Below are 57,671 nucleotides of genomic sequence, written 5' to 3'. Positions count from 1 at the left end.
AAAATAAAGGATATTTCTCTCACCAGTCACCTACGTATGGTTCACCGTTTGATATGATGAAGCAATTCGGTATTACGTATAAAACGGCTGGTGAAAACATCGCAAAAGGTCAAAAAACACCTGAAGAAGTAATGAAGGCGTGGATGAACAGCGATGGACACCGTAAAAATATTTTAAGTGCTGACTTCACTCATATTGGTGTGGGTTATGTAGATGGACACTGGACACAAATGTTTATCGGAAAGTAAACGAATGCAGAAAAAACCGCTAGATTTTATCTGGCGGTTTTTTTACATTTACATTAACTGTTGGCTTTTATAAAAGAAATATCATAAACAGTTATTTCTTTTGCTGTACCGGCACCCCTGTACATAATAATGCCCTTATTTCCTTGAGGTCCAGATCCTTATTTACATGATTCGCAGAATAATACTTTCTTATACTGCTTGTTATTCATGCTGAGAGCCTTGAAACCAGTTCGTTAAATAAAAGCATTTTTTGATCATTCATAAGCTGTTAAAGAAGAAAAACATGGTTTATATATCTTTTTCTTCTCTGCGAGAGGGAGTTTTTTCTCCTAAAGCAAATAAGACTATAGTTCCAATAAGCGATGTAATGAAGATGACTGTTCCCATTGGTATGGCCGATCCTTCTATTATTCCGGCAAGCGGGGACATAATAGAACCGATTAGAAGAGGCAGCATTCCAAGCAAAGCACTTGCGCTTCCCGCCCGATGCCCCTGCTTGGCAATGGCGACTGTGAAAGAACTGGTAAGTACGATTCCCATACCTGTCATATACACATAAATCGGAATAACGATAAGGGCAAGCGGCCCTTCTATGATGGTCATAATGAATAAAAATAAAGCTGCTAAAGTGGAGAGAATGACGCCGCCCTGTAATAATCGTTTCTCCTCTATTATTCCTGCTAAACGTCCAACCATAAAGCTTCCTGAAATGATCGCAATCCCGTTAATACCAAACAGTACGCTAAACATTTGCGGGGATACACCGTAAATATCCTGATACACAAATGGCGTGCCGGATACATAAGCAAAACTGCCCCCATGTACAAAACCTAGTGCAAGGGCATAGCCGATAAATGAACGATCTTTGAATAAGTCACCCATTGTACGAACGGAATGGCTGAGAGAGCTTGGCATTCTATTTTCAATAGAAAGAGTTTCCTGCAGTCGGAAGTAAAGCAGGATCACGATAAATATCCCTACAAGTGCCAAAAAAAGAAATATCGTTTTCCAGGTTGCAAAAGAGAACCATAGAATCCCGCCACCCGCGATTGGTGCCGCTAAGGGTGCAACCGCATTGATAACCATCAGAAGCGAAAAAAACTTTGTTAATTCCTTTCCACTGAAAATGTCACGGACGATTGCCCGCGATATGACAATTCCAGCGGAAGCGGTAAGTCCTTGCAGTAAGCGGCCAGCAATTAAAATTTCAATGGATGGAGCGAGGGCACATAATAACGTGGCTATTACAAATAGTGTAACTGAGATAAGAAGCGGCTTTCTGCGGCCTTGGGCATCACTGATTGGCCCGATGATAAGTTGGCCGACAGCCAGTCCGACTAAGCACGCCGTAAGGCTCATTTGAACAAGAGAAGCGTGTGCCTCTAAGTCTCCTGCAATATCAGGGAATGCAGGCAAGTACATATCAATGTTCAGCGGGCCCAGAGCACCCAGCATACTAAGCATAATCGCCAGTTCCATCCGTTTTTTAAATGAGTTTTTTTGCATGTTCACAAACCTTTCTTTCATTGATTCAGCGTTTTATATTCCTTTGCAAGTATACTGAATCATGAGAAGAAGAAGCAATTAGCTTGATCTAATGATTTGCATGTACACTAAGTTGAGCGATTGAATTGATCCGGGGGATAGGCGATTTCCGCAAACCACCTGGTATGATTACAGCCCTTTTTAATCTGGTGGTTGTATTTTTCGTTTATCGTTTCTGGACTGGCAGCATAAAGAAGCTTCAACAGCAGGAAAGGGAAAATAAGGCCTTTTAAATGCCCGAGAAAATAGGAGAGACAAAGCAGTTGCAGGAAGAAGGGGAATTGCTTTTCATGTAGGAGCATCTATTGGATGTGACTATCACAAAGAGCGGAAAGAGATTTTCCGCCTGGTAATGATAGCTTTATATGTTAACTTATTTGTTAACTTATTTGTAATGGTTACATCCATTATGTCTGTATTTTAATGAACAGGGAGCTCTTTTTTATTGTCATTGTAAAACCAAGCAGAAGAGCTCAGTCTATTGTTGTGCTGGGCAAGACTTCTTTATAACAGCAACCCTCATCATCCCACTTATAAGGGCCTTCTTGTATAAGAATCTGCTTAGGATAGGGGGTTATGAACCGCTCGGATACATCACCTATATAGGAAAACAATTTAGAAGCACCGTCCAAGAATCCTAGCAGCTCATCAAGAGAAACCAAGCGAAAAATCATATCCATTTTTATCTCATCTTCGCTGTCTATTTCATCATACATTTCCATTACAGCCTGACGAAACGCACGATCATGCTTTACCAATTTTGCAACATCCTTCACAGTTGGAACACCGAAAATGAAATTCAGCTCATCAGAAGGTTCTCTAAGGGCTTTTTCTCCAATTAAGTTTACATGGCGATTGATGGGATTCGTTACATAATAAAGTCGCTCAAATTCCATAAACACATTTTGATCAGGATTCGTTTGTTTAACTGCTGGATCCGTTACCAGGTACAAAGCTGAGTGATTCACTTATAAAACTCCTTAGTTTTTGTTTTTATTATACCAATTGAAAAGCAGCAAAGGAAAAAAGGAGAATATTGAGCCCTAGGGCAAAATAGAAATTAATGCTTTTTTGTATGTTCATCCATTTATTGTTCTAGTATACTGGTCTTTAGGATAAAGATTTAAAGAAAGGTATAGAAGACCTTTCTCCGAAACGTCTTAGTAGAGAAGAGAGCGGCTTTGTTCAACGACTCTTTTTTACCTTCTTTTTCAACTATGCGCAAAATATCAATTGATACATACCGACAGAACAAGTATTTTTCAGTACAAAGACAAAAAAGGGCAAGCTAATTAGCTTGCCCTTTTTTCTTATTTCTGGATAAATTGCTGTGTCCAGTAATTTCCGCTTGGCTCGTAGCCTACACCAATTTGAGTGAAGTTACTGTTTAAGATATTTGCTCTATGACCAGGCGAATTCATCCAAGCTTTCATGACTGCTGCAGGTGTGGTCTGCCCCTTGGCGATATTTTCTCCTGCCGATTTATATGTAATACCGAAATTTTTCATCATGTTAAATGGAGTACCATATGTAGGTGAATTATGGGCGAAATAATTATTTTTCATCATGTCTTGAGATTTGATTCGAGCGACACGAGAAAGCTCCCAGTTTTGTGTTAGCGGCTTAAGGCCTGCGTTTTGACGTTCAATATTCACTAAACGGATGACTTCTGCTTCCGAATTTGTTACGTTTGTGGAAACCGTCGGAATGGTTAACGTTTGGCCCGGATAAATCATGTTTGGGTTCTTTACCGATGGATTTGCTGTAATAATTTCTGAGGTTCCAACCTTATATTTACTGGCAATCTTCCACATTGTATCTCCAGATTGAACCGTATACGTGGTGGCTGCTGAGGCAAGAGATGGCATTAGAGAGACGGTAAGCAGTGTTGCGGCAATAATTTTCTTCATGTTTCCTCCTAAAATTCCTGATTGACTGAATAAGACTTTTCCATTTAAACACAAATCTAGAAGTCAACCAACAATCAATTTATCCCATTAAAATAAGAATGATGCAATGCTGTTATTTATCTACTTAGTTGGGTTAACTATTTTTAACAAGCCGGTATATAAGGTCGTCATGACCAGCAAACGTTGAAGATCTTATTGAAGAATAGCTATTAACTAAAAATCAGTTATAGAGGAAATTTGAAGCTGTTGCGGAAGCAGCTAAAGGACTGACATTCTTAACAAATAGCCGAGTGATTGAGCGAGAGTTAAAAAATACAAACTACAGGTGTTTTATTGAATAAAACAGAGGAGTTTAAAACGGTCCTCTGTTTCTTTTTATAAAATGTGAATTTCACCGTTTAACACATAGGAACTTAAATTTCACTAAACAGATCGTCTATACATTAAGCTTCACTGATGATGATTAGACACTAATTTACGGCACAGAGCGAGCCAAATAAAGGTACCTTTAAGTTGAAAAGCAGGTATGTAATTACCTGAAAAACCAACTTGGAGGTATTTTTCTATTCGCGCCAGTTAAGCGATGTGGCCAATGTAAATACAGGCAGCCCCGTATTTATAAGCTTTCATTTTTTTGAAAATAATTTTAAAAATCCTTGTTGACAACCCTGTATATACAAGATAAAATGAAAGCGTAAACAGATGCTTGTATATACAGGGGAAGGGTTAGTTTGAAAGCGTCAACATCTTCTATATACAAAGGTTTGATTATTATACAATTAAGAAGGGATTGGAGTTACTCCAATTCATCAGGGGGATAAGGGAATGAGTAAGTATACAGATCCAGCGAAACAACTGCTGGAACGCATTGGAGGAAAAGAGAACGTCGCTGCTGTTACACATTGCGCAACGAGAATGCGTTTCGTTCTAAAAGATCCAAAACAAGCAAATGTGAAAGAAATAGAGGCGATTAAGCTTGTAAAGGGCACCTTTACACAAGCGGGCCAGTTCCAGGTTATCATTGGAAACGAGGTTTCTTCCTTCTTTAATGAGTTTGTTAAATATGCCGATATAGACAGCGCTTCCAAAGAAGAAGCAAAAGTGGCTGCGAAGCAAAATATGAATTTTCTTCAGCGAATGATCGCTCACCTTGCCGACATCTTTACGCCGCTGATTCCGGCACTTGTAGTCGGCGGTTTGATTTTAGGTTTCAGAAATGTAATCGGTGACATAAAAATGCTCGAAGACGGAACAAAGTCACTGATAGAGGTTTCTCAGTTTTGGGCTGGTGTACATGCGTTTTTATGGTTAATTGGTGAAGCGGTATTCCACTTCCTGCCTGTAGGGATCACATGGGCGATTACAAAGAAAATGGGAACGTCACAAATTCTCGGTATCGTTCTCGGTATTACCCTTGTTTCTCCTCAGCTTCTTAACGCATATGGAGTAGCAGGCGCCAAAGCCGGCGATATACCTGTATGGGATTTTGGCTTCGCGCAGATTGAAATGATCGGTTACCAGGCACAAGTGATTCCTGCGATTCTTGCCGGTCTTGTGTTGGCGTTCTTAGAGCGTAAATTACGTGATATCGTTCCAAATGCTATTTCGATGATTGTCGTACCGTTTTTCGCTTTACTTCCAACCGTTTTAATTGCGCACACAGTGCTGGGTCCTATCGGATGGAGCATTGGCTCATTTGTTTCTGACGTTGTGTATTCAGGTTTAACTTCATCATTTGGCTGGTTGTTTGCGGCTATCTTTGGGTTTGCTTATGCACCGCTCGTCATTACCGGATTGCACCACATGACAAATGCAATTGACCTTCAGCTTATGAGTGAACTTGGCGGCACAAACCTATGGCCGATGATTGCTTTGTCTAATATTGCACAGGGTTCTGCTGTTTTGGCTATGATTTATATTAATAGAAAAAATGAAGAAGAAAAGCAGGTATCGATTCCAGCGGCTATTTCCTGCTACCTAGGGGTAACAGAACCGGCTATCTTCGGTATTAACCTTAAATACGGCTTCCCATTCCTAGCAGCCATGATTGGATCTTTGACTGCTGCGATTATCTCTGTAGGAAGCGGTGTAATGGCAAACTCCATCGGGGTAGGCGGCCTGCCTGGTATTCTGTCGATCCAGCCCCAGCACATGATCATGTTTGCAGTGGCGATGGCTGTAGCGATTGTGGTACCGCTCATCTTAACCATTATTTTTGCGAAAACGAAAGTATCAAAAATGACGTTTACTAAAAAAGCAGCTTAAGCAGCAAAGAGGGAGAGGTATTCTCCCTCTTTTTTGTTTGTCTTACGTGACAGGCTTTGACGTTTTATTTATCAAAACGAGTGACTCGATGATCAAAATAGTTATACATCATGCACTACGGCCAGCACTTGCAGTACGAGTGTGTATTAGGATAAAGACGGGGACCTCCTATATTACGGAATCCTTGTCCATTATTGTTATTTGTTCTTTCATTTTCTTTCGTTAAGCTGGCTTCAAACATATCAATGATGTGTAAAAATCTTTCCGCCTCACGAACAACATGGTCGGCCAGGAGCGGATGGGAGAGCATTATCAAAGAAAAGCTTCCAAAATATATGAAGGCTTAAACATGGACCCATCTTCGCCTAAGCATGATGTATTTCAAACCATTGCGGACCCTGCTCGTCGCAATCTGTTACAATTACTTGCTGACAAGGAAATGTCTATTGCTGCTATAACAGAACATTTCCCTATAAGCCGTACTGCTGTGAACAAGTATCTGCAAGTGCTTGCCGATGCCAACCTTGTGATCAGTCAAAAGATCGGGCGGGAAACCCGGTACAGGCTTCACTCAGAACCGATGATTGAATTAAAAGAAGGGCTTTCCTTTTTTGAGCAATATTGGGATGAAAAGCTGTCCGCCTTAAAACAATTCGTAGAGAGTAATAATGATTAGCAGGTGTAAGGGCTATGTTACTTAAAGATGTAGCTGTCTTGTTTATGGAATGGTTTATTAAAGAAGAGAAAATAGTTACCGGAAGACGGAACGAGATTAGTGTAGAGCTGATGATCCTATAAAGAAACTCGATAAAAAGAGTAGACTTTCTGTTAAAATAAACAATATCTTTGAGAGAACTAGCAGAGAGGACGTATCATGTATGGCTATTACATATCCCCATATTGAGGATTCAAATTTAACATCCTATATTCCGCCAAAAGGGGAATACAAGGTGTTTGAGAATGAAGAGGACTATGCGAAAAAGGTAAGAGAGTGGGGGCTTTCTTCCGCAAAAGAAGCGAAAAAAGAATTTTGGTACAAAGGTAAAACGTATAAGCGGCTCGTGACAATAAAAGGCTATGAGGAGTATGGCACCGAGAACGCCGTTAACATTCTGGTCATTGAATTTCAAGACGGCCATTTAAGTTGTATTTATCCAGACTATTTAAAGGATATGCAGTCTTCTAATTTCGGGAAAGAAAGCAGAGTGAGCGTGGCAGAAGGAGGAGAACCTCCTGCTGATGCTGCACCTCCTGCCAAAAAAGAAAGAGCGAAAAGTGCAGAAGGAGGCAATCCGCAGCCAGCAGCATCTAAAGCCAAAAAGACGAAGCAGCCTGCTCTTGAACTGCCGGCAGAGAAAGTGCATTTTACCGCCACAGTGAAGCAGTTTGCCCTAAGCTGGAACCATTTCAGCGAGGAAAATGATGAAGTAGTCGTACTGGAAAATGTTCGGATTGTACAGGGGCAGGAAGAACCCGTGAATGTTGGCTTTGCATGGTGCAGTCACAGCAAGACGCTTAAAAAGCTGGAACTGCAGCCGGGAGAAAATCTTCAGTTTGACGGGAAGATTGTCAAAAAGAGTTTCCCAAAAGGAAAAGACGTTGAAGAAAAGTTTATGGTAGATGTTCCGGTGCCGTATAAAATCAACAATCCTTCTAAACTAGTAAAAGAGCAGCCGTCTCTTGAGCTTTAAGCACAACCTATGGAGAGCAAGTCACGCTTTTGTAAATAAACGCCCGCTGTTCTCGCTGGGCATGGTAAACAGAAGCCGAAATACAAAAAGTATTTCGGCTTTTTAATGATGCTCTGACGGAAGCAGCTGTGCTGAACAAGAAGCGAAGGAGAGTTATATATGTACACCCATTTTGTTCGCTTCTTCTATTATCTCTTTCATGAATGCTTTAACGGTTTGATTTTTAGCCAATCTCGGACTCTGGCCAGACCAAATGGACATAAAGTCTTGATTGTTTTGTGCACTGCTCGTTTTTCTAATCATTTGCGTGAGTTGATTTTGAACGGGAAAATCGGGTACAAGTAATTCGTGCTCCTGCATATCCAGGATAAATTTGTTTTTAATGCCTCTTGCCCATTTGCCAGAGAAAGCACGGGTAAAAGTCATCTGGTCTTCAGCCGCATTTAAAATAGCTTCTTTATGTACCTTGTGTGCGCCGCTTTCTACACAGGTCAGGAAAGCTGTCCCCATTTGTACACCCTGTGCTCCTAAACAAAGTGATGCCATTAATCCTCTTCCATCCATAATACCTCCGGCAGCAATAACAGGAATGTTTACATGGTCCACAGCCTGTGGAATCAGTGACATTAAGCCAACTAAACTTTCCTGATGTCCATCGATAAAGTTTCCGCGGTGCCCGCCCGCCTCACTGCCCTGCACGACCACCATATCCATTCCCAATTTTTCATTTTCAATAGCTTCTCTAACCGTGGTAGCTGTTCCGATAAGGATGATGTTATGCTGCTTTAATTCAGCTATTACTTCCTTGGAAGGAATACCAAATGTAAAGGAACAAACAGGGACCTTTTCTTCAATAATCACGCTGATTTGTTCCATAAAGCTTTCGAAAATACTGCTGAATTCCGGAATATCAGGGTGATCGGCTGGCCCAATATTCAATTGCGCACAAACCGGGTGTAAAAGCTCGTTAGCTGACTGCACTTGGTCTTCTGTCACGTGAAATTCATTGGGTACAAATAAGTTGACGCCAAAAGGATTGGGGGTTAACTGTTTAGTTTCCCTGATCTGTTCCCTTGTTTGAACAGGAGTCATATAACCTGCGCCAATCATTCCTAAACCGCCAGTATTAGAAACCTCAGCCACTAATTTTGAAGTCGTGATTCCGCCAGCCATAGGGGCTTGTATAATTGGATACTGAATGTTGAAACGTTTTGTCATTTCATTCTGTAACATAAGTTCCACCTCATGGTTTTTATTTGTCCATCTATTATATTTCAAGCATACCTTTATTTTGATATATAGCATAATATATAAAAGTGATTATAGATATCAATAAAATATATATGTAGAAGAGTACCTTGAAAGAAGAGGATCTATGAATCTGTATACATCATAAAATTTCTGAACGGCTGCTTCTTTAAACGGCTTGTCTCCAGTTAAGCCCGATTGAATTTTGAGCATGCTCTTATTTTGCTATATAATATAATGTATATAAAAGTTATTTGTTATCAATAAGATATATAGATAGAAGGGCGAATCTGGAGGAGAGATTTTATGGATTTGCATGCGTTAAAAATTTTCCAGACTGTCGCAAAGTCAGGTAGTATTTCTCAGGCAGCAAGGGAACTCGAATATGCACAGCCTAATATCACCATGAAAATTCAGCAGCTGGAAACGGATCTTCAAACAACTTTATTTTATAGACATAATCGCGGCACGACCTTGACGGCTAAAGGAAGTACATTATTAGTGTATACAGAAAAAATATTTAATCTCATAGAAGAAACAAAAAGTGTAATCAATGATGATCACATACCAAAGGGTCCTTTAGTTATCGGCTCGATGGAAACAACGGCTGCTGTCCGATTACCAGCCCTTATTTCAAAATACCATAAAGACTACCCAGACGTGGATTTCACTTTAAAAACAGGGTCTACCGACCAACATATTCAAGGAGTTCTTCAGTATAAACTGGATGGAGCGTTTGTAGCTGAACCCGTTGAGCATCCTGATCTTATTCAAAGAGAAGTGATTGAAGAAGAATTGGTGCTCATTACAGATTCACATCATCCTCCTTTATCTTCTATTAAAGATATTCAAACTAAGACGCTGCTTGTATTTCGTTCTGGATGTTCGTATCGGGCAAAGCTTGAACAGCTGTTGCACCGGGAAGGAATAGTGCCCAATAAGACGATGGAATTTGGCACTATTGATGCAATCGTCGGCTGTGTGGCTGCTGGTCTGGGCGCAAGTATGCTTCCACGTAGTGTCGTTTCTAAGTATGTACAAGATGGCACTCTTAGACAGCATCCAATTCCGGATCCATATGGAAAAGTCAAAACCGTATTCATTCATCGAAGAGGTAAGTATGTACCTGCGTCTTTAAAAAAATTTATAAATATGTTAAGTGATGAAAAGGGCTTGCTAAACAGCAAGAGTTAGGTTTGGGAGTTACATTTATATACTAATCACTTTTGGAAAAAACGAACCTTTAACATATTTAAATGTATGCTAAAGGTCCGGCCTCGCTTGCATCCTATACTATGAAAGAGCAGACTTTCCGTTTGGAAAGTGTGTAATTTAGGTCTACAAGCCAAAGCTGCGGGTCATTTGGTTTGTTTTGTACCCGCCATTAATCCTTCATTGTTACCGTCTCCATATATAACGGTAGTGCTCTATCCTACATTCGAGCTCATCTAGATACGCACAATAATTCTGCCGCGGATTTTCCCTTGTAAAATAGTAGGTAGATACTCAGGCAATTGCTCCATTGAAATTTCTTGTTGGATAAAATTCAATAGTTTGTCGGTCTTTAAGTCTGCAGCCATGCGATCCCAAACTTTTCTTCTAATATCCATTGGACAATACACCGAATCAATACCAAGCAGGTTCACCCCGCGAAGAATAAAAGGAAATACACTTGTCGGTACGCTGCCTCCGCCCGTTAATCCGCTTACAGCTGCAGAACCACCGTAATGAATCTGGCTTAAGATGGCGGCCAGTGAAGGTCCTCCAACCGGATCAATTGCACCTGCCCATTTTTGTTTAGCTAACGGCTTAATTTCTCCGTTATATACGTCTTCCCGGGAGATCACTTCCTTAGCGCCGAGCTCGTATAAATAGTCGTATTCTGAAGATTTCCCGGTGCTCGCTGTCACCTCGTATCCTTTTGCAGCGAGCATGGAAACAGCGAGGCTTCCTACTCCACCAGTAGCACCGGTTACAAGTATTTTTCCTTTATCCGGCGAAACCCCGTTTTCCTCCAGTCTTTGTATCGATAATGCTGCTGTAAAGCCTGCTGTTCCTAATACGATCGCTTCTTTTAATGTTAAATTTTGGGGGAGGGGTAAAATCCAATCTCCAGGAATTCGGGCATATTCACTGTAACCGCCAAAGTGAGAAACACCTATTTCATAGCTTGTTGCAATGACTTCATCCCCCGCTTGAAAGCGAGGATCTTCGGAAGAAACCACTGTTCCCACCAAGTCAATGCCCGGTACAAACGGATAATTTTTTACAATTTTTCCGTCAGGCGCAGCCGCTAATCCATCTTTGTAATTGATGCCCGAGTAATGGACCTTAATCAAAACACCGCTTTCAGGTAAAGCCTCTAAAGAAATGTCTTTTATTCCGACTGAAAATTGATCATCTTGCTTATCTACTACTAAAGCCTTAAATACATTTTTCATTGAGCGAGCCTCCTTTAATTCGTATCGTTTCCATTATACAAAATTATTCTGGGCAATAGGCAGTCATAGGAGAGTTGTATACTGGCTCATATGATTCATAATAAATCCAATTATTTATATAACCGTGCTAAACTTTTTTAAATAAATATTTCTTCCGCTTCAGGAAATAATACCGTTAAAAAGGGGGAGAATTGTTGGGCGCTACGGAAACAATCATTAGAACATTAGTGGCATTTCTTACTTTATCCATTCTCATGAGGGTGATGGAAAGAAAAGAACTTTCAGAGATAACCTTTTTTAATTTTGCTTCTGCCGTTGCGATGGGCTCTGTAGCGGGGAATCTTGCTTTCAATAAGAATCTAACTATTTTGAACGGTGTTATTTCCTTGATTGGATGGAGTGTATTGACGCTTTTGTTGGGATGGATCGTGTTGAAATCGAAAAAAGCGAGAAAACTTATGAATGGCGAACCCCTTATTCTGATCAAGAACGGCAAGATTATGGAAAAGCCGCTTCGCAAGGTGAGTTTAGATATAGATGCGCTGCATGCATTACTGAGGCAAAAAAATATTTTTTCCATTACAGAAGTGGAGTATGCCATTTTTGAAACGACAGGCAAGCTTTCTGTAATGAAAAAAGACAGCAAACAACCCGTGACAAAAGGTGATATAAATCTGATTAATCCGGAAAAGAAACTGCTGCCTACTATAACGGAAGTTGTATCAGACGGCGCTGTAAATACAACTAATTTAGAAAAGTTAAATCTTAATAAGGAATGGCTTCATAAACAATTAACACAAGCCGGAATTGCCTCTCTTTCAGATGTCTTATATGCTGAAGTGCAGCCAGACCAAACGCTGTATATAGACCGAAAAAACGATAAACAGCATGAAAGTTAGAATAAAAAGACTGCCGGGATTTTCTCGACAGTCTGGACTTATAAAAACAGTTAAGGCACTGTGCATTCAACTGTTTTTCTTTCTTCATTTTTCTGCAGATATTTTCTTATTTGTCGGATAAGTACTTGGTCAGCTCAAGTGAATCCCGCCAGTGAGGATAGTAAGGGTGATCCACAAAAAGGTGAACAGGCTCACCACGGCCGTTATGAGCAGCCGCACCTTGATAGATGGTAACAATCACACCGGATTCACGAAGAACGCCCATCGTATTTCGAAACGTTTTATCTGAAATGTGATTCCTACTTAAAAAGTCTTTTCTCTTCATATAGAAAAAACCGCGGTCAGCTGAAGTCATACAAACTCTTTCTATCATTTTACGCGTGCCCTCTTTTAACCGGCCAAACTTATCTTCTCCAAAAGCTTTGATCGATGCATGTAAAAATTCTTTTTTTAATTGATTTAGCTGCTTCGGGTCTTGTGTATATGCAGGGTAATGGACCATTCGTTCAAATTCGGACAGACTTAGTTTTTTATATCGGCTCAAGATCTTGCCTCCTCAATTAAGCACTACCTCTTCGATTGTCGGAGTTTCGCTGCTTTATCCAGCTTCCGCCTTTATGGTTATTCACCTTTAAGTTCCATTTTCCTCTTTTTTTCGTTCATCCATAACACGAGGCTTTTGGCGGGGAAGAGAAAGTTTTCTCATTTCTATCAAAAGCCCATTCTGCATTAAAGTCAAATGAAACGGCTGCTGTCTGCTCCCTAGTAGAGGAGGGGGGTACAGAGCTAAACGCGGTAAAAGGTCTGTCTTGCCCATGCAGATAAGTGGAAGCTCAAAAAGAAATTCGGCATTTTAGATTGCAGCTTTACTATTATGCATGGGGAATAGATTATAGTATTCTTTCCGAGAAAGCAGGACCGCGCGAAAAATCTTTTTCTAAAGGGCAAATTTTAATGCGTGGTTATCACCGGACGGATGAAATCATCATTGTCATTAAGGAAATGACAGAGGATGCGGCAATGCACCTGCGCCAGCATGCGTGTCGGCAGCAAGGATTGCATTTGGCATTTCCTGCACACGGGATATTGAAGACCATGGTTTCAGGCACCAGGTGCTGCTGCCGGGAAGCACGAATCAAACAGCAGAGCTGTCCAGTTATTTTGTGCGGCTGTTTTGCTTAAAAAGCATTAGCCCGGGCAGCCGGTGACCTAGGTTCATATCGTGTGCAGCCGGCTGGGGGCGGCAGGATACGAGCAGCTCGAATTATTTACACCGGTGAAGCTGGACAAAAGGCGGCATATTTTAGATGAATCAATTGACCAGCTGAGTGATCGTTTTCGGAAAAAAGCGATTTTTTATGCGTACAGCTTGATGAGGGCAGGGACGTATCTGCAGCAGGCCAGGTATGAAGGAGGACATAAGGGAATGTATTAATCTGTGCAGCTGCTTACTTTGAGCGGGCTGCTGCAGCAGGCTCTTATTTCTTTTGTATGGGAGTATCCGGGTTTTATCTGTGTTTTGTTTAAATAAAAAACACCTTTAAGTGTCTACGGATCATTGATAGGGACTGACGGGACTGACCCCATATCCGTTTGCAGCTTAAAGGCGTTTTTATTTTTCTATTGTATAGAACAAGTACCGGCGAGATGAAATCTGCCTGTCTCGTGAAGGATCTAACATCTGCTTTTTCTGCAGAACTGTTGATTAGGCTTGATCACTGCCGAAGAAATTACGGAATGACTGGAATGTTGCTTCCCGGTTTAAGGCGGCAATCGATGTTGTTAACGGAATGCCTTTCGGGCAAGACTGCACGCAGTTTTGGGAATTCCCGCAGTTTGTCAGTCCGCCATCGCCCATGATGGCGTCAAGACGCTCTGCTTTATGCATTGCTCCTGTTGGATGGGCATTAAATAAACGCACCTGGGAGAGAGGGGCTGGGCCAATAAAATCAGATTTGCTGTTTACATTTGGGCAGGCCTCCAAACAAACGCCGCAGGTCATGCATTTGGATAATTCATAAGCCCACTGGCGTTTTCTCTCAGGCATACGCGGCCCCGGGCCAAGATCGTATGTGCCGTCGATTGGGACCCAGGCTTTTACCCGTTTGAGTGAATCAAACATACGGTTCCGGTTAACCTGAAGGTCGCGGACAACCGGGAAGGTACTCATCGGTGCCAGGCGAATCGGCTGCTCAAGCTTATCCACAAGCGCTGTGCAGGACTGTCGCGGCTTGCCATTAATATACATGGAACAAGCCCCGCACACTTCTTCTAAACAGTTCATATCCCATGCAATGGGTGTTGTTTTTTCCCCTTTTTTATTGACAGGATTCCGCCGGATTTCCATCAAGGCGGAAATTACGTTCATATTTGGGCGGTACGGAACTTCAAATTCTTCTTCATAGGGAGTGGAATCAGCGGTATCTTGACGTGTAATAATAAAAGAAATCATTTTGTGCTCGCTCATGCCTTCTCCTCCTTTTTCTTCGAGTAATCGCGTTTGCGGGGAGCAATTAATGATACATCCACATCTTCATAATGGAAGGCTGGCGCCGTTTTTTCACCGGTAAAGGCCGCCATGGTTGTTTTCAAAAATTCCTCATCGTTTCTTTCTGGGAACTCAGGTTTGTAGTGAGCGCCGCGGCTTTCATTCCGGTTGAGTGCACCGATCGTCATTACGCGGGCCAAGTGCAGCATGTTTTTAAGCTGGCGGGTAAAGGCCGCTCCCTGGTTGCTCCATTTGGCTGTATCATTAATATCGATGTGTTGATAACGTTCTAGAAGCTCTACAATTTTATTGTCTGTTTCTTTTAATTTATCGTTATAACGGACAACCGTTACATTGGCTGTCATCCACTCGCCAAGCTCTTTGTGCAGAATATAGGCGTTTTCTGTTCCTTTACCCATAGCTAAAATATCGTTCCATTTTGCTTGTTCCTGTTTCACATGCTGATCGAAAACAGTGGAAGAAACCGCATCGGCACTTTTCTCGAGACCGTTAATATAGCGGACTGCATTCGGGCCGGCTACCATGCCGCCATAAATAGCGGAAAGAAGGGAATTGGCCCCGAGGCGGTTGGCCCCGTGCTGTGAGTATTCGCATTCCCCGGCCGCAAAAAGACCTGGAATATTGGTTTGCTGGTCGTAATCCACCCACAATCCGCCCATAGAGTAATGAACGGCAGGGAAGATTTTCATCGGCACTTTACGAGGGTCATCACCCATGAATTTTTCATAAATTTCAATGATACCGCCAAGCTTTATATCCAATTCATGCGGGTCTTTATGAGAGAGATCTAAATACACCATGTTTTCGCCGTTAATGCCCAGCTTCTGGCTGACACATACATCGAAAATTTCACGAGTGGCAATATCCCGCGGTACCAGGTTTCCATAGGCCGGATACTTTTCTTCAAGGAAATACCATGGCTTTCCGTCTTTGTATGTCCAAACACGTCCGCCTTCGCCGCGCGCCGATTCACTCATTAAGCGAAGTTTGTCATCTCCCGGAATCGCCGTCGGATGAATTTGAATAAACTCACCGTTCGCATAATGAACGCCCTGTTGATAAACGATTGACGCTGCCGAGCCTGTGTTGATAATCGAGTTCGTAGATTTACCAAAGATAATACCGGGACCGCCTGTTGCCATAATCACCGCATCACCCGGGAAAGCTTGAATATCCATACTTATTAAGTTTTGAGCGACAATTCCCCGGCAGATTTGTTCTTCGTCTACAACTGCACCAAGGAATTCCCAGCCTTCAAATTTGGTGACAAGCCCTTGTACTTCAAAACGGCGCACCTGCTCATCGAGTGCATAAAGCAGCTGCTGGCCGGTAGTCGCACCGGCAAAAGCGGTACGGTGGTGCTGGGTGCCGCCGAAACGGCGGAAATCCAGCAGCCCTTCCGGTGTACGGTTAAACATAACACCCATCCGGTCCAGCAGGTGGATAATACCTGGTGCTGCTTCAGTCATCGCTTTGACCGGAGGCTGGTTGGCAAGAAAGTCCCCGCCGTACACTGTATCGTCAAAATGCTCCCAGGGAGAATCTCCTTCTCCTTTTGTATTGACTGCTCCATTAATGCCGCCCTGGGCACAAACAGAATGAGAGCGCTTTACCGGAACGAGTGAAAATAAGTCTACTTGTTTTCCTGCTTCTGCAATTTTAATGGTCGCCATTAATCCGGCTAAACCGCCGCCCACAACGATAATTTTTCCTTTATTCATCTAAACCCCACCTTATTTAACACGTTCAAATTAAACAAAAGCGAAAATGGTACGAATGCTAATCAATGATAATGCGATAAAAATGCCCAATGTGACATATGTTGAAATTCTTTGAGAACGAGGAGTAACAGTCAAGCCCCAGCTTACGCCGAATGTCCACAAGCCATTTGCGAAATGAAAGACTGTGGAAAGAACTCCGACAATATAGAATGCAAGCATAGCCGGATGATCTAAAATATTGGCCATCATGTCATAGTTTACTTCTGCCCCAAAGAAAGCTTGAATTCTTGTTTCCCATACATGCCAGGCGATAAAAACGAGAGTGACAACGCCTGATACACGCTGAAGCGTAAACATCCAGTTCCGGAAGTAACCGTACCGGTTTACATTGTTCTTCGCTGTAAAAGCAATATACAGTCCATAAATCGCATGAAATAAAATAGGAAGAAAAATAATAAATACTTCAAGCGCGTAACGGAATGGCAGGTTCTCCATAAAATGCGACGCCTGATTAAATGCTTCCGGTCCCTTTGTCGCAAAGTGATTGACCACCAAATGCTGAATTAAAAAAACCCCGACCGGAATGACGCCCAACAATGAATGCAGCCGCCGGTAGAAAAATTCCTTGCTTGTTGCCATGCATGATCCCCCTCAAATAAAATACCTCATGAATTGAGCAAAATAGAAAACCTTTTCTTTGTTTAAACGGTCTCTATAGGTTTTATGATATGACTGATGAATAATAATGTCTAATTTATTAATTGCATGTTATTCATGCAAAAAAGGTATATACTATTGTTACTCTAATAAAGAGGTGAGACATGGATGGAATGGCAGCAAATTGAATATTTTCGGGTTGTCGCACGCTTGCAGCACATCACTAATGCAGCCGAGGTTTTATCTCTTTCTCAGCCTGCTCTAAGCCGGTCCATGGCGAAGCTTGAGGAGGAGCTCGGTGTTCCGTTATTTGAGCGGCAGGGACGCACTATTAAGCTAAATCAGTATGGGCAGCTGTTTCTGGATCGGGCAGACCGGATTATGAAGGAATTTCAAGAGGTAAAGCAGGAGATTCAGGACTTGCTTGACCCGGACTTTGGAGAAATATCGTTAGGCTTCATGCCTACCCTGGGCACGTATCTGATTCCAAGCTTAGTCAGGTCTTTTCAAACGGAATACCCGAATGTTAAATTCCGCTTTAAACAAAATGGAAACGACTCGCTTCTAAAACAGCTGGAAGCAGGAGAAATTGATTTTTGTCTTGTATCCTCAACACCGGACACTAAACAAATCCATTGGACCGAATTGTGGAAGGAAGAATTGTTTTTGATTGTACCCGCGGATCACCGCCTGGCCCAGTACGAAAGCGTAACGTTACGGGAGCTTGCTGATGAAACGTTTGTGCTTTTAGAAAAAGGAAACGGCATTCGGGGAATTACAGACAGATTGTTTCAAGAAGCGGGGATAAGTCCGGAAATCACTTTTGAAGGCGAAGAGGTGCACACGATCGTGGCGTTTGTGACAGCTGGATTGGGTGTTACGCTTATCCCAGATTTTAAAGGAATCGACTGGAGCCGGGTTTCAAGAATACGTATACGCTCATCTAATTCTTATCGGGTGATAGGGCTCGCCCGGGTTGAGGGCAGATATATATCACCAGCAGCCAAGCGATTTTATCAATTTATTAAAGATTATTTTATGAACTGAGTCAGAGGGCGTTCTGTCTTTAAATATTCACAGTTTTGGGTTCAACCTGTACAGCCTCAGCTTCCTGATCCAACAGGTCTATATGAAGGTTCATTAAGCTAGATACCAGTTTGTTTAGGGAAATGAAATTAAAAGGTTTTATGAGCATGAAAAATTTCAAAATAGGCTGATAGAAGATACAACAATAGTTATGTAAAAGATTTCGGACCGAAAGTTAATGAATAACCGCTTCATGACGCTGGATAAGCGATGAACGCCGTTAAAGTAAAGAGGTTGCCGAAAACGTCTGACATGGAAACCTTGAACGTCTGACACATTTAACACAGTAAATCTTCACCAGTATAGGTCTTAACTTTCAAGCGTCAGACGTAAGTAGCTTTTTGCATGTCAACAGAATTGGTGTCCGATGCTTCATTTTCGATCCTTTGTTCTTTCAGCCGCGAAGAGGCCTATAACGTCATGAAAGAAGATGAGTGTGATGCAGGAAAAAGTAGAAGGCTTAAAGGAATTGCTCAGAAACATGGTGATCCTAAAAAGCGATGTAATAAGAAGAATTTATGAAACTCTCCCAAACAGCCGGTCAGGTCCGTTTATCCAAGTGCAAAGATGTAGTCACGGCTGTCTTAGCCTTTCAGTTGGCATACGAGAGAGCAATGCCGTTTTATCGGCAGGGTGGAGAGTACAAAGCTGTGGTACCAATTATTCGTTATTTTTAAAGACAAGATTATATATGATCTTGGCAATCGTAGCCGTAAGTCTTTACAGGATGCCAGCTGGCGGGATCTGGATGTAAGGGAGGACGGTTTTCACAATCTGTAGGGAATCATGTGCAGATGTATATTTTAAATCGGAAAAATTTAGCGGATTTTCATGCGGCTCACCATCATTACGAAATCATGAAGCCGGATTATTCATTAAAAAGAGCTGTTTTTAAAAAGAATGGATACCGGAAACAATAGAGAGATAAAGAGGAGGAAGCTAATCAAATTCCTGATGAAATGAGAGAAGAGTACCGACAGGTTTGGAGATGAAAACGGGTAAGGATTGCGATGTAGATCAAGCCAGATTCAGGGTAAGAACAGAGGGGGGAAAAGAGTCAGTCAGATCTTACTTGCCCATTCTTACCCGAAAAAACCTTTGTATGCCTCTGTAGCATAGAAGTTCAAAAAGAAGGGTCGAACAGGCCAAGATCTTACCCGAAAAAGAACAGGAAGTAGTAGGTACAATCGCATTTTAAACTCCGGCTGCCGTATTGGCGCAAAAGAAGAGGTCTAGTTGAACCAATTCGGAAGTATGGAGAATTGTTCAACTAGACAATCCCGGTACACTACAAAAAAGGGGAAAGAGAATGAAAGAAAAGCAGTTGGTGAAAAGTGTGCAGCCGCGGGTTATAGAAATGCTATACATGCTCTGTAAATATTGCATGCTAAGTAACCCAGCAGCTAATGCACCACTTTCAAATTTCTTCCTATTCCATACGAAATGCATCATATACTAGAACATGCCATACGCGTACTCGTTTAGCCGAGCATTTAATAATAGATGGGAAGAAGTCCAACAACTGTACGAATAATAATTTGAGAATGTTGGAATGCTGTGAACAAATCTCTGCTTAGAATGAAGGAAGACTTTGGCGGGGGGAGGGGGCTTTTTTTCATGGAAAGAGCGAAAATCAGCAGTATTCAATTTTTTCTCTTACTTTTTATGTTTGAAATGGGAACTGCGGTAGTGGTAGGACATATGATAGCAGCAAAAAAGGATGCCTGGCTCTCCCTTCTTTTGGGCATGTGTGGAGGACTGGTTTTATTTTTAGTTTCCTATGCGCTGTTCCGCTATTACCCCTCCTTACCGCTTACAACATACGCCAGAAAAATATTGGGCCCATATATAGGATGGGTTGTTGGGTTGCTGTATACAATCTTTTTCTTATATGTTTCTGCCAGAAATGTGCGTGAATTCAGTGAAGTATTGATTACGGCAACGATGCCGGAGATTCCTTTACTTGTTGTGGCCATGCTTTTTGTGTTTACCATATGTTATGTGCTTTACCTCGGAATTGAAGTTTTTGCAAGGACAGCTGAAATACTAGGAGTCTTTTTGATTTTTATCGGAATCATCGGAAATCTTTTCGTTTATGTAACCGGCACTGTAGATCCTAACAACTTGAAGCCTGTTTTAGAATATGGATGGAAGCCTATATTGGAAACGGCTTTTTATTCTCCGGCGTTTTTAATTTTTCCGTTCGGAGAAGCATTCGTTTTCGCCATGCTTTTTCCTTATTTGAATCGTGCAGATGCAGTAAAAAAAATTGGAGTGGCTTCATTAATCGTCAGCGGCCTTATTTTAAGTTATAACGCCGCTTTAAACGTTGCGGTACTGGGTGTCAGTGAGGTACTAAGATCTCCTTTTCCTTTACTCGCTACAGTAGGAAAGATTAACTTTTTAGAATTTATCCAGCGTTTGGATGCACTTGTAGTCATCACGTTATTAATTACCGTTTTTTTTAAAGCAGGCATTTACTTATACTGTTCGGTCATGGGAATGGTGGATTTGTTTCATTTAAAAACCCATCGGCAAATGATTTTTCCAGCAGGCCTTATTCTCGCTTTTCTTTCTGTAATGATGGCAGAGGATATGGCTGAGCACACAGAAGAGGGTGCTACGGTATATATCATATATGCTGCAATCCCGCTCCTTATTATTTTGCCTGTCGTCATGCTGCTGATTGCTTTTATCCGTCACCGATTGAATAAATAACATGCCGTTTGCCCATTCTTTTGGCAATAGGAGCTGAAAAAGCATTCTTTTTAATACTGGATTTACAGCAAAAAGAAGCTGATCTTCCCAAATCAACTCCTTTTTGCTAAGAGTATTATTGTAAATTAGTTGATTCCTACTTTAGTTTCTCTCTCGCTGATATACTTCCTCAAGGATCTCCGCGGAAATATTCTGCATGCTTTTACTTTTTCACAGCCCATCTTCAATATTCACGGGCAGGGAAACCGACAGCATCTCTTCTTCGAATTCAATATTCTCTCGAAACCAATTCCAGACTGTTCAAATGGACTCTGTAGTGGATATTATTTTCATTTTATTTTTCACCTTGAAGAGTCAAATTTTCATGATTTTCATTGTTTACAGCGGCTTAGTTTAGCAGCCGCAGCCAAAAAAACAGCCACACTAATGCAGTGAAAAACTAAACAACAAATTCATTTCTGTAAATATCATGTAGTTTAGTGAGCACCAATTCTTCATGCTCTGAAAACTTTATTTTCGTTTTTTTGCCCTTGTTTATAAAAATCCCAGTTGTTTCATCTCCAAAGCTAAAGGCAGCATCGTATAAGCGGGAAGCCCCTTTGCTGGCAGGCGCAAAAATCAAATTCCGGACGGGCTTCATAAAGATGGGCAGCCCTTTAGCTTTAGTCAATTTTGTTCTGCTTGGACCAGGGCACACACTGCGAATCTTTATTCCTTCCATCCATAGATCTGAAGCAATTCTCTTTGTCCAAAGAGAGAGAGCCAGCTTACTGTGTGCGTAAGGACCTAGAACTTTTCTAAAACGAGTTGTCCCAGGTTTCATTAATGTATCTAAGTTCAATTTCTTTACAACCAGTAAAGTGTTTGAAGAAGTATTGACCACCGTTTTTATCTTGCCTTTTAATAAAAGTTCTTTAAGTTCCATCAATATAATATAAGGCACCAATGTATTCATTTCGAAATGCATCTCACGTGCTTGTTTGGAGTATTTGTATTCATCGAAATAAACCCCTGCATTGTTGAAAAGTAAATCGATATGGGATTCATGGGTCTTGATGTGGCCAAGTGCGTCCCTAAGGCTGGAAAAGTCGGCTAAATCAGCTTTATATATTCTTAAATGCCGCGTTTTAAGCGCTTGTAGGATAAGTGGATCATGGCTAGGAAAGTCAGATCGAATCAAGGCAGCTACTTCCCAGCCCTTTGATAATATTTTTTTTGCCAGTTCCAATCCAACGCCGGAGTTAGCCCCTGTTATCAGTGCCACTTTATTATCTTCAATCATCTAGTTTCTCCTCTCAATGTTATAGTTCATAAATTCCTGATGTGACTGGGTGTAAACATAAAAACAGAGAGTTCAACTTCTTTCTCGCAGATACACTTTTCTAAAAATCTCAAAGATTACGTCCTGGATACTTTTCCTGTCTGTTCGCCTTTTTTTCGCAGCCAGTCCTTTATATCGACTGAGAGGGAAACCGAAGCAGCTCTTTAAGAGTATGATCGGTTCCTGGCACTATAAAGTACCATTCCCTTAAACCTTTACGTATAAGCCGCGTTTCTAGAATGGAGGGGGAGAAAAGCGCTGGCACCAGCTTCTTTGGCTTTTTATTCTGGGAAATTATTTGCTCTTTTACTTGGCCTGGTGAGGCTGGAAGCAGCTTTCTTTTAACCAAAATCCGCCAGTAACACCTATTTATAACTTAAGAGTGGTGAAGCCGTTCCGTGTTCACCTAACGATGTAGTATTGTTAAGAAAGGATTGAAGGAGGGGGGAGGGAATGAGTTTAGCCAGTTATATAGGCTGTAATAACGAAATACCCGTTAACAACGAATATACAGATGATTTAATGTATATTGGTGATTGTTTTGCAGATGTCGGTAACCTCGAACATGTAGTAAATTATCAATTCACTACGCCGTACGTTTATGAAATATCTAGTCACGGGGGCATTAAGATCTCTGAATATACAACTCCAGAAATTTGTGCCGAGTCGAAAAAAAAAGCTAACCTTGCCTTGTGAGATGATGGATGGTTACCTTGAAAAAGGTGAGTTTTTTGAACTGAATAGTTGTTGGGTGGGAGAAGAAACGGACAGGCGAGAAGGTGAGTTTACTCTTTAAATCAACAATTTTGACGTTGACCAAATTGAAATACCTGAAAAAACGTTAGTGAGACGTGAAAAATAAAGCTTAATTCTTTAAGTAACGGGGTGCTTGGTGAAAGGAGAAGGTTGAAAGTCTATTTCTGCAGGAAGAACTGCTGCCTGAATCATCTATAAGACAATGGGCTGCTCCAATGGTGATTATCTCTTGTTGGTAACCTATTTATTGTATGGTGTATTCAGGCTAAACGAAAAGAAAAAAATGCAAGGGTATAAAAAAGAATAGCCATTAATGGCTATTCTTTTTTATTTGGTTCTGCTGAATGTTATTGTTGATTTTTTCTATAAAAATATTGCCGTTTTTGTTTAATGGATATCGTTCTTTTTGAAATTGCCGCCTTTCACTTCTGCTACGTCATACACAGTTACAAAAGCTCCTGGGTCAATTTCATTGATGATTTCCTTTAGTTTGGTTTCTTCTAAGCGGTTAATGACACATGTGATTTCTTTAAATTTTTCATGGGAAAAACCGCCATATGCTTCTTTATACGTGGCACTGCGGCCTAAGCGGTCACGTATGGTCTCTACCAATAATTCAGATTCAGTAGTGATAATTTGGAAGGTTTTGGAGCCGCTTAAGCCCTCTTCCACAATATGTATGACTTTAGAAGCAATAAAGTAAGCAATGGCCGAAAGAATAGCTCCTTGCAGGCCGAACACAGTGGAAACGATAATAAACACGAAGATGTTTAAGAAAAGGATAAGATCACTGGTCCCAAATGGTAATCTCCGGGAAAGCAGTACGGCAAGCATATCAATTCCATCCAATGCGCCGCCATTACGCAAGGCCAACCCCATCCCAAAACCAAGGATAATACCACCGACCACTGTCACTAATAATGTATCGCCTTCAATAATAGCAGGGGTATGGTGCATAAGGATTGTGCCAATCGCGAGTGAAGCGATTCCGATAACCGAAAAAATGGCGAAGCTTTTTCCAATTTGTTTATATCCTAACCAGATAAAAGGAAGGTTCAGAACCGCAATAAGTGCGCCTAGGGGCAAGCCAAATAATTGTGAGCTGACGATACTAAGACCTGTCACGCCTCCATCTGATACGTTGTTTGGGATCAATACAGTTTCTAGTCCGTATGCAGCGATAAATCCCCCGAGGATGACTAATAATCCTCGCATCAGCATTTTAAGTTTACTGGGCTTATGCTTTTTGATTTTACTCATATAATTCCTCTCTTCAAATATTTTGTCTTATTCAAGCTTACCATAAATAGCGAATATCATTAGTGACTAAGCATTATAAATGTGATTTTTACACAATGAAATACAGAAGAAGGGGAGGTTATGTCCTCCTTTCTATATTTAATACGAAGGAACGTAAAATAAACGGCACTGTTAGTCTAACGAGAATGAACATTCTCATTTAACAGAGCCGTTTATTTAAAAGGAAAGTCATACGGTTAATTGACAGTATTTTCGTTTAAACGAAAACAAAACGAACAGCAGCTCTCCTTGAGATTCAATGCTGAGCGTGTCCTATTCTGAAACATGTCACCCGCGCGCCGAGTATTTGATGCAGCCCGCTAATTCAGCCGACACACCATTTAATCAGGCATTAAACGGTCCATCGGTTTTTAGCAGGAAAGGAATAGGGAACTTTAAATCAAGCTTTAACAATTATAAATCCGTTCCGGACAGGTATAGATGTTTAAGGATTGGCTGCGGATAAAACCAACCGTTGTGATATGCAGTTCCTCTGCAAGGTTTAGAGCTAATTCTGTTGGAGCCGATTTAGTGAGTACTACTTCACAGCCGATTTTAGCTGCTTTTAGTAATATTTCTGATGAAAGGCGGCCACTGAAAACAAGAATTTTATCAAGCACCGTAATTCGGTTTTTTAAACAATGCCCATAAATTTTATCAAGCGCATTATGACGCCCAATGTCCATTCTACTTAATATGATCCCGTTACGGTCGCAGAGCGCTGCGTTATGGACGCCGCCAGTCTGCTGGAACGTGTGGGCAGAGCTTTGCATTTCGTTCATTAAGCGGAAACAATCTTCCACTGATATTGTAACGTTCCTATTCTCCATCTTCTTTGCGGTGAACTTATCATTTACAAAAACAAAGCCCTGTCTGCTTGCTCCGCAGCAGGAGGTAATATAGCGCTTATTGTGAAACTGCTGGTAGTAAGAATTGAGTCTGGCCGTTTTTACATGAACGTATCCCTCTTCTTTCTGCAGCCACATATCTTGAATATCCTCGTACTTGCGGATAACCCCTTCAGAAGCTAAATAGCCTACGACCATATCTTCTATATACTCTGGCGTACAGACCATTGTAACAAATTCTTCATTATTAATTTTTACAGTTATGGGGTATTCAGTGACAATTCGATCCTCTTTATACTCGGCTTCTCCGTTGCTGAATCGGAGAATTTTCCGGTTTGTTTTTGCTGGCGTCACGGTCATTCCATTCCTTTATGTATAATGTGTGCGAACCTTTCCAACATTCTGCTGGATTTATAGCTATTACATATACAGGAGGGAAGGGGAATAGGCCCCTTCCCTGTCCTTCCCTGTATACGGTTATTCTTTTATTCCTTTTCCTAGACCTTTTAAAAAGTGAAGGCCAAAATTCATCGCCCGGTTTACGTCCGGGTCTTTCAATGCCTTCATTAAATCAAACAGGCGGATTTTTTGATTGCTGTTTTCTTTTGCTTCTTCCAGCCCGATGGCAACGCCCGCTAATAATTTTTTCGTTTGTTCCGGATCAATAGCGGTTAAAATGCCGGCTGCAGCCATCACATTGTTGATGAGAGAGGTAACTTCTTTTCGGCTTACCTGACCTAAGGCCACCTCTGCAATATTTTCCTTCGCTTTCAGCATGGATTCTGCCGCTTCAAGAATGCCGCTGTCGTGCAGCTCGCGGACAACAGCCATTGTTTTCTGAAGCGCTTCTTCGTTTTCTGTTAAACTGTCTGTCAGCTTATGAAGTGACTGCTGCTTTTTTTCTTCTTCACTCCACTCACGCTTTTTAAGTGTGCGGATTGGGCTTGCCATTCTTTTGCCTCCTTCAATTAGTCAACCAGTGAAACATATCCTGGCCGTTTCCATTTGCGTTCAACTTCCACTCCATTTTGAGGGTGGCGTTCCTTGGTTCTTGGACTTGTTTTTGGCAGCGGATTTTCTCCGCTGACGCTCAGTACTTCCATCCGCACCTTTGTTTGTTTATAAGCCGGTGTATGAGTAATAATATCAAACCCATTTCCGGTCAGAAGGTTTACCGCATTTTCATGGCTCGTCGAGTGCATAGGCACATACACTTCCATGCCTTGAACACGGTCGGTTACGAGGGCATTCAGCTTAATGGAACCATATGGTGATACAAGGCGGACGAGTGAGCCGCTTTCTACACCGCGCCCTTTTGCGAGTTCCGGTGAAACTTCGACGAAAACGGTTGGCAGCTTTTTGTTCATGCCGTTTGATTTGTTAGTCATATTTCCTTCATGAAACTGTTCCAGCAGCCGGCCGTTGTTAAGTGTTAAATCAAACTCTGCCGGATATTCTACTGGCGGTACGTAATCAAATAGGGCAAAACGCGCTTTCTTGTCCGGGAAATTAAAGCCGTCTAAGAAGAGAACCGGCGTATCTGTTCCGTCTGGAGAACCCCAGCTAAAGCTGTTCCAGCCTTCCAATACATCATAATTACACTCGCTGAAAAATGGTGTTAAGCCTGCCATTTCCGCGAAAATTTCACTCGGGTGAGAATAGTTCCATTCATATCCGAACCGCTTTGCCATCTGCATAAAAATCCACCAGTCCGGCTTGCTGTCTCCAAGCGGCTCCAGTGATTGGTACAGGCGCTGAACGCGGCGTTCTGTATTTGTAAAGGTTCCGTCTTTTTCTAAGGATGGCGCGCCTGGCAAAATCACATCCGCAAATTGAGCCGTTGTCGTGAAGAAAATCTCCTGTACAACGAGAAAATCTAACTTTGCCAGCATCTCCTGTGTATGGTTGGAGTCCGCATCTACCCATGCCATGTCTTCGCCTGCAATATACATGCCTTTTAAATCGCCTTTATCAATTGCGGCAAGCATTTCAATGTTATCAAGGCCTGGTTTTGGGGAAATGGCAACACCATATGCTTTTTCAAATTTAGCGCGGATCTCATCGTTTGTCACAGACTGGTAGCCAGGGAAGATGTTTGGCATTGTACCCATATCCGCTGCACCCTGGACATTATTATGACCGCGAAGCGGGTATGCGCCTGCACCTGAACGCGCCATATTGCCGGTAACAAGAAGCAGGTTTGCAATAGCGGCGGATGTATAGGAGCCCGCCACATTCTGCGTGACACCCATTCCCCAGCAAATAGCCGTTCCGTCTGCATCACGGATCATTTCTGCGATTTGAATCAATGTTTCTTTCGGGATGTTTGTTTCTTTTTCGGCAAATTCAAGCGTAAAGCGCTCCAGCCCTTTAACGTAATCATCAAAGAAGTTTACTTTTTCGTCCACAAACGCCTGGTCATGCCAGCCCTGATCGATCATAAATTTCGCCACAGCGGCAAGCCATACATAATCTGTTCCTTGTTTCGGACGGACAAACAGATCCGCACGATCCGCCATTTCGTGTCTGCGCAGGTCGACCGTAATTAACTTTTGCCCATGCAATTTGTGCGCGCGTTTAATGCGTGTCGCCAGCACCGGATGACCTTCAGCAGGCGCACAGCCGACTAAAATAACAAGGCCTGCAGACGCAATATCCTTAATGGTGCCTGAGTCACCGCCAATGCCTCCCGTTTGCTGCAATCCCCAGGAAGCAGGAGACTGGCAGTAGCGTGAGCAGTTATCGACGTTATTTGTTTCAAATACTTGGCGGGCCATTTTTTGCATCAAGTAGTTTTCTTCATTGGTCATTTTAGAAGAAGAGATAAAGCCGAGAGCATGGCTGCCGTACTGCTCTTTAATGCCTCCGAGCTTGCTTGCAACAAGATCCAGTGCTTCTTCCCATGTTGCTTCTACAAATTCGTCACCTTGGCGGATTAAAGGAGTAGTAATCCGTTCGTCGCTGTTCACAAAATCCCAGCCGAATTTGCCTTTTACACAAGTTGAAATGGCATTAACAGGTGCTTTGGACGTTGGCTGTACTTTAAGGATTTTCCGGCCTTTTGTCCATACTTCAAAGGAGCAGCCCACACCGCAAAAGGTGCATACGGTTTTTGTTTTTTTCGTTCTCGTTTCACGCATTGCCGCTTCAATTTCAGAAACAGCAAAAATGCCGCTGTATCCAGGCTCCACATCTTTGACAAGATCAATCATCGGATTTAGCAAATTAGGTTCCATTTTGGTCATAAATCCAGCTTCACCGAGCATTGATTTTTCCATTAACGCATTACAAGGGCAGACCGTGACACATTGGCCGCAGCCTACACAGGAAGAATCATTAATAGTCGTCCCCTTTTTATCCCACAGCACGCGTGGACGTTCTGCTTCCCAGTCAATCGAGAGAGTTTCATTGACTTGAAGGTTTTGACAAACTTCCACGCACTGGCCGCAGGCAATACACTGGTTTGGATCATAGCGGTAAAAAGGGTGGGTCATATCTACTTCCGTTGGATCTGCTTTTGGTGTAAATGGATATTTTTGATGCTCAATGCCCATCATTTCGACCGTATTATGAAGTGTGCAGTTTCCATTATTGTTATCACACACTGTACAGTACAGCATATGGTTTTCAAGCAGCCGGTCCATTCCTTCTGTCTGGGCAGCCTTCGCCCGGTCAGACGAGAGCGAGATAGTCATCCCATGAGATACAGGTGTTGCGCAAGAACGCACCAATTTTCCGTCCGCTTCGACAATACATGTGTCACAGGTTTGGATAGGATCCACTTCCGGCACGTAACACACTTGCGGAAGGGCAAGGCCAGCCTGGTTAACGGCTTCTAAAATACTTGTGCCAGGCTGTACGTGGTGCTCTTGATGATCCAAATAAATTTTTATGTATTCCTGATTCATTGCAGTGCTCTCCTTTTTATCAGGGAATAAAAAAATCCAGCACAGCAAACACCTCTAAGGTGTTTATTGTGCTGGATTAACCAATTAGCATATGCCTACTAATGTGCCATTCCACCATAAAATTATGTAATAGAGCCTTAACAAAATATTATTAAGAATTCCATTTATATCTTGATTATTTCAAAAATAATTATACGCCTCTTGCTTGAAAAGACAAGATGGAAAGGAAATTATTTTTCGTTTTTTTGTTTTTCACCGTATAATAGTTGTATAGAAGGGATGAGAGACGATGAAGAAAGAAGCCGCTTTCAATGAGATTATTCGAAAAGTAAGAAAAGATTTATTCGGAAAAGGGCCAGAAAAAATTTATACCTATTTCGTTGAAAATATGGCTGTCACCAAAATGCATGGAAATTTGACCGTATCGGAAAAATTCATTTCAAAGACAGCAGAAGGGCAGCAAATGATCCATAATGCGCGAACGGTTATGATACAAGAATTATACAATGAAAATATGCCGGAAGGTTTAGAGGAACTGGTTGGATCTAAATTACTGCATTTATTTAATGATATTAAAATAGAAGAGGATCTGGCAATCTCTGTTTTTATTTTCGAAAAGCCAATTAAATAATCAGTTATCGATGTTTATCTCTTAAAAATACTTTACCGTAAAGAAAAGTTTAACCGGTGATGGTCAACTATCAAATGGCCTTACGATTTTACATAATAAGCTTGGGAGTATTCATGGCATAAAAAAGATTGGCAAAATACGGTTGATCTCTAGTTTCTGTGATTAAATTCCTGTGTTAAAATTAAACGTATTATGATTCCAGAAACTTCAGGGGGAAAACTGATTGTATCAAAGACTCGTTTGCCTTTTTATCAGCCTTACTGCACTTTTTTTAATCGGCTGCTCCAATGAAGCACCAAAAGATTTTGATTTGGGCCAGCTGACCAGAGTAGATGTGCGGGAAACAATCGCGCAGCCAGAGAATGAATTTGTGATTGCGGAGAGAAAAGATTTAGATACCATAAGAGAAGCATTTAATGCAGTCCGATGGGAGCCGGGTGCAATGGCAGACATTCAACCGGATAGAAAGGCAGAAGCTACATTTTTCTACACCTATGATGAGAATATGCCTGAACGGTTGTTTGAGTACGAAGTCTATCTGAAAGATGGCAGCATCTCTTTTCAGAGCGAGGAGGAAGAAGAGGGCTTCGGAACGCTAAGCAAAGAACAGAGTGAAAAATTAAAAAAACTGCTTTTTAAAAATGAAGGTGTACAGGTACCAGAAAGCTATGTGGCAGAAGGCTATATCGTGAAAAAAACCGAGGATGAAATAAGGGTAATTACTGAAATAAAGAAAGAAGAAATAATGGGGAACCAGGAACAAATAGATTTTCTTATAAAAGAAAAATATGAGGGTAAAGGCTATGTATTTAACTTAAATAAAATCGATGAAAAAGCAAAATCATCCCTAAACGTCGGGCAAAGAGTTATGGTTGAATACGATGAAGCCAACTTCTCTGCACCTGTAAATGCAAATGCATTAAAAGCAAGAACCGTACAAGAGTAACAAAAAAGAGAGCTAAGGATTAAATATATGTAAGGGGAATTAGCTACAGATAGACAAAGTCTGCATCAACGGTTACCAAGTAATCATTGATACAGGCTTTTTTTGGAAAATCCTTCTTAAACCAATACACTCGTTCCTTTCAGGACCCGCCTTTACTAAAGTTATCCCAGTGTTTTGGTCATGATGAAATCAATTTGTTCTTCATCACCCATATAAAAAGAGTGGGCTCCAGTTTGAACAAAGCCCATTTTCTTATAGAAGGCAATGGCATTTTCATTTTTTTCCCATACGCCCAGCCAGACTTTCTTTTTATTATGTTCCATCGCAATTTCCATCGCTTTGTTTAGCAGATGCTTACCAAGCCCATGTTTTTGAAATTTGTTTATTATATAAATCCTCTCGACCTCAAGTGCTTCATCGCCCATTTCTTCAGACTGAGCATCATCCGTATTAACCTTTAGATATCCAGCGGCTTCATTATTAAAATAAATAAAAAAGAATTGGGAAGAAATATTGGATAATTCTTTTTCTAATTGTTTTAAGTTAAATGCCCTTTTCAAATAGGCATTCATATTTTCAGGTGAATTCTGATGCTGAAATGTCTCATTAAAGGTTTCATAACTAATTTCTTGAAGTTTGTGTGAATCTTTAAGGGTACACTTTTTTATATTTACAGTCATTTTAATATGTCGCTCCTTTATATAAGCAATAATTTCTCTTTTTCTATTGGAAAGAGTTTTTTTGTTTTTTGTTATGTTCATCATCTTTCATTAAAACAAAACCGTTAATTTCAAGTTTCTTATAGCATGAGCAGCTGTTGTTCGGCCTGCTTTTATCATTTCAGCTAGCTTTCTTGAATGATTCCGGGGTTTTTATGTATTCGCACAAGGTACAAACACTGCCCTTTTGTAAGGTCATTCCAATTCGAGAAGAATTTTCTCCTTAGCACATATTTTCTGTTGCAAATGCAATAAAAATGCTATATATCAAATTTAACCTAACTTTGTTGCATTTGCAACAAAAATGTTGAAAAGGCGGAGGAAAGTGAAATATCCTTTTTTATGTATAAGGAATTTTAATATGAACTGCCGGTATTTCTTTCACTATACAATCAGACATCAGAACTTCACCTTTGGTGTTGAAAAGCAGAAAATCCGGACGCATGGTTACTCCTGCTGTTGTCCATAATACAGAAAAGGTCTGAAAAACAGCAGGATAAACAGTTCGTTTTTTCTTCATTGGTGAATGACTTTCATTGTTCGACTGCTTGTATTTTTTCGTGCAAGGCAAAAACAACAAGATGGAGACTCAACATGACAAGTATTTTAGTGGGTATCGTCGGAATCATTCTTACGTTTGGTACAGCTTACTTGTTATCAAACGATAAGAAGAATATCAATTATCGTGCAATCGGAATTCTGTTTGTACTTCAGTTGGCCGTTGCAGCATTTATGCTTAATACGAACATCGGCGGACAAATCCTTAAAGCCGTTGCGGCAGGTTTTGCAAAAATAATGATGTTTGGTAATGAAGGAATTAACTTTGTCCTTGGCGGGTTAGTTCCTGAAGGTCAGACTGTATTCTTTATCAATGTACTGCTGCTGATCGTTTTCACATCAACCTTGCTGTCGATCTTAAACTACATCCGTATTTTGCCTTTGATCATTAAGTACCTGGGTGGGGCAATTGCAAAACTAACAGGCCTTCCACGCATTCAGTCCTTCTCTGTTGTCACATCTTCAATCTTTGGAGATACCGGCGCGATTGTGGCGATTAAAAACCAACTTCCTAGTTTTAACTTAAACCAGTTATTTGTTGCGACGACAGCCTCGATGACTTCTGTGTCTGCTTCCATTGTCGCTGCTTATATGACAATGATCCCGGCAGAGTACGTGTTAGTTGCGCTTCCGCTTAACATTATGAGCGGTTTGATTTTAGCAACAATCGTGGCACCAGTGAAAGAAGAGAATGTAGATGTTAATATTAGTGAAATGGTCAGAGAGCAGTCTCTGTTCGAGGCAATTGGAAATGGTGCAGTGGACGGCATTAAAGTAGCTGGGATCGTTGCCGCAATGCTGATCGCTTACGTATCATTGCTTGCAATGATTAACTATGGCATTGAAGGGGTCACAGGCATGAAGCTTGAAACCATCCTTGGTTATGTGTTGTCACCGGTTGCCATCGTAATGGGGGTTCCAATCGCGGAATCTGTTCAAGCAGGAGCAGTTATGGCAACGAAAATATTGGCAAACGAATTCGTTGCCATGCTGGGCTTTGCTCCATTACTGGACACCTTAACTGCCAAAACAGTCGGTATCGTATCAGTATTCCTGATTAGTTTTGCAAACTTCGCATCGATTGGAATCATCCAGGGAACCGTGCAAAGCTTTAGCCAGGAGCAAGGAGCAAGAGTGGCCGGTTTTGGTTTGAAAATGCTTTTGGTGGCCACGATGGCTTCTGTTCTTTCTGCAACAATTGTCGGTCTGTTTCTTTAAGATTACAGGAAAGAAAACGAAAGGCAAAGGCTGCAGGAACTTGATATCCGTGCTACATATAACAACAGTGTCAGGGCCATTGTAAGTGGCCACGATGTTATCGTATCCCTGTCTCCGGCTCAAACTATTCATAAAGAAGATCTACTAGTGGTAATGGGGGGAAGGGGAAAGTCTAGCCAGGTTTTAAAGTATTCAATGACCGATATCCAGTGTTTTAAACGGATTAAAATAAAGTTAAACGGATTATAAAAAAGAAAAACTGAAATCTCTGTTGTACAATATAGGGAATTCAGTTTTTCTTTTTGCACTGATCACTAAACTGTTTGAGGAAAACGCGTTTTGAGCCGAGCAGAGGCAGAAAAAAGAAGTTCTGGTTAGAAACTGTTTTAAACTTCCTTAACTATTTGTTCAGACATACCGAACACACGGAGGAAGAGTGTAAAAAGTGCAGCCAAGGATAATAAGATAAAGATATTGAGAGTTAGAAAGAATAAATAAACAGGGATCAGGAGAATATTATGATTAGAATACTTGCTGTGGACAAAGAAAAGCAGCTGCTCATTAACCCAGCATTGGATACTCTCGTTAAAATGGATTGGTATTGGGTAGACTTTAATATGCCGACTAAAGAGGAGATTCTCTTACTTAGCAGTCATTTTCAGTTTCATCCACTCGCGATTGAAGACTGCGCACATTTTCTTCAGCGTCCCAAGCTGGAGTACTATGAAAACCTTAGCTTTCTTGTTATTCATGCGCTGAATAAAAAAACACTAGAAGCACATGAGGTAGACCTGTTTATGGGAGAGAACTTCATCGTCTCTTTTCATTTTCAAGACCTGAAAGAAATGAATGCTGTATGGGAAATGTTTGAGAAGGCTACCGATGTTAATCGTTTTAGACCTGTTGAAATAGGCTACAAAATTATGGATAAAATTGTAGACAGTTTTTTTCCGATGGTTCAGGAATTGGAGGATTATCTGCTATCTGTCGAAAACTATTACGGATCAAAAAAAGCGACGGATACGCTCATTAACAAAGTATTTGGAGTTCGAAAAGATTTGCTGAAGCTAAGGCGAACCATCGTGCCAATGAGAGAGTTAATATATAGGATACTAGAATCAAAAAGGTTTATTATTCAGGAGCAAAAGCGGGCTTATTTCCAGGATATATACGATCATCTCCTCAAGCTGAGTGAAATGATTGAATCAAACCGGGAGCTGACCTCGGATATAAGAGACAATTACATATCGTTAAACTCTTTTCGGATGAACAATATTATGAAAACCCTAACCGTGATTACGACAATTTTTATGCCTTTAACTTTTATAGCCGGGATTTATGGAATGAATTTTGAACATATGCCCGAATTAAAATGGCACTTTGGATACTATATAATCTTAGGCATGATGTTCTTTATTGGGTTCGGAATGTTTATTTGGTTTAAGTCTAAAGGCTGGTTTGACAGCGAATAAAAAAGTTTGGATCTTGATTGTAAAATCATTTGACGCAAAGTGGCTGGTTGCATATAGTATTAATAGTTCAATACGTCTTCTGTTAGGTGAGGCTCCTGTATAGAGATACGCTGCTGCCCAAAAATGTCGAAAGACGCCAATGGGTCAACAGGAAAGATCGGATTAAGGTTTTTCTTAATGCAGCTGGTTCATGCCTATGCTATACAGTGCTAAAACTCAACAAGGGGGGACATGTAAAACGTAAATAGACTTTTTACGGCCCCTTTCTGTTGGTAAGGGGCCTTTTATTTGTCTTGGAGGTGAGGAAAAAATGGGCACTGACGACCCGCATTCGATAAGCCATTTTAAGAACAGCATCAAAGTGAGGCATCCAAGGTGTTTCTATTCCTCATATACCATCCAAGAGGAATCCAGCAGCTTTTAAATGCCTCGGATAAATTAAACGAGGTGAATGATCAATGATTAAAACATATCTTTATCGAAATGATAAACAAGAAATGGTCTCCAATATCAACTTATCGGATGTTCATAAGCATTTAAGCTATGCCGATAGTTTATTATGGATTGATATCTATGATGTACAAAGCCGTGAATTATATGAAATAGCCAAGATTTTTGACTTTCATCCTTTGGCCATTGAGGACTGCCTTCATGACAGCCCGCGGGCGAAGATGGATAACTACGAGGACTATCAGTTTTTCGTTCTCCATGCCCTGCGGTATAACGAGGAAAGTGATAATGAAATTACAACTCTTGAGCTTAACGTTTTCGTTGGCCCGAATTACGTGGTAACCATTCATAAGCACAAGCTAAGATGGCTTGGACAAATGGATGCAATCTGTTCTAGAAGTACGAAATATATGGATAAAGGGGCAGACTTTCTTTTATACGCTTTAATTGATGGGATTACAGATGAATATTTCCCTATTCTAGACCGAATTAGTATTCGTATCGATGAGTTAGAAAACGAGATCTATGATGAATCCATCAGGGGTGTCACGGAAGAGTTTTTAGCCCTAAAACGTACAATTATATTGATCCGGCGGGTGATCTTACCGCAGCGCAGGATATTTTTAACAGTTAATGGTAAATGGAAGTTCGGTATTAGAGAAGAAAATGTTCCATTTTATACGGATTTGCTTGATCACCTAGAGCGGATTGTCGATGCGACTGAAACATTCAGGGATCTGGTTAACAGCGCATTGGACACGTATTATTCCATCATCAATGCAAAATCCTCCGAAAAATTAAATGTTCTTACATTGATTTCAACCATTATGCTGCCTTTAACCTTTGTAACAGGATTTTTCGGGATGAATGTGCCTCTCCCTTATCAGGATTCTCCTTTCGCCACTGTTATTATCTTTTTGGCGCTCATCCTTTTGACGTTTGGAATGTGGAGATATTTTAAAAAGAAGCAGCTTTTGTAACAAATCAAGACATGTAAGAAGAAAAAGGCTCATGATTACTTCGTGCGTAATCATGAGCCTTTTTCATTTTTAAGTATTCATAACTGTCATCTGAATGGAAATAACTTATTTTGCATTAGGGAATGATTATGAGGCCATCCTTACAACACTTCAAGAAAATGGCAAGCGGGGCGTAGAAGATCTTACGCCCCGCTTTAACAGTTTTTGTATGTTCTTTTTGCTTATAAGTTGTGAAAAGCTAATTTATAACCGTTTTGCCCCGATGTATCTTTTTTTCCAATAGCTGTTACTTAAAGTAGTAATGGACACACCCTTCGAAGAAGAAGCGTGAATAAATTCATTATTGCCTAGATAAATTCCCATGTGAGAGGGGCCTTTTTTATAGGTTTGAAAGTATACCAAATCTCCTTTTTGAAGGTTAGATTTGGATACAGACTTTCCTTTTTTATATATTTCAGCAGTTGTTCTAGGTAACGTTTTGCCTGCTTTCTTAAATGAATATCCAACGAAGCCAGAGCAGTCAAAACCTTTTGTTGTTGTTCCACCCCATTTATATGGCGTGCCAAGTACTTTTTTACCCTCGCTAATTGCTTTTTGTTTATAATTTGAAGCGGCTTCTACCGCGTGTGGCTGAGAAACGAATGATGTTGTCATGCTGCCAAACAAAAGTGTGATTGCTGTCATAGAACTTACAATTACTTTCTTCAAAATGAAACCTCCATATATTAACTAGATAACTAAATATTTAACTGAGTAACTAAGTTTGTATTTGATAGATATATTTTACTTGGAAATGATGAAAAGAAAATCACAGGCATATTAATTTGGTATTACAGAAAAGTTACAATTGAATGTTCAATACAAAAAGGGGAAAAATAATAATTTACTATGAAGAGAAATATCTATGAGCCACAAGGCGGCTGGATTAAGAGATAAGAGACGGCGTATGTATTGCTCCAGTAAAATTATTGATAATGTGTGAATTTACGATAAAAAAGTTATTTGAACAAATGAAAAAGAGAAACAATAGATAGCATAGAAAAGGTGAGACTGGATCCAAGATCGGGTTCAGTTTTTTGTTTTCAGGCCACAGTTCATTGCTATGTCTAGGTACCCAATCATAAAGTTCTCACGCGCCTATATCCAGAGAGATTTAGAGCATTCTTAGGTTTTATAAAGATATCAGCAGTTTGCAAAAAACTAATAATCTAAAACAAAACTTGGCTATACTCTTTATTTTCACAAATATTTTAAAGTGGAACAGAATATACTTGGAATACTTCATTTTTAAGTACTTTTTATATAGGGCGGGAGAAGCGGCCATCTTGGTGAAAAGGATATCTAAATAAAAGGGGAGATAACCAATGAAAGAAAGACAAGATGCCTGGTCAGAAGAAAATGATTGGCTGCTTGCTGAAACAGTATTACGACATGTACGTGAGGGAAGTACCCAGCTGAAAGCGTTTGAAGAAGCAGGAGACAGGTTGAACAGAACGGCCGCAGCCTGCGGGTTCCGATGGAATGCAGTCGTTAGACAACAGTATGTAAGGGAAATGGGCACAGCTAAAAAACAAAGAAAAGATTATTTCCACATGCTCGCTAGAAGAGAGAAAAATATTGAAGTGGCAGACCATACAGTTGAGACACTAGCAGGGGATTCCAAAAATCTCGGTATTTCTTTAGCTCAGGTGATCTCTTTTCTAACTAATTTAGAGAGTAAAGCGGCCCCCGCAGCAGAAGTTGAACAGCTTCGAAAAGAGCTGGCAACAATAAAAGAAGAAAAAGCTGAATTGCAGCAAAAATTGGAACAAACTCAGCAGGAAAACATTACGATGCAGGAAGACTATGAAACCTTAATGCGGATTATGAATCGTGCCAGACAAACGGTACTATTAGCTGATAATGACCCGACTCCTGCTTCTAAAATGGAGAAAAACGGTAATCTGGAAAAGATCGCGGAATAATTATTCATTTAGGCTTAAAGCGCGGGGCATATGTCCAGGCGGTTTAAATTTTAACAAAACAGAAAGTTATCTGCGCCGCATTATAGTAGAGTTTCTTGCATCTTTTTTAAACAAAAAATAGCGCTGCGTGAACTCGTTTATGACTTTTATGATAAAAAACCACCACGGCTTTAAAAAAACGGGGTGGTTTTTGCTGTTTGTTTTTTAGGATAATTAGAAGTAGAGGTATCTATCTAACTTCAACCCAGCCATTTTTTATGGCTTTGACAACAGCCTGTGTGCGGTCATTGACATCCATTTTTCGAAGAATGCTATAAACATGGCCTTTGACTGTTTTTTCGCTAATATAAAGCGTTTCTGCAAGACTCCGGTTACTTTTTCCGTCTGCTAACAACTGTAACACTTCACTTTCACGGCGGGAGAGCAAATGCAGAGGCAGACGGACTGGTGGCTGTTGAAACTCTTTTTTACGAGCTGCCGCACTTGATAAACGGCGGTAAGCAGTAATTAGCTTGTGTGTGACACGTGGATGCAGGTACGATTCGCCTTTTGCAACAGCTTTTACCGCTTCTATTAAATTTTCTGTGTCCATTTCTTTCAGTAAATAGCCAAAAGCACCTGATTGGAGCGCGCCTATAATATAAGTTTCCTCATCATGGACTGACAAAATAATAACCTTTATATTCGGGTATTTACTGATTAAGTTACGAGTTGCTTCAACACCGTTTGTCTTTGGCATATTGATATCCATGATTACAACATCTGGTTTATAACGATCTGCTAGTTCAATTGCTTCAACGCCATCTCTTCCTTCAGCAAGTACTTCAAAGGTTTCTTCACAATTAAGAATGCGCTTTATCCCTTCTCGAAATAGTTGTTGATCGTCAATAAGAACGATTTTAGTCTTTGATTCATTAGATATAGACCGCACGTTAAATCCCTTCCTTTATTAAAGAATAGTCCAAACAAGGAAGGAATCCCTATTTGGCAGCCCGGCTGTCATGATTCAAAAGAATGATAGACCCGTGGCTTTGCGTCCTTACCTTTCGATAAGTTTGCCTTTATCATTTTTCATTATAATGGAAAAAAGATAAAAAATAAAAGTGTCGAATTTTGTCGGGAGGTTTTTGGAGCTCACAAATGGAGCTGTTATGGGGCAAGCCAAAGGAGACAGATGGAGTTTAAGGCATATAAAACAGCATTATACTCATTCCTAAGCTATTTTTATTAATGAGGAATGTATAAAAAAGAAAGAGATTTTTAGCAAAGAAAAGCACTAAGTGGAGGGTAAGATAATGAAAGAAGCATGATCATCAAGAGACCGCCGATCTCTGCATACTTTCTTACGGCTATACACCCTCTTAAATTGAGCCTCCTGGCAATGAGCTCTACATTCAGCTGTACAGGAGAGGTAATTGAAATTTTGTAGTAGAGCGCTGCCGTTGATTAAGAGGCCTCTTCAAAATCTCTTAATTTATCTTCGGCAGGTTTATTAAGTACAGAAATTGTTCGTTTAGAAAGGTTGGTCTTTTGTTTCGTGTTGTATTTGCTGGCAAATATTGAGTAAAAGAGTGGGCAGCCTTGAGATTTTCAGAGAGAGAGAGTAGGTCATTTTCAATGTTGAAGGTGAGCCAACTTTCCGGGATTTCCTGCTTCGAAGAAAGCTTCTAGAGCAGAGGAGCGGGCAAGAAGCAGCGGTAATAGAATATAAAGAGGGGGAGTGAAGGCGGAAGCGCTGACCTTAAGTTTAAAGGAACAGCAGTGAAAATTCGCAAGGTGAAAGAATAGAATTTTAAGGAGCATGAATAGATGAAAAAAGTAACTATTCCAACCGAGAATAGTTATTTCAAAAGTTTCTAGATAGGTGCAAAAAGGTATCTGGGTAAATGTATTATATGTTGCAACGATAGAGGAAGTGAAATGTAGTTTTGAATAATGAAGTTGCATGTTTTATTCATGTCTCACTTTTTCAGTTAAGACAAATATAATAGAGTCCAAAATTTTGCATGTATTATAGGGAAATCTATGAATTTACCGCCTTTTTACCCCCTAATGTAGTTTGTATTTTTGCTTATTAAAAAAGGGGGAAACAGCCTTGGAGATCGGAGAGTGGAAAAAAGCCAAAATTGGGGACCTTACAGTCATCGGTTATGTCAGCAGGACTGGTTGTTACCACAGTCAGATTGAGCTAGCGATAGTAGGAAGAATCATAAAAGACGAATTGATATGGGGAACGCCAACGAAGTTACTATTTGAGGAGCATCGTCTAAAACCCATTGGCACACTACTGGATGATATTCAGGATAAAACAGCGCTCATTGATCTAGCCCTTATGACGAAAGACAAAGAATGGTTTGAGGAATTGACGGGAGGATTAAAAAGTGGCGTATCATGGAGCAGTCATTGAGCAGGATGATACTCTTTGTTTTTCAAAAAACAAATGATTTATATCTGACGAGACCAAACAAGGAGCAATACGAGCGTTACTTGAAGCAAGGTTTAGCCGGTGAGAACTATTCACCGCAATCCGCATTTGTCAACAGGGTGGATGCAAGAGGCGGAGCACGGACTTAAGCTGGTCAAATTAAATGATCTTTTCAAAACTTTCTTCCTTTCATTTTGTCACAAATAATTGAATCATAAGCAAGATCTAGAAACAGAAAAAAGAGCCAGGTGTGAGGAACCTGGCTGAAGGAATGGTTGCTTTCATGGGAATGGGGTTTGGAATTAACAGCAACTATTATGGACTGCTCAATAAAAATTTATACAAAAAGCCAAGGAGCTTTTCAAGCTCCCAGGCTATAGGGAGCATCAAAAGCGCTAATTAGAGGGGATCTCCTTAACTCCTTGATACTGGTTATTTCCCGCATTTAAAGAAAAATATGCAAAAAAAGCCAGAGGAGGCTCTGGCCGCATAGTGTTATGGGTTATCGGATGAGAAAATGGGGGGTATTCTCATACCATTTATTATGGGTAAGTTTAAAAATTTTCATACAGACAAAATAAAAAAGCCGAGATAAACTCGGCTAAAAGAGAGAATGGGCAAGTTCAAGTGAGTGGTTAATGAACATGTACCCATTTTCAGAAGTAGTAAACAAAAAGCCCCGGGGTCTTTAAATAGTATTCGCATTTCTATTTTAACAGACTGGGGGCTTCTCGACTATAAAAGATATTGTAATTGTTCCTTCCACAATGAAGCTGGAATTGGATTTAATGGAAATACGGAATACATGTGTGACGGTGGTCTGTGAGGGTAAGGTGAAGGTCGGGGAGAGGCTCACTCCGAAGGGAAGCCTAAAAGGAGCAGAGTGCAGCATCTTGAAAGTTTAAAGGATATTTAAAAAAACTCACCAATTCGATCTTTACACAGAAGTTTATATCATCCTGATTAGTTATGTTCATTACAATCCGCAAACTAGACACTCGTGTAGATCAGCTAAAGATAGTAAAGCATTCGATTTCAATATGTATGAATATAACGAAGCTTTAGACATCCGTATCAGAAAGTATATTTTCGACTTCACTTAAGCGTTATAAGGAATATGGCTGTTTATTTTCGGTTAAAGAGTTCATGCATGCCGATTTCCGCAAAGTGTATGAAGATTGGCGGTTTATTATAAGTAGAGTTGTTTGAACTACCACCCACTTACCTGACGGTTGAAGTGGGAATGTTCTCGCCAAAGTTGATAAACAGCACCCAAACCGGTGCTATTTTTTATGGCCAAATATAGAGAGTGCCTAATATATAGAATTAACCAGGGGATCACTTCCGTTTGTCGAAATTTGATGAACGATTTTTATAGGATTTTATTGCTTCCTCTTGCAATATATAGGAGGGAGGAAGTAGTAAGATGAGTGAAAAACAAATAGAATTGAAAAAATACGTTGAACAGATAGAAGAATTGAGCAGCATATCCCCGCATATTATGGCCGTGTCTAACTTACTTAGTGAAAAAAACATCGTAACGGAAGAAGAATTTTACAAGGAAATAAAAAAATTTGTAAAGGAACAAAGAGAAACAGTTGCTTCTAAATAAATGGTACTTTATAGAAAGAGGAAAATGAAAAGTGAGTTACAAAAAAACATTTATTGACCTCAGCAAAAAAGCCTTCAAAAATGAATTGGAAGAGAAGTTTTCTAAAGAAAGCGCCTATAACCTAATTTCCAATTATTTTAATGATATTTCAGCCTCCTTGAAGGATGAGGCGGAGGTTGCTGGAAAGACATTAAAAATAAAAATAGAAGAGAAATGCTGGAGTATTCAGCTTAACCAACAGTCGGAACTCTCTATCCGTTTTTACAAGGATAAAATTACCGTAAAGGTAAAGCCAGGATTTCAATGGCGTGAGGAAACTTTAAAGTATGAGCAGGGAAGATTTTATGACCGTTCTAAAGATATGGGATTAAGCGAAGAATTGTTAGACATATATTTAAAAGAAGCATTCGAGTCTACCATCAACCAGCTTGCAAGGTAACTGTTTACCAAAGTGTCTGCAAGGGTGTTTTTTTCTTATTTTATAATGAATCTCCTTTGCTTTCTGTTGTACTGTATGATGCATCAATTAATGAGAAAATTTGTAAGACCGAGGGCGGAATATTAATGAAAAAGGTACCTCGTATTATAGCTGTTGCTGCACTTGCGGGAATGGTACTTGCTTCAACTAATCCTTCAGCGGAGGCGGCAGACTTCATGCCGATTTATGCTAAACCTACATCTGAATTCCCGTTTACGGATGTTCCTCAAGAACGAATGGACTTAGTTTCAGCTCTTTATCATAACAAGTATCTAAATGGTGTCAGTGCAGATAAATTTGGATGGGATCTATCGATCAAGCGCGTGGATGCCGCCATGATTGCTGCACATGGTATGGGTTTTAGAAAAGAATACTTTCCTACACCTATAAGTACTTTAACATTTAAGGACATTCCAGAACGGGCAAAAAGTGCGATTTCCTATCTTCAATATTACCAAGTGGTAAATGGAAAAACGGAAACCTTTTTCGGATCTAACGATACAATCACAAGAGGAGAAGCTGCCATCATTCTCGCAAGAGCATATAGAGGTGTGCTGATAACACCTAACGAGCCAGTGCATCATTTTACAGATGCAACAGGACGGTACGCGGAGGCTATCAACAAACTGGTTGCTACAGGCATTGTAAATGGAATAACGCCTGAACGGTTTGGTACAAATAACCCCATAAAACGAGGCGAATTTGCGATGATGGTAGCCCGGCTGAGTGATCCAGCTTTGTCTCCTCCATCTTCTTATGGCGAACTGCCTTCTTCCCAAGGCGGACTAACCATGACGGCGGGGAAGGAAAGCTATAAATTATCGTCTGATACATCTGTAAGTGTGACACTTGTTAATAAAGCAGATTTCGCTTATATATACAGTCGTATATATAAGTTGGAGAAAAAACAAGGAGATAAGTGGGTCTCAATAAAATACAATCCTTACCTAATGTTTCCGACTGATATGCCCGGCATAGAAGCTGACGAAACTCAAAAAAAGGGTTTTTGGTTTGGTGACTTTAAAACATTGATCACAGCGGGAGAATACAGAGTCAGTCATACATTTTATCCATCGATGAATGAAGGAGAAAAGGTGTCTTTAGCGGCATATTTCACAATTACTGAATGAGTTTTTAATTTATAAGCTTCTTTATAAATATCCTAAAAAAGAAAGGTGCACTCACTGATGCCAGTGGGTGTACCTTTCTTACGGTTACTATTTTTTAATTGAGCTCTTAAAATGAGCATTGCCGTAGTTACCACAATGGCCGCTTTTAGTATCAGGTTATTCACGGATATTGTACGTGATACTTAAATCAATTTCTTACTCTGTTTCCACGTTGCACACTCTTCGCTTTGAAGTCAATTAAACAGGATAACAGATTTTATGTCGAATGAGGAGCAGGAAATTTAAACCCTTTGTCAAAATATAAGGTAAAAGGGGAGTGAAAAAGTGCAATTTAAATATCAAATAAACTTTAATGATCAGGAAGTATTTTTACAAGAACTCAGAAGAAAATTTGAAGAGTTTCACCTGGAGTCAAAGAACTTTTCATTTGAAAAAAAAGAAAATAAAACCTGGGTTTTTCTGATGGATGTACAGTTTAAAGAGTATGCAAAAGAATTAGAGAAGACGACCGGTATTCATAAAAATGTTATACCGATTATGCAAGAACTTGAAGATGAGGGCGTAGTATTAGCACAAAAGCTTTTATTAAACTAAGTCGCCCAAGCGAAAAAGGGAAAAGAAAAAAGAAACAGTTGCACCCGTATAACGGGTGCTTTTTTCTTTGCTTAAAAACAATCTCGGAGGTGGTGGTGATGTGAAGTGGCGAATTGGGGTTATATCGGATCAGAATGGGAAAGAACCAAGACAATGCTTGCTGCATTAGCAAAAAAGCATGATGTAAAATTCGGCACCTTAAAAAGCTGAAAAAGCCGCGAAGGATGGTCGAGAGATCGAACGAAAAAGGATGCAATCAAAAGTGAGAAGGTTACAGCTATCAACAGAAGGGTGTAACCAGGAAAAAGCATGGTGGACAACTGGGCAACAGGGGAAATCCAAGCCTTCTACAAAATTTCTGAAACGCAACAAAGCCGCTCTATAGTACGGAGAAGCTCAGGTAAGGGTTGAATGACCTTATCGAAATAAAAAAATTTACCTGTGAGAAAAGATTGGTCATGCCAATCAGGAGGCGGATCGTAAATTTTATTGAGTCGTTGACCAATACTGTCAGTTAAATTATATAGGTTGCTATCATTAATAAATTGAAGAAAGTTTATATATTAATCGAACAATCCTTAAATAACATTTCTAACTCTTTGTGTTACAACAGTTTCCGTTAATAATGAATGCTGTTTAAAGGTTTAGGATTGAAGGGTTTCGATGTATTGATCCATTAATTTTAATCCTTCTTCCTCTGCCTTTTCTTCATCAATTTTTACGTCATTTAACCATTGTCTATAATGAATGATCTCATGAGCAATGGAATCTAGTATTTCATATAATGCATTCTTTTTCCCGTACTCGACAATTAATTTTTCATAGCTGCCCGTCGCAATACGAATATAAGGCTCTTCCTCCTTATCATAAGGTGCAAAAAAGGTAGCAGCAGCCATTTCATTCGTTGTTCGATTTTTTATTAAAGTATCTTGTTTTAGATAAATAACCACACGTACATCAAATGTCATTTGCCATTGCAGCCAATTGCAAAATTTAGTACATTCTGCTTTTACTTCGGGATGTACACCTTTTTCGCTTTTTATTTTCAACCCTGTTCTTGGATAACGTTTCATCTTCTTCACTACTTTCATAAAAAAAATACATTGTAACAATTTTACTCTTCTTTAGAAGAGCTTTTTGAATAATAACTGCATCCTCACTAATCAACCGTACGTTAGACTGTGAAGCAAAGGGCTTCGGTTTTTTTGAAAGCTGATGCCCCTTCAAATACAACAAAATTGCATTTTTTTGCATTCGATTTTACTGGTCAAAAGTAGACCAAAACTGTTGAGCGGGATTAGAAATAGTATAAAGATTTTCTAAAAAGAAAAAGAGAGATATTTTATCAAGCCTTGAGTTCAAAATTACCAAAAATACATACTCATTAAACTGAATAAAATAGCAAATAAAATAGTAAGACCTATCCCAATCAACTCTTTTTTGGATGCCCTTCTTTTTAAATATCTTTCAAAAACTTTTAAATATAATGCAGTGGTTATAAGCATATAAGCGATGCTTCTATAATTGTTATGAATACCGAAATACCACGGAGAAATTAAAAGGATAGTTCCTGCTGTTATCCAAAGGATTAGTGCAGGAATAAATAAAAACTTTATCCTGTTCTTAAAAATCTTCACTCTATTGCTCTCTTTTGTTAATTAATTTCTCTTGCAAAGCAGAGTTATAAAGAAATCATCTTTTATGGTTTGATTCCTAATTATACTAAAGAAAACTACTTCTTCGCACAGCTAATTAAATTAACCAGCAATAGATTGTTATTCAACAGTTCGTCCAAAAAATAAAGCAATTTATGGTTTGCAAGTATGGGTATTTTTTTAAAACACTTTAAGGAATGAAGAAATACTTTCACCTTTAGTACATCTATATCGTTCAAAATTGTCAAAAACACTCCCTGAAGAAATAAAACTACTACTTCCTTTAAGCAGGGCGATAGTGCCAGTTTGTGCTTAAGCAATTCCTAAGCAGTTAAATACACAAGCAGATTGCATGCCAGTTAAAAACGTCAAGAAAAGAGTCATTGTTCTCTTCATTTTCATAAATATTTTAAAGTTCACCAGAATATAAATGGAATACATAATTTTTAAGTGCATTTGTATAAGAGGAGGTAGAAGCGGCCATCTTGTTGAAAGGACAATTCGAACAAAAGGGGAGATAACCAATGAAAATGAGACAAGATGCCTGGTCGGAAGAAAATGATTTGCTCCTTGCAGAAACGGTATTGCGCCATGTGCGCGAGGGAAGTACTCAGCTGAAAGCGTTTGAAGAAGTAGGAGATACACTGAACAGAACGGCAGCAGCCTGCGGGTTCCGCTGGAATGCTGTGATTCGGAAGCAATACGAAAAAGCTTTGGGCCTTGCGCGCAAACAAAGGAAACAATATTTTCGTAGCCTTCAAAAAAAAGAACGGGCTTCAAGCATGCAAGTCATTTCGGGAGACCGCTTTGCAGGTGAAAACACAAATGCAGCTATAGGTTCTCCAGCCCTTACGATGAGAGAGATTATTGCTTTCCTGCAAAACATAAATGCATCTGAAGCAGATTGCGAAATCCTTCAAAGAGAACTTGAAATGATCAAACGTGAGAAAGCGGCGATAGAAACAAAATATGAGGAGCTTGAAAAAAGAGCCCTCATGATGCAGCAAGACTATGAAGAATTAGTTAAAATCATGGACCGCGCGAGAAAAATGGTCGTGTTAGGTGATGAATCAGCCCAGAAATCCACCCTGCAGCTTGAAAATAATGATCATTTAGAGAAAATTGCAGAATAAAAAGTGCAGTGCATTCTGCGCTTTTTATTTTGCGGGTAGGATTAGTATGAGTATCAGCTGTTATACTTTCTCTGGTTCTATCTGCCCCACTATAGAGACATTTTCTACATCCTATCTCCGCCATCATAAAGAAATCAAAAATACTTCCTGCTTTTCTTTTAAAGATAGTTTACTTTACAATAATGCCAAAAAGACTGAAGGCCGAAAAGGAGGAATATGCATGAGATGTGGATCAAAATGCTTCCTTGTTGAAATGGAAATAAAGGGAGAAAAGCAAATCAAGCCTGTCACTGCAAGAACATCCGCGAATGCGAGAAAAACCATTCGGTTAGAATACGGAGCAGAAGCTCAGGTTTTATCGGTTATAGAAGAAAAAAAGAAGCCATCATCCTGAATGATTTATAGCTCGTTATAAAGCGAATATTTTTAAAAGCACAGCAGAAGCTGTGCTTTTTTGAACGTACCTTTGTAAGTAAATAGAAGTGATCTAGTTTCTGCTTTCTTTTAGGCGTTTACTTTTTGAAAGAATTGCGGAAGGTGCTCTTTGTGTGCTTCGAGCATTTCATCTACAATTTCTTTGGCAATGGTATCGGTAGGGGTTAGTGGATTAATTGCAAGCGCTAATATGGCTTTTTCGTAATCGCCTGTTACAGCAGCTTCTGCTGCTACACGTTCAAACGATTTAATTTGCTGCACCAAGCCGCGTACCGCAACTGGCAGTTCTCCCATGACGATCGGTCTTGGTCCGTTTTTCGTAATCACGCAGCTTACTTCAACAGCCGAATCGTCTGGAATACCGGCAATGGCGCCGTTGTTGCGCGTATTCACCGGCTGGATGTCTCCTTTATCCGTGTAAATAGAGGTAATCAAACGAACCGCTGCATCGGAATAGTACGCACCGCCGCGTTTTTCAAGCTGTGGCGGCTTGATATCGAGCTGTGGATCTTGATAAAGCTCAAATAATTCCTGTTCCAGTTTCTGCACAACTTCTGCCCGTGTACCTTCTTCTTGTGCGTTCTTTGCATCTTTTTCCAGCATGTCTTTCGTTTTGTAGTAATACATGTGGTAAGGGCATGTTAAGACATTCAATGATCGGATAAATTCTGGCTCCCAGCCAAGGCCTTCGATATTTTTCACAAAACTGCTGTTATTCGGGTCTGTTAAGAGCTCAATGACTTTGTCTTTCACACTTTTTCCGTCTACAAACACATCAAGCCCATATACCATATGGTTTAAACCGGCAAAATCAATCCGAATACGCGAGTGGTCCACATCAAGCAGTTTGGCAATGCCCATTTCCATGCCGATCGGCACGTTGCATAACCCGACCACCTTTTGGATATTGGAATAACGCAGAACGGCTTCAGTTACCATGCCGGCTGGATTGGTAAAGTTAATAAGCCAGGCATTCGGGCAAAGCTCTTCCATGTCTTTGCAAATATCCAAAATAATTGGGATCGTACGCAGTCCTTTGAATAAGCCGCCCGGTCCATTTGTTTCCTGCCCAAGCACGCCATATTTTAAAGGGATGCGTTCATCCTTTGCCCGTGCATCAAGAAGGCCGACACGGAACTGTGTTGTAACAAAGTCAGCATTTTTTAAAGCAGCCCGGCGATCGAGTGTTAAATGAACGTCAATGGGCAGCCCGGCTTTTTCGATCATTCGTTTGGCAAGAGTGCCGACGATTTCAAGCTTTTCTTTTCCGGCTTCAATATCCACAAGCCAGAGTTCGCGTACAGGCAGTTCCTCATACCGCTTAATAAATCCTTCAACCAGTTCAGGGGTGTAGCTCGATCCGCCGCCAATAGTGGCAATTTTAATTCCTTTTGTCATCTCTTGCACCTCCACTTTTGATATATTTATGGTAACGTGATTAAGATAAGGAGGGAAGGTGTTCGGGCTATTGCGTTTTTTATTCCAGCAGAAGATGACTGTTACAATTTAGTAACAACGTGTTACACGCAATGCAAAAGCTAGTGAAAGGCCGCCATTGAAGGCTTCATCCTTTTTCGAAGTAAAGAATAATCAAACAAGGAAGAGCAGCAGCCTTATCCGTGTTATAATTTTTTTAAGATTGTGCGGTGGAGGGATCTGATTGTTTACTTATGAACACATTTTATCGTTTAATGAATTGGAAACGATTTTATACCAATATATTGCCTCTAATCGAGAGAAAGTCATCCATATGCGTGCCCGTGATCTGGCGGATGCCACGCATGTTTCACCTTCGACTATTTCACGTTTCTGCCGGAAAGTAGATTGCGAAGGCTTCGCAGAATTAAAAGCGAAATTAAAAATAGACCTGGAAATGGATAAGAAAAAGAACATTAAAAGTTCGCATTATACCTTTGCGGAATTTGCAGAAAAAGCGTTTGAGGGGCGGTTTGAAGCGGACATTCAAGAAATCTCCAGGCTGGCTGCTGCCTCCAAAAGCGTGATTTTTGCAGGCAGCGGCAGCTCCGGTATTCTTGCTCAATATGGATCCCATTATTTTTCTGGGTTAGGAAAATTCTCCACGTATATGAGCGATCCTTTTTTTCCGGTCTACGATGATTTGCGGGAGACGACAACGCTTGCCCTGTCGATCAGCGGTGAACACAAGCACACGGTAGATTTAGCTGGAAAACTTAAAAAAGAGGGCAGCCGCATCGTCAGTATCACCAATAACAAAGACTGTGCGCTTGCTAAAATGTCTGAAATTAATATCGCTTATTATATTACGGAAGAACGTCATCATTATACAAACATTACCACACAGCTGCCTGTGCTTTATTTAATTGAATCTATTGCGAGGAACATGCATGCTCTTTTGCATTCCCGTTAAATGCGGGTCATTTTTTTACCGCTGCCCATACAGAAATCTATCTAACAAAATTAAAGGCACATAGCTGCCTGAAAAAGCACAGCTTATAAGCTAGTTGTGCTTTTTACCCTTCCTATAAGGGAGTTTTTGTATAATCTGATCCTTCTTCATTCCTATGATACTGCTCACTGTGGCATGGCCCATTTCCACTGCAACAGAGGAGGCTGCTCCGGACTTTCGCTGGATTATCTATCCTCTCTCCATGGAAGTATTAAGCACTTGTAAGCAAATATTCAACTTTATGCATAATTAAACTAATCTCTGAGAGAGATAGGAATCAAAAAAAGTGTTTGAAAAAGTCAGAAGTAAAATTTAGTTGCATTATAAGAGAAGAAAGAGTAGACTTTGAACCAAATAAAACCGTCGGGAGTCTGTGGAATCAGGCTGAGAGTACAACTAATCTGTTGTAGACCGTAATAACCTGTTGGGTAATGCCAGCGTAGGGAAAGTGGGAAGAATAATACCTATCGACACTTTGCCTGCGCAAAGTGTTTTTTATTTTATATTTATACAAAAAGGGTGAATGAAAGAATATGGACCAACAGCAAAACATGATAAAACATGTAATGGAATTTATGCAGGAAGAGCCGTCCGCAGAGCAGGATTTTAATGAACTGGCGCTCCGTCTCTATACCTATCAATATCAAAACAATCTTCCATACCAGTCATTTTGCAGACAAAAAGGGAAAACACCACGAATGGTCAAGTCGTGGAAGGACATACCAGCTGTACCCATTACAGCGTTTAAAAACATTACGCTGAGCTGTATCGATCCTGAAAAAGCGGAAGCCGTTTTTATGACGAGCGGAACGACACAGGGTGTAAAAGGGAAGCACTTCCATCCGGATCTGCGTATTTACGATCAATCGATGACATTAAACTTTAAAAACCGCTTTATGCAGGGGGTAGACCGCATCCGTATGGGGATTCTTTTTCCGACGGAAGAGGAAATGCCCAATTCCTCGCTTGCTCATTATTTGGCATTGGCAGTCCAGGAATTCGGCACAGCCGAAAGCCATTATCTTTTGACGCAACAAGGAATTGATATAGACCGCCTTTTAAATGAGCTGAACCGTGCTGAGGAAACGGGAGAGCCCTATGCCCTTTTGGGCGCAAGCTACAGTTTTGTGCATCTTCTTGAAGAATTGACACGCCGAGGCAAAACTTTCTCTCTTCCTACAGGAAGCAGGGTGCTTGATACAGGCGGGTTTAAAAATCAATCCAAAGAAATGGAGCTGTCAGAGTTTTATCGCCTGCTGTCAGCTGCTCTTGGAATTGAACGCTCAGCCTGTATCAATATGTACGGTATGACAGAACTCAGCACGCAGTTTTATGACAGCGGGAATGAAACCATACCTTCCGTCAAATCTGGCCCTCACTGGATCCGCACAAGAGTGATCAATCCTTTAACAGGTGAAGAAGTCCCTAAAGGAGAACAGGGCGTTCTCGTCCACTGTGATTTGGGCAATTTCAATTCGGTTACGACCATTCTGACGGAAGATATGGGGCTGGAAACAGAGAACGGCTTTTTGTTTTTGGGCCGCGTTCAAGGCACGGAAGCAAAGGGATGCTCCATTGCAGCAGAAGAATTTATCAAAACGGCTTCAAAAGGTGCATTAGAATGAGGGAAATTGCAGGATACCTGCCGGATATAGGCGAGACCACATTGGAAATGAAAGTGTTGACGTTCTCTAAAAAAGGAGAGACGGTTGAAGCGGAGATTCCTTTATTAACAAAGGAACAAATAAATAAAGTGATTGAGAAAGTGAAAAAAGCAAGCGAGGAAGTGCTGAAAAGCTTTTCTGTTTCAGATATGATCTGCATTATTGACAGGGCCATTGAGCAGCTGCTGGACCGCCAGTCACCTTACCGGCAAAAAGCAGAAAAATTGCTGCCTATTGTAACGGGCTATGATGAAGAAATTATCCGGCTTGGCCTGACATCTTATTTAAAAACATTCCGAAAAAAAGAGCTGCAGCGTTTTCTGGCTGAAGATTTCGGCAATCCGTTGTTATTGGATGATTTCCAGCCTCGAATCAAAGGAGGTTTTTCCAAAGCCATAGGCCCGAACTTGATCACTCATATTTGGGCGGGTAATGTTCCGGCTCTGCCTTTGTGGAGTTTTATTTCAGGACTGCTTGTGAAAGCAGGACTGGTCGGTAAAGTGTCTAGTGCAGAACCGTTCTTTTCTGGATGGTTTGCTCATTTGCTGGTGGAAATTGAACCCCGGCTTGCAGACTGTTTCGCGGTTGTGTGGTGGAAAGGCGGCGACGAAGAAAGGGAGCAGCGGCTCTTTGAGCAGTCAGAGGTAGTTATAGGCTATGGAGGCAACCAATCACTGCAATCGTTGCAAAAACGGATGCCGGTGACAACGCGCTTTTTACCTTTTGGCCATAAAATCAGTTTTGGGGCTGTATCAAAATCAAGCCTTGATTCAAGAAAAGGGTGGACCACGGTCCATCAGGCAGCGCTTGATGTGATCCGGTATGATCAGCAGGGCTGCTACTCTCCTCACCTTTTTTATGTTCAAGAAGGAGGACATGTTTCGCCGCGTGATTTCGCGCGCTTTTTGGCAAATGAACTGGAGAACTTTCAAACAAGATATCCACGGCGGGAGCTGTCGATGGAGGAATCCGCAGCGGCGGCAGCGTGGCGCCAAAGGGAGGAAATAGCGCTTTTTTCAAAACCTGGCCATGAAGTGCTGGGTAATGGAGCGAATGACTGGACAGTGGTTTATGAAGAAAACGCCTCTTCTTTTCTGCCAAGTGCGCTAAACCGGGTGGTAAAAGTCATTGCTTTCCGTGACATTGAAGACATTCTTCCAGTCATTGTGCCCCATCGTTCTTTTCTTCAGACGGTGGGAGTGGCTGCCAGTCCTGCTGAACTGTTTCGATGGGCTGAACAGCTTGCAAAAATCGGGGTTACACGTATTGCCGCTCTCGGATCTATGACATCACCGGAAGCTGGCTGGCACCACGATGGCCGGTTTAATCTATTGGATTTAGTGTATATGGTCGACATAGAAGCAGCGGCAGAGGCATCAAGCGAGCAATTTGCCCCTTACGTCGACTAGGTGAGGAGAACAAAAATGGGATTTTTAACGATAAAAAATGCAGACTTTACGTATCAAGGAAAGCAGGCTGTTATTTCGGACGTAAATTTGGATATTAAAAAAGGGGAATTTCATTGTCTGCTGGGAAAAAGCGGCTGCGGGAAAACAACGCTGTTAAAGCTGGCTTCAGGACTGCTTCAGCCTGATAAAGGGATCATTCAGCTGAATGGAAAAGAACTTGACGGACCTTATCAGGAATGTGGCTTTATGTTCCAATCTCCTACTTTACTTGAATGGAAAACGGTCATGAATAATGTTCTCCTTCCTATTTTCTTGAGGCGGAAGGTGACTGAAGAAGATCGGGAGCACGCAGCCGGTTTGCTGGATATGGTGGGCTTGTCTGAGCATCACAATCGCTACCCGGCACAGCTTTCGGGAGGACAGCAGAGCCGCGTATCCCTTGCGCGGGCACTGATTCAACATCCGTCCATGCTGTTTTTAGATGAGCCGTTCGCAGCACTTGATGCGATCACTAGAGAGGAATTACAAGAAGACTTGCTGAAAATTTGTCAGCTTCACCAAACGACAGTTTTGTTCATTACCCACGATATTTCCGAGGCGGTCTATTTGTCTGACCGTATTTCTGTTATGGACAGGGGACGCATTATCTATGAAGAGAAGGTCCTTTTAAAAAAGCCGCGGCTTATCAATATGCGATATGAACCGTATTTTAATCGTCTTTGTTTAACGCTGCGGCAAAAAATGAGCGAGGGGCGCCCATGAAATATACTCAATTGTACTCACTGCTCCTGTTTCTGATTTTAATCGTTGTATGGCAGCTGGCCGCAGGCAGTATGTCAGAACTGGTTCTGCCGGCTCCTTCTATTATTCTTCGTACGTTAGTAGAAGGGCTTTTAAGCGGGTATTTCACAGGCCATATTATCCAAACGATGCTGGAAATTTTGCTAGGCCTGCTCTTAGGCGGCTTTTTAGGATTTACAGCCGGCATTTTAATGGGGGAAAGCAAATTTTTGTACAAACTTTTTGCCCCGTATGTAATCGCCAGCCAGGCTGTACCGAAGCTGGCCCTTGCACCCCTGTTTATTTTGTGGTTCGGCTTTGGGATGACGTCTAAAGTGATTATTACTGCCCTTATCTGCTTTTTTCCGCTATTGGAAAACACTGTGTCAGCTATTCAATATACAGATAAGCAGAAACTTGAATTATTCCGCATGCTGAAAGCCAGCCGGTGGCAGACATTGATTTACTTGAAAATTCCATCAGGTCTTCCGGGTATTTTGGCCGGACTGCGTGTTGCGGTTATTCTCGCTGTGGTTGGCGCTGTTGTAGGCGAATTTATCGGAGGAAGCGAAGGGCTTGGAGCGCTGATTATTGCCTCACAGGGCATGATGGATACACCCTTAATGTTTGCATCCCTAATCATTCTGACTGTTATCGGCATGGTTTTATATCAGCTCGTATACCTGGCTGAAAAGCGATGGTCAAAATCATCTATGAAGGAGAACAAAAAATGAAAATGAAAAAACGATCCGCTTTATTTTTATCCGCGGCTTTATTCTTGGCGGCCTGCGGAGCAGAAGAAACGAAAAAAGAAACGGCTGCGGAGCCAGAAAAAGTTGCTGATATCAAGGTTGCAAGCTGGAGCCAGCCGATCACTGAACAGACCAACCTGCTTGTGGATGAGAAAAAAGGATTTTTTAAAGATAATGGTCTGAATGTAGAAGTGATTCCAGGGGCCGGCGGGGGAGATGCCATTAAAAATATCCTTTCTGGACAAGCGGACATTGCTTTTACTGATCCGGGCTCTCTTTACTTTGCTCTCGACAAAGGGGAAAAATTAAAAGTTTTGTATAATGTCTATCCGCAGAACGTTTTTAATATTGTGTCGCTAAAAGAAAAAAACATTACCAAGCCCGAAGATTTAAAAGGCAAAACCATTGGCGTTTACAGCCTGTCAAGCGGAACTCGTCAGAATCTGCTTGTTATGCTGAACCAGGTAGGTCTTTCTGAAAAAGATGTAAACATTGTTGAAACAGGCCTTTTAAACTTTGCTCCTCTTATGCAGGGACAAGTGGATGCAACGGCAGCCACTGATACAGGACTTGTTATCGGCAAGCAAAAAGGGCTTGGTGATGTGAATGTTCTTGAAGTAAAAGACTATTTAAACGTTCCAAGCGACGTTTTTGTTGTAACAGAAAAAACATATGAAGAAAAACAGGATGAGCTGAAGAATTTCTTGAAGGCCTACCAGGCGAGTGCCCAGTGGATGATCGACAATCCGGAAGAAGCCGCTTCATTAGCAGTTGACTATGCAATCGACGGAAAAAATGAAGAGCAAAATCTTAATATTATTAAGCTCCGCAACGCCTCAGCTGTTTCCAGCCTGACTGAAGAGAAAGGTCTCGGCGCTCTTGATACGGATATCCTGCAGCAGGGCGCTGATACGTATAAAGAATTAGGACTGGTAAAAAACAAGCTTAATATGGAAGATGCAGTAGAAGAAGAAATGGTACCGGCCAAATAATGGAGGGGACAATGAAAAAATTTCAAGGAAAAGTGGTGCTTGTAACGGGGGCCAGCCGAGGAATCGGTTCCTCGATTGCCCGTGCCTTCGCTTCTGAGGGAGCCTTTGTCATTGTTAATTACCTGCAGAACAAAGAAGCTGCCGAACAGGTTGCGGCTTCCTGCCAGGAGTTAGGAGGTGATGGATGGGCTATCCAGGCAGATGTGACCTCGCAAAACGCTGTACAGGAAATGGTCGGGCAGATCGTGCTGGAAGCAGGAAAAATAGACGTGGTCGTCAACAACGCCTTTGCGCCATACGCGTTTAACCCCGAAGAACGAAAATTAGCATGGGAGCTGTCATGGGAAGATTACCAGCAGCAAATAGACGGCTCTCTCCGCGCTGCTCATTATATGTGCCAGGCCGTACTGCCTTTGATGAAAAAGCAGTCCGGAGGCAGTATTATTAATATGATTAGCAATTTGGTGGAAAGGCCTATTATTCCTTATCATGAATACAATACAGCCAAATCCGCCCTGCAGGGATATACTCGCAATTTAGCAGCCGAACTTGGCCCGTTCGGTATCCGGATCAACTGTGTAGCACCCGGCCTTGTATATCCCACAAGCTCCAGCAGGCATACAAAAGAAGAAGTCAAGAACATGATTATTGCCCAAACACCCCTTCGCAGGATCGCTCTTCCTGATGACATTGCCGGTCCGGTCCTCTTTCTTGCTTCTGATTGGAGCCGATTTATGACCGGGCAGACATTATTTGTAGATGGCGGCTTCGTTAGTTGAAAAAACATATATCAATGAGCCTGTAAACCGGTTTGAACAGAGCGGTGCTCACAGGATCAGCCGGCTGTTTATGGACTAATCAAGGTCTAGAATGCGGACAGCATTCAAAACCCTTTTTAAAGACAAGCGCTACCCCCTGGTATGTAAGGGATGGCGCTTGTTTTATTTTAGCTTTCTCTTTATCAGTACAGCATATCTAATTAGTTTTGAGGAGCAACTGTCTTGCTGCTTCCAGAACATAAACTGAACGAGAACCATACTTGTTTGTGAAGCCATTGTTTGTTTTAAACGGCAAAAAGAGTTACATTCACATAATAGTTATGCAGGACTGGAAACAGTGAAAGGAATAAGCATTTAGGATTTCTTCAGCGAATAAACACATAAGTTGTTACAGCTGTACCCAACAAAATTTTGTGAAGTACGTCGTTCCCGCTTGCTTTTCTCGTAACCATATAGTTCCACAACCTATCTTTCTGTGATTTGTTGACTCGAAAATCACGAACATGATTTAATTAATGTCTAATTTAAAACCTGCCGCCCTCTTATCTGATAGTTGAAGTGAGGATGTTCTCGCTGAAAATGATAAAATGTAAGAGTACAAAAATATGGATGTGCGGATAAACAAGATCGGCCAGAGCGTGACAGCATGATTCGTCTAGTAACGGCTCTATAAAAAACAGCGAACCAGGCAATACGTTCATATAACTGAATTTGAAACACTTTACTTTATAGGAGATAGGACATTCGTACGGGTGAACGTGTTGAAAGGAGTATCCGGGTGAACAAAGAATTCAATAATGATTTCATCGATGCTTTAATCGTTTCTCTTCAAGACGAAAGAATCATCGAAAGAATAAAAGAAATTACTGAAGCAGACGCGTCTGGTCCGATGGAGGAGTCAGAGGAGCTGCTAAAAGAAAAGGAAAAAGAAATTGCCAGGCTTCGGCAGGAAATTGAGTTCAAAAAACAGGAAATTCAAGAGTACCAGGTGAAAATCCATGATTTAAAGCAGAAAACGGATGCCTACTTGGATGAATTGCAAAAAAGAAGAGCGGATTATCGGGAGGCAGAAGAGCTTTATAGGGCTGTTCAGCAGTTATCCGAAACCACAAAGGAGTCTTTAAAAGGAATTTTTAAAGGGCAAACCGTACAGGAATTTATCATCTGTGGCGTACAGTATGAAAATATCTCCTCATTATGGGATTTTATCAAAAATGAGCTGATGGAGGGGCGGGAGCAGGAAAGAGACGTTTTGCTCGCTCTGTTTCAGTTTTTCTTTCGAGAATACAGCAAAACATATGATACCCCTTTATATAAACTGCAGGAAGTAAAAATAAATGAAGTTTTTAGAGAAGACTTGTACATAAGAAGCGTCAACAGCCATATATCCGGGAATA

The 57,671-nt window shown here is 40.8% G+C and carries 53 protein-coding genes, 3 pseudogenes and 2 riboswitches (2 of these 58 cut by a window edge); of the genes and pseudogenes, 33 read left to right on the top strand and 23 right to left on the bottom strand.

From position 1 onward, the window contains the following. Positions 1 to 248: the final stretch of a CAP domain-containing protein gene (locus tag L2D08_RS13125; protein ID WP_242234293.1), read on the top strand. 451 nt of this gene lie to the left of the window's left edge; the window shows 248 of its 699 coding nt (coding positions 452-699); its start codon lies off the left edge, out of view; its stop codon occupies positions 246 to 248. A gap of 288 nt (positions 249 to 536) precedes the next feature. Here L2D08_RS13125 and L2D08_RS13120 read toward each other — a convergent pair whose 3' ends face one another. From L2D08_RS13120 to safA, 3 genes are all read right to left on the bottom strand, one after another. Continuing rightward, positions 537 to 1,754 carry a Bcr/CflA family efflux MFS transporter gene (locus L2D08_RS13120; RefSeq protein WP_242234308.1) on the bottom strand — a complete coding sequence of 406 codons (1,218 nt, stop codon included), beginning with the start codon at positions 1,752 to 1,754 and terminating at the stop codon, positions 537 to 539. A 512-nt stretch (positions 1,755 to 2,266) separates the two neighbouring features. After that, positions 2,267 to 2,761 (bottom strand): hypothetical protein, encoded by a 495-nt coding sequence (locus tag L2D08_RS13115; RefSeq protein WP_242234292.1) that lies wholly within the window; start codon positions 2,759 to 2,761, stop codon positions 2,267 to 2,269. A 342-nt stretch (positions 2,762 to 3,103) separates the two neighbouring features. Continuing rightward, entirely contained in the window at positions 3,104 to 3,703 is a 600-nt protein-coding gene (gene safA, locus L2D08_RS13110) for a SafA/ExsA family spore coat assembly protein (RefSeq protein ID WP_242234291.1), read from the bottom strand. A gap of 825 nt (positions 3,704 to 4,528) precedes the next feature. Between safA and treP the strand changes: the two genes are divergently transcribed. Then, complete coding sequence (gene treP / locus L2D08_RS13105) at positions 4,529 to 5,968, top strand: PTS system trehalose-specific EIIBC component (protein WP_242234290.1); 1,440 nt, start codon at positions 4,529 to 4,531, stop codon at positions 5,966 to 5,968. Positions 5,969 to 6,185: 217 nt separating this feature from the next. Here the strand turns inward: treP and L2D08_RS24685 are convergent. Next, positions 6,186 to 6,269: pseudogene (locus L2D08_RS24685) on the bottom strand (DUF2935 domain-containing protein); the annotation flags it as partial. A gap of 48 nt (positions 6,270 to 6,317) precedes the next feature. On the opposite strand from L2D08_RS24685, the gene L2D08_RS13100 reads away from it, so the two are divergent. Further along, positions 6,318 to 6,644 carry an ArsR/SmtB family transcription factor gene (locus L2D08_RS13100; protein ID WP_242234289.1) on the top strand — a complete coding sequence of 109 codons (327 nt, stop codon included), beginning with the start codon at positions 6,318 to 6,320 and terminating at the stop codon, positions 6,642 to 6,644. 202 nt (positions 6,645 to 6,846) lie between these two features. After that, positions 6,847 to 7,659 (top strand): hypothetical protein, encoded by an 813-nt coding sequence (locus L2D08_RS13095; RefSeq protein ID WP_242234288.1) that lies wholly within the window; start codon positions 6,847 to 6,849, stop codon positions 7,657 to 7,659. 153 nt (positions 7,660 to 7,812) lie between these two features. On the opposite strand, the gene L2D08_RS13090 is transcribed toward L2D08_RS13095, so the two are convergent. Continuing rightward, positions 7,813 to 8,892, bottom strand: coding sequence for an NAD(P)H-dependent flavin oxidoreductase (locus L2D08_RS13090; RefSeq protein ID WP_242234287.1), 1,080 nt, complete (start codon positions 8,890 to 8,892; stop codon positions 7,813 to 7,815). Between the two features lie 321 nt (positions 8,893 to 9,213). On the opposite strand from L2D08_RS13090, the gene L2D08_RS13085 reads away from it, so the two are divergent. Further along, positions 9,214 to 10,101 carry a LysR family transcriptional regulator gene (locus tag L2D08_RS13085; RefSeq protein ID WP_242234286.1) on the top strand — a complete coding sequence of 296 codons (888 nt, stop codon included), beginning with the start codon at positions 9,214 to 9,216 and terminating at the stop codon, positions 10,099 to 10,101. 254 nt (positions 10,102 to 10,355) lie between these two features. On the opposite strand, the gene L2D08_RS13080 is transcribed toward L2D08_RS13085, so the two are convergent. After that, a complete protein-coding gene (locus L2D08_RS13080; RefSeq protein WP_242234285.1) occupies positions 10,356 to 11,348 on the bottom strand; it encodes an NADPH:quinone oxidoreductase family protein in 993 nt (330 codons plus the stop codon). A 194-nt stretch (positions 11,349 to 11,542) separates the two neighbouring features. Here L2D08_RS13080 and L2D08_RS13075 point away from each other — a divergent pair, with 194 nt between their 5' ends. Beyond that, positions 11,543 to 12,247, top strand: coding sequence for a DUF421 domain-containing protein (locus tag L2D08_RS13075; RefSeq protein WP_242234283.1), 705 nt, complete (start codon positions 11,543 to 11,545; stop codon positions 12,245 to 12,247). Positions 12,248 to 12,353: 106 nt separating this feature from the next. On the opposite strand, the gene L2D08_RS13070 is transcribed toward L2D08_RS13075, so the two are convergent. Then, positions 12,354 to 12,791 (bottom strand): hypothetical protein, encoded by a 438-nt coding sequence (locus L2D08_RS13070; protein WP_242234282.1) that lies wholly within the window; start codon positions 12,789 to 12,791, stop codon positions 12,354 to 12,356. Between the two features lie 410 nt (positions 12,792 to 13,201). On the opposite strand from L2D08_RS13070, the gene L2D08_RS13065 reads away from it, so the two are divergent. Further along, on the top strand, positions 13,202 to 13,429 hold the full coding sequence (locus L2D08_RS13065) for a hypothetical protein (protein WP_242234280.1): 228 nt from the start codon (positions 13,202 to 13,204) through the stop codon (positions 13,427 to 13,429). A 40-nt stretch (positions 13,430 to 13,469) separates the two neighbouring features. Continuing rightward, positions 13,470 to 13,682 (top strand): hypothetical protein, encoded by a 213-nt coding sequence (locus L2D08_RS13060; protein ID WP_242234278.1) that lies wholly within the window; start codon positions 13,470 to 13,472, stop codon positions 13,680 to 13,682. A gap of 270 nt (positions 13,683 to 13,952) precedes the next feature. Here L2D08_RS13060 and sdhB read toward each other — a convergent pair whose 3' ends face one another. From sdhB to L2D08_RS13045, 3 genes are read right to left on the bottom strand one after another with little or no spacing between them, the layout of a single operon-like run. Next, positions 13,953 to 14,714 carry a succinate dehydrogenase iron-sulfur subunit gene (gene sdhB, locus L2D08_RS13055; protein WP_242234276.1) on the bottom strand — a complete coding sequence of 254 codons (762 nt, stop codon included), beginning with the start codon at positions 14,712 to 14,714 and terminating at the stop codon, positions 13,953 to 13,955. Beyond that, a complete protein-coding gene (sdhA, locus tag L2D08_RS13050) occupies positions 14,711 to 16,477 on the bottom strand; it encodes a succinate dehydrogenase flavoprotein subunit (protein WP_242234274.1) in 1,767 nt (588 codons plus the stop codon). The genes sdhB and sdhA overlap by 4 nt, the downstream gene beginning before the upstream one ends. 30 nt (positions 16,478 to 16,507) lie before the next feature. Beyond that, entirely contained in the window at positions 16,508 to 17,116 is a 609-nt protein-coding gene (locus L2D08_RS13045) for a succinate dehydrogenase cytochrome b558 subunit (protein ID WP_242234273.1), read from the bottom strand. A gap of 186 nt (positions 17,117 to 17,302) precedes the next feature. Between L2D08_RS13045 and L2D08_RS13040 the strand changes: the two genes are divergently transcribed. Then, positions 17,303 to 18,181: a LysR family transcriptional regulator gene (locus L2D08_RS13040; protein WP_242234271.1), complete on the top strand. Its 879-nt coding sequence runs from the start codon at positions 17,303 to 17,305 to the stop codon at positions 18,179 to 18,181. Positions 18,182 to 19,837: 1,656 nt separating this feature from the next. Continuing rightward, positions 19,838 to 20,938, top strand: a complete 1,101-nt coding sequence (locus tag L2D08_RS13035) for a GerAB/ArcD/ProY family transporter (protein WP_242234269.1) — start codon at positions 19,838 to 19,840, stop codon at positions 20,936 to 20,938. Between the two features lie 439 nt (positions 20,939 to 21,377). Here L2D08_RS13035 and L2D08_RS13030 read toward each other — a convergent pair whose 3' ends face one another. Beyond that, complete coding sequence (locus L2D08_RS13030) at positions 21,378 to 22,220, bottom strand: SDR family NAD(P)-dependent oxidoreductase (protein ID WP_242234267.1); 843 nt, start codon at positions 22,218 to 22,220, stop codon at positions 21,378 to 21,380. A gap of 492 nt (positions 22,221 to 22,712) precedes the next feature. On the opposite strand from L2D08_RS13030, the gene L2D08_RS24280 reads away from it, so the two are divergent. Next, positions 22,713 to 22,955, top strand: coding sequence for a hypothetical protein (locus L2D08_RS24280; protein ID WP_309241345.1), 243 nt, complete (start codon positions 22,713 to 22,715; stop codon positions 22,953 to 22,955). Between the two features lie 447 nt (positions 22,956 to 23,402). On the opposite strand, the gene L2D08_RS13020 is transcribed toward L2D08_RS24280, so the two are convergent. The 4 genes from L2D08_RS13020 to fdhF all read right to left on the bottom strand — a co-directional run bounded on the left by L2D08_RS13020 (position 23,403) and on the right by fdhF (position 29,070). Continuing rightward, positions 23,403 to 24,275: a YitT family protein gene (locus tag L2D08_RS13020; protein WP_242234265.1), complete on the bottom strand. Its 873-nt coding sequence runs from the start codon at positions 24,273 to 24,275 to the stop codon at positions 23,403 to 23,405. A 446-nt stretch (positions 24,276 to 24,721) separates the two neighbouring features. Continuing rightward, positions 24,722 to 25,516, bottom strand: coding sequence for a formate dehydrogenase accessory sulfurtransferase FdhD (gene fdhD / locus L2D08_RS13015; protein ID WP_242234263.1), 795 nt, complete (start codon positions 25,514 to 25,516; stop codon positions 24,722 to 24,724). Between the two features lie 123 nt (positions 25,517 to 25,639). Beyond that, complete coding sequence (locus L2D08_RS13010; protein ID WP_242234262.1) at positions 25,640 to 26,113, bottom strand: helical membrane plugin domain-containing protein; 474 nt, start codon at positions 26,111 to 26,113, stop codon at positions 25,640 to 25,642. A gap of 17 nt (positions 26,114 to 26,130) precedes the next feature. After that, positions 26,131 to 29,070, bottom strand: coding sequence for a formate dehydrogenase subunit alpha (fdhF, locus tag L2D08_RS13005; protein ID WP_242234260.1), 2,940 nt, complete (start codon positions 29,068 to 29,070; stop codon positions 26,131 to 26,133). A 289-nt stretch (positions 29,071 to 29,359) separates the two neighbouring features. Between fdhF and L2D08_RS13000 the strand changes: the two genes are divergently transcribed. Continuing rightward, the gene (locus L2D08_RS13000; RefSeq protein WP_242234259.1) at positions 29,360 to 29,701 is read left to right on the top strand and encodes a Na-translocating system protein MpsC family protein; all 342 of its coding nucleotides are present in this window, start codon (positions 29,360 to 29,362) and stop codon (positions 29,699 to 29,701) included. 223 nt (positions 29,702 to 29,924) lie between these two features. After that, complete coding sequence (locus L2D08_RS12995; RefSeq protein ID WP_242234258.1) at positions 29,925 to 30,647, top strand: DUF3221 domain-containing protein; 723 nt, start codon at positions 29,925 to 29,927, stop codon at positions 30,645 to 30,647. Between the two features lie 161 nt (positions 30,648 to 30,808). Here the strand turns inward: L2D08_RS12995 and paiA are convergent, their stop codons facing one another. The 3 genes and pseudogenes from paiA to L2D08_RS12980 all read right to left on the bottom strand — a co-directional run bounded on the left by paiA (position 30,809) and on the right by L2D08_RS12980 (position 31,886). Further along, positions 30,809 to 31,327, bottom strand: a complete 519-nt coding sequence (paiA, locus tag L2D08_RS12990; protein ID WP_242234256.1) for a spermidine/spermine N(1)-acetyltransferase — start codon at positions 31,325 to 31,327, stop codon at positions 30,809 to 30,811. Between the two features lie 32 nt (positions 31,328 to 31,359). Further along, positions 31,360 to 31,614, bottom strand: a pseudogene (locus L2D08_RS12985) (MarR family transcriptional regulator); the annotation flags it as partial. Between the two features lie 92 nt (positions 31,615 to 31,706). Continuing rightward, positions 31,707 to 31,886 carry a hypothetical protein gene (locus tag L2D08_RS12980; protein ID WP_242234255.1) on the bottom strand — a complete coding sequence of 60 codons (180 nt, stop codon included), beginning with the start codon at positions 31,884 to 31,886 and terminating at the stop codon, positions 31,707 to 31,709. A 74-nt stretch (positions 31,887 to 31,960) separates the two neighbouring features. Here L2D08_RS12980 and L2D08_RS12975 point away from each other — a divergent pair, with 74 nt between their 5' ends. The 3 genes from L2D08_RS12975 to corA (L2D08_RS12965) all read left to right on the top strand — a co-directional run bounded on the left by L2D08_RS12975 (position 31,961) and on the right by corA (L2D08_RS12965) (position 36,044). After that, a complete protein-coding gene (locus L2D08_RS12975) occupies positions 31,961 to 33,142 on the top strand; it encodes a NupC/NupG family nucleoside CNT transporter (RefSeq protein WP_242234253.1) in 1,182 nt (393 codons plus the stop codon). A gap of 518 nt (positions 33,143 to 33,660) precedes the next feature. Continuing rightward, on the top strand, positions 33,661 to 34,614 hold the full coding sequence (gene corA / locus L2D08_RS12970; protein ID WP_242234252.1) for a magnesium/cobalt transporter CorA: 954 nt from the start codon (positions 33,661 to 33,663) through the stop codon (positions 34,612 to 34,614). Positions 34,615 to 34,685: 71 nt separating this feature from the next. Then, a riboswitch (M-box (ykoK) riboswitch) is annotated at positions 34,686 to 34,848 on the top strand. Between the two features lie 224 nt (positions 34,849 to 35,072). Beyond that, entirely contained in the window at positions 35,073 to 36,044 is a 972-nt protein-coding gene (gene corA / locus L2D08_RS12965; protein ID WP_242234251.1) for a magnesium/cobalt transporter CorA, read from the top strand. A 243-nt stretch (positions 36,045 to 36,287) separates the two neighbouring features. Here corA (L2D08_RS12965) and L2D08_RS12960 read toward each other — a convergent pair whose 3' ends face one another. After that, positions 36,288 to 36,752, bottom strand: coding sequence for a C40 family peptidase (locus L2D08_RS12960; protein WP_242234249.1), 465 nt, complete (start codon positions 36,750 to 36,752; stop codon positions 36,288 to 36,290). Between the two features lie 656 nt (positions 36,753 to 37,408). Between L2D08_RS12960 and L2D08_RS12955 the strand changes: the two genes are divergently transcribed. Continuing rightward, a complete protein-coding gene (locus L2D08_RS12955) occupies positions 37,409 to 38,008 on the top strand; it encodes an RsfA family transcriptional regulator (protein WP_242234248.1) in 600 nt (199 codons plus the stop codon). 229 nt (positions 38,009 to 38,237) lie between these two features. Here the strand turns inward: L2D08_RS12955 and L2D08_RS12950 are convergent, their stop codons facing one another. Continuing rightward, on the bottom strand, positions 38,238 to 38,939 hold the full coding sequence (locus L2D08_RS12950) for a response regulator transcription factor (RefSeq protein ID WP_309241344.1): 702 nt from the start codon (positions 38,937 to 38,939) through the stop codon (positions 38,238 to 38,240). 52 nt (positions 38,940 to 38,991) lie between these two features. Next, positions 38,992 to 39,078, bottom strand: a riboswitch (cyclic di-GMP riboswitch). A 1,025-nt stretch (positions 39,079 to 40,103) separates the two neighbouring features. Between L2D08_RS12950 and L2D08_RS12945 the strand changes: the two genes are divergently transcribed. From L2D08_RS12945 to L2D08_RS12925, 5 genes are all read left to right on the top strand, one after another. Further along, a complete protein-coding gene (locus tag L2D08_RS12945; RefSeq protein ID WP_242234247.1) occupies positions 40,104 to 40,415 on the top strand; it encodes an IDEAL domain-containing protein in 312 nt (103 codons plus the stop codon). Then, positions 40,412 to 40,582: a hypothetical protein gene (locus tag L2D08_RS12940; protein WP_242234246.1), complete on the top strand. Its 171-nt coding sequence runs from the start codon at positions 40,412 to 40,414 to the stop codon at positions 40,580 to 40,582. Before L2D08_RS12945 ends, L2D08_RS12940 begins: the two co-directional genes overlap by 4 nt. A 1,277-nt stretch (positions 40,583 to 41,859) precedes the next feature. After that, positions 41,860 to 42,045, top strand: coding sequence for a hypothetical protein (locus L2D08_RS12935; RefSeq protein WP_242234245.1), 186 nt, complete (start codon positions 41,860 to 41,862; stop codon positions 42,043 to 42,045). Between the two features lie 31 nt (positions 42,046 to 42,076). Then, a complete protein-coding gene (locus L2D08_RS12930; protein ID WP_242234244.1) occupies positions 42,077 to 42,484 on the top strand; it encodes a hypothetical protein in 408 nt (135 codons plus the stop codon). A gap of 125 nt (positions 42,485 to 42,609) precedes the next feature. After that, positions 42,610 to 43,653, top strand: coding sequence for an S-layer homology domain-containing protein (locus L2D08_RS12925; protein WP_242234243.1), 1,044 nt, complete (start codon positions 42,610 to 42,612; stop codon positions 43,651 to 43,653). 87 nt (positions 43,654 to 43,740) lie between these two features. On the opposite strand, the pseudogene L2D08_RS24680 reads toward L2D08_RS12925, so the two are convergent. After that, positions 43,741 to 43,803: pseudogene (locus L2D08_RS24680) on the bottom strand (hypothetical protein); the annotation flags it as partial. A 174-nt stretch (positions 43,804 to 43,977) separates the two neighbouring features. Between L2D08_RS24680 and L2D08_RS12920 the strand changes: the two are divergent. Then, positions 43,978 to 44,247: a hypothetical protein gene (locus L2D08_RS12920; RefSeq protein ID WP_242234242.1), complete on the top strand. Its 270-nt coding sequence runs from the start codon at positions 43,978 to 43,980 to the stop codon at positions 44,245 to 44,247. A gap of 644 nt (positions 44,248 to 44,891) precedes the next feature. Here L2D08_RS12920 and L2D08_RS12915 read toward each other — a convergent pair. Then, on the bottom strand, positions 44,892 to 45,320 hold the full coding sequence (locus L2D08_RS12915; protein WP_242234241.1) for a hypothetical protein: 429 nt from the start codon (positions 45,318 to 45,320) through the stop codon (positions 44,892 to 44,894). 1,106 nt (positions 45,321 to 46,426) lie between these two features. Here L2D08_RS12915 and L2D08_RS12910 point away from each other — a divergent pair. Together L2D08_RS12910 and L2D08_RS12905 are read left to right on the top strand one after the other, a co-directional pair. Continuing rightward, positions 46,427 to 47,035 carry an RsfA family transcriptional regulator gene (locus tag L2D08_RS12910; protein WP_242234240.1) on the top strand — a complete coding sequence of 203 codons (609 nt, stop codon included), beginning with the start codon at positions 46,427 to 46,429 and terminating at the stop codon, positions 47,033 to 47,035. 220 nt (positions 47,036 to 47,255) lie between these two features. Continuing rightward, positions 47,256 to 47,429, top strand: coding sequence for a hypothetical protein (locus L2D08_RS12905; protein WP_242234238.1), 174 nt, complete (start codon positions 47,256 to 47,258; stop codon positions 47,427 to 47,429). Positions 47,430 to 47,539: 110 nt separating this feature from the next. Here L2D08_RS12905 and L2D08_RS12900 read toward each other — a convergent pair whose 3' ends face one another. Then, a complete protein-coding gene (locus L2D08_RS12900) occupies positions 47,540 to 48,868 on the bottom strand; it encodes a 6-phospho-beta-glucosidase (RefSeq protein WP_242234237.1) in 1,329 nt (442 codons plus the stop codon). A gap of 262 nt (positions 48,869 to 49,130) precedes the next feature. On the opposite strand from L2D08_RS12900, the gene L2D08_RS12895 reads away from it, so the two are divergent. The 8 genes from L2D08_RS12895 to L2D08_RS12860 form a co-directional block, all read left to right on the top strand. After that, complete coding sequence (locus L2D08_RS12895) at positions 49,131 to 49,859, top strand: MurR/RpiR family transcriptional regulator (protein WP_242234234.1); 729 nt, start codon at positions 49,131 to 49,133, stop codon at positions 49,857 to 49,859. A 572-nt stretch (positions 49,860 to 50,431) separates the two neighbouring features. Next, entirely contained in the window at positions 50,432 to 51,523 is a 1,092-nt protein-coding gene (locus tag L2D08_RS12890) for a LuxE/PaaK family acyltransferase (RefSeq protein WP_242234233.1), read from the top strand. Further along, a complete protein-coding gene (locus tag L2D08_RS12885; RefSeq protein WP_242234231.1) occupies positions 51,520 to 52,971 on the top strand; it encodes an acyl-CoA reductase in 1,452 nt (483 codons plus the stop codon). Before L2D08_RS12890 ends, L2D08_RS12885 begins: the two co-directional genes overlap by 4 nt. Positions 52,972 to 52,986: 15 nt before the next feature. Beyond that, positions 52,987 to 53,733 carry an ABC transporter ATP-binding protein gene (locus L2D08_RS12880; protein WP_242234229.1) on the top strand — a complete coding sequence of 249 codons (747 nt, stop codon included), beginning with the start codon at positions 52,987 to 52,989 and terminating at the stop codon, positions 53,731 to 53,733. Next, complete coding sequence (locus L2D08_RS12875; protein WP_242234228.1) at positions 53,730 to 54,485, top strand: ABC transporter permease; 756 nt, start codon at positions 53,730 to 53,732, stop codon at positions 54,483 to 54,485. The genes L2D08_RS12880 and L2D08_RS12875 overlap by 4 nt, the downstream gene beginning before the upstream one ends. Next, on the top strand, positions 54,482 to 55,495 hold the full coding sequence (locus tag L2D08_RS12870; RefSeq protein WP_242234227.1) for an ABC transporter substrate-binding protein: 1,014 nt from the start codon (positions 54,482 to 54,484) through the stop codon (positions 55,493 to 55,495). The genes L2D08_RS12875 and L2D08_RS12870 overlap by 4 nt, the downstream gene beginning before the upstream one ends. An 11-nt stretch (positions 55,496 to 55,506) precedes the next feature. Continuing rightward, positions 55,507 to 56,274 (top strand): SDR family oxidoreductase, encoded by a 768-nt coding sequence (locus L2D08_RS12865; RefSeq protein WP_242234226.1) that lies wholly within the window; start codon positions 55,507 to 55,509, stop codon positions 56,272 to 56,274. A 778-nt stretch (positions 56,275 to 57,052) separates the two neighbouring features. After that, positions 57,053 to 57,671 carry the 5' portion of a hypothetical protein gene (locus L2D08_RS12860; RefSeq protein ID WP_242234225.1) on the top strand. Its footprint extends 74 nt past the window's final position, so only the first 619 of its 693 coding nucleotides appear in the window; its start codon is at positions 57,053 to 57,055; its stop codon lies off the right edge, out of view.

Source organism: Domibacillus sp. PGB-M46 (assembly GCF_022668875.1).
In the GTDB taxonomy this organism is placed as follows: domain Bacteria; phylum Bacillota; class Bacilli; order Bacillales; family Domibacillaceae; genus Domibacillus.
This window is presented reverse-complemented; position numbering and strand designations above follow the sequence as displayed.

Bases quoted from the DNA above. Each gene is read 5' to 3' on its own strand.
- L2D08_RS12865 (WP_242234226.1), top strand. From the start codon at position 55,507: ATGAAAAAATTTCAAGGAAAAGTGGTGCTTGTAACGGGGGCCAGCCGA.
- L2D08_RS12935 (WP_242234245.1), top strand. From the start codon at position 41,860: ATGAGTGAAAAACAAATAGAATTGAAAAAATACGTTGAACAGATAGAA.
- L2D08_RS12875 (WP_242234228.1), top strand. From the start codon at position 53,730: ATGAAATATACTCAATTGTACTCACTGCTCCTGTTTCTGATTTTAATC.
- L2D08_RS12885 (WP_242234231.1), top strand. From the start codon at position 51,520: ATGAGGGAAATTGCAGGATACCTGCCGGATATAGGCGAGACCACATTG.
- L2D08_RS12880 (WP_242234229.1), top strand. From the start codon at position 52,987: ATGGGATTTTTAACGATAAAAAATGCAGACTTTACGTATCAAGGAAAG.
- L2D08_RS13100 (WP_242234289.1), top strand. From the start codon at position 6,318: ATGGACCCATCTTCGCCTAAGCATGATGTATTTCAAACCATTGCGGAC.
- L2D08_RS13045 (WP_242234273.1), bottom strand. From the start codon at position 17,116: ATGGCAACAAGCAAGGAATTTTTCTACCGGCGGCTGCATTCATTGTTG.
- L2D08_RS12975 (WP_242234253.1), top strand. From the start codon at position 31,961: ATGACAAGTATTTTAGTGGGTATCGTCGGAATCATTCTTACGTTTGGT.
- paiA (WP_242234256.1), bottom strand. From the start codon at position 31,327: ATGACTGTAAATATAAAAAAGTGTACCCTTAAAGATTCACACAAACTT.
- L2D08_RS12910 (WP_242234240.1), top strand. From the start codon at position 46,427: ATGAAAATGAGACAAGATGCCTGGTCGGAAGAAAATGATTTGCTCCTT.
- corA (WP_242234252.1), top strand. From the start codon at position 33,661: ATGATTAGAATACTTGCTGTGGACAAAGAAAAGCAGCTGCTCATTAAC.
- L2D08_RS13030 (WP_242234267.1), bottom strand. From the start codon at position 22,220: ATGATTGAAGATAATAAAGTGGCACTGATAACAGGGGCTAACTCCGGC.
- L2D08_RS13010 (WP_242234262.1), bottom strand. From the start codon at position 26,113: ATGGCAAGCCCAATCCGCACACTTAAAAAGCGTGAGTGGAGTGAAGAA.
- corA (WP_242234251.1), top strand. From the start codon at position 35,073: ATGATTAAAACATATCTTTATCGAAATGATAAACAAGAAATGGTCTCC.
- L2D08_RS13090 (WP_242234287.1), bottom strand. From the start codon at position 8,892: ATGTTACAGAATGAAATGACAAAACGTTTCAACATTCAGTATCCAATT.
- L2D08_RS12915 (WP_242234241.1), bottom strand. From the start codon at position 45,320: ATGAAACGTTATCCAAGAACAGGGTTGAAAATAAAAAGCGAAAAAGGT.
- sdhA (WP_242234274.1), bottom strand. From the start codon at position 16,477: ATGAATAAAGGAAAAATTATCGTTGTGGGCGGCGGTTTAGCCGGATTA.
- L2D08_RS12980 (WP_242234255.1), bottom strand. From the start codon at position 31,886: ATGAAGAAAAAACGAACTGTTTATCCTGCTGTTTTTCAGACCTTTTCT.
- L2D08_RS12890 (WP_242234233.1), top strand. From the start codon at position 50,432: ATGGACCAACAGCAAAACATGATAAAACATGTAATGGAATTTATGCAG.
- L2D08_RS12925 (WP_242234243.1), top strand. From the start codon at position 42,610: ATGAAAAAGGTACCTCGTATTATAGCTGTTGCTGCACTTGCGGGAATG.
- L2D08_RS13120 (WP_242234308.1), bottom strand. From the start codon at position 1,754: ATGCAAAAAAACTCATTTAAAAAACGGATGGAACTGGCGATTATGCTT.
- L2D08_RS13040 (WP_242234271.1), top strand. From the start codon at position 17,303: ATGGAATGGCAGCAAATTGAATATTTTCGGGTTGTCGCACGCTTGCAG.
- L2D08_RS13065 (WP_242234280.1), top strand. From the start codon at position 13,202: ATGCGTGGTTATCACCGGACGGATGAAATCATCATTGTCATTAAGGAA.
- L2D08_RS13000 (WP_242234259.1), top strand. From the start codon at position 29,360: ATGAAGAAAGAAGCCGCTTTCAATGAGATTATTCGAAAAGTAAGAAAA.
- L2D08_RS12870 (WP_242234227.1), top strand. From the start codon at position 54,482: ATGAAAATGAAAAAACGATCCGCTTTATTTTTATCCGCGGCTTTATTC.
- fdhF (WP_242234260.1), bottom strand. From the start codon at position 29,070: ATGAATCAGGAATACATAAAAATTTATTTGGATCATCAAGAGCACCAC.
- L2D08_RS13080 (WP_242234285.1), bottom strand. From the start codon at position 11,348: ATGAAAAATGTATTTAAGGCTTTAGTAGTAGATAAGCAAGATGATCAA.
- treP (WP_242234290.1), top strand. From the start codon at position 4,529: ATGAGTAAGTATACAGATCCAGCGAAACAACTGCTGGAACGCATTGGA.
- safA (WP_242234291.1), bottom strand. From the start codon at position 3,703: ATGAAGAAAATTATTGCCGCAACACTGCTTACCGTCTCTCTAATGCCA.
- sdhB (WP_242234276.1), bottom strand. From the start codon at position 14,714: ATGAGCGAGCACAAAATGATTTCTTTTATTATTACACGTCAAGATACC.
- L2D08_RS13085 (WP_242234286.1), top strand. From the start codon at position 9,214: ATGGATTTGCATGCGTTAAAAATTTTCCAGACTGTCGCAAAGTCAGGT.
- L2D08_RS12900 (WP_242234237.1), bottom strand. From the start codon at position 48,868: ATGACAAAAGGAATTAAAATTGCCACTATTGGCGGCGGATCGAGCTAC.
- L2D08_RS24280 (WP_309241345.1), top strand. From the start codon at position 22,713: ATGAGTTTAGCCAGTTATATAGGCTGTAATAACGAAATACCCGTTAAC.
- L2D08_RS12955 (WP_242234248.1), top strand. From the start codon at position 37,409: ATGAAAGAAAGACAAGATGCCTGGTCAGAAGAAAATGATTGGCTGCTT.
- L2D08_RS13020 (WP_242234265.1), bottom strand. From the start codon at position 24,275: ATGAGTAAAATCAAAAAGCATAAGCCCAGTAAACTTAAAATGCTGATG.
- L2D08_RS13035 (WP_242234269.1), top strand. From the start codon at position 19,838: ATGGAAAGAGCGAAAATCAGCAGTATTCAATTTTTTCTCTTACTTTTT.
- L2D08_RS12905 (WP_242234238.1), top strand. From the start codon at position 47,256: ATGAGATGTGGATCAAAATGCTTCCTTGTTGAAATGGAAATAAAGGGA.
- L2D08_RS13095 (WP_242234288.1), top strand. From the start codon at position 6,847: ATGGCTATTACATATCCCCATATTGAGGATTCAAATTTAACATCCTAT.